This window comes from Sneathiella litorea, from assembly GCF_009882915.1.
GTDB lineage: Bacteria > Pseudomonadota > Alphaproteobacteria > Sneathiellales > Sneathiellaceae > Sneathiella > Sneathiella litorea.
Window position 1 is genome coordinate 1,165,729 of sequence record NZ_WTUW01000002.1, and the last position, 56,731, is coordinate 1,222,459.

Consider the following 56,731-nt stretch of genomic DNA (forward strand, 5'->3'; position numbering starts at 1 on the left):
ACGAAGAAGTGTCCGCCAGGTAATAGTGAAATCGCCAGACTCACTCGGCTTTATACTGACATCAATATCTCGACTGGTGATCGGAAAAGTGACACTGACATTGCTTTCGGAAATAGCATTCCCGCGCCAATCTCCTTTGAAGGCGGAAATCGATAAGTCATTTGCATTTGCAACCATTGGGCTCGCCATAATGACAACCATGACAACGGCCAGAAAATATTTTATTTTAATCAATTTTCGCCCCTCAGTCTCACTTTGAAAAATCCCTCTCGGGTAGAACCATACTAAGGTAAGCGATATATGGCTTCCAGTTATTTAACGGACCTGACAAAAGAAAAAGCCGCGAATTAACGCGGCCTTTTCCCTCCTGTCAGCAACGAACTAACTTTCGTCGACGACTATTTTACCATTTGTAATGTCTGAACTGTTGAGTGCGGCATTTTCTACGACAATCGAGAACCCGGTAATTTCCGCATCCGCTCCGTCAGTGACTGTAATCGTAGTGTTACCGCTATCCTCGGAGAAAAGAACATGATCGGCTCTGTCCCCTGGCGCGATACCCAATTCGTCAAACAATGCTGTCAAATCGATAACATCGGCATCTCCGTTAGCGCCAAAATCTTCGATTACATCATTGCCATCGGTACTCGCATTCTGGAAGATAAAGCGGTCATCACCATCACCACCAAAAAGTGTATCATCACCCCCACCACCAACGATATAGTCATTGCTCGCGCCACCATTAATATCATCTGCAACGGCTGTGCCTGTAAAGGAATTATCGGGTGCGATGGTGACCGTGAGAACAGCAGAACTTGTCGACCCATCATTGTCAATGATGGTATAACCAAACTCCTCAGTTTCGAAATTCGCGACATCAGATTGGACAAGATAAGCATATTCACCGGTTTCGAGATTCAATTCGAATACACCAAATTCAGTGTCAATACCGATAACATTACCTTCAATGGAAATGCCAGGACCTGTTGCTGACAAATCATAAGTCACTCCGTTATAGGTGAACGAGGTGATTGGAATATCCGCTAACGGATCCGAGCCAAGAATATCATTATCAAGAACATTCCCCGTCACCCATGCATCAGTCGGCTGAAGACTCGAAGATAGGTCCTCAGCGTTTTCCACATACAGATATGGATCGCCCGCAGCAGGGTCGAGATTATTGTCGTCAGGGGTATTATCGATCTGGCCCAGATAAGCGCTATTTTCCGCATCTCCACCTAAACCGACTGCATAAACCTTGGCGTTATTAAGGTCATTGGTCACCCAATCATTAAAGCTATCTATACCCGCTTGGGTATCGCCTATTGTCGGCTGACCGTCAGAAATAAAGTAAATTGCCTGATCATACCCAGGAACAAAATCTACCGTACGTGTGAGATTGAGTGCATCCTCATAGTTTGTGTTTCCTCCACTCCAGGCGTCCAGAGGGTTCAAAGCCTCCATGACAGACTCCAGCGTCGTAAAAGTCCCACCGCCAATGAACCGGGCTGTTTCATCGAAATCGATCAAAGTAATCGCAGTGCCATCCGGGTTTTGCTCAAACAATGTCGTTGCCAGATTTTTGAGCGCCTCTTCCATCAACGATAATTCATTCCAATTCATACTGCCGGAGGTGTCAATTACAAAGACAGCGTGAATGTCTGGCGCTTCCACTTTGATAAAGGGGCCATCGTCAACCGCTGTCGGGCCATCATCGGCCGGAGGAACGTCATTAACCGTAACATCGACTGTAAAAGTGCTGCTAGCTGTATTATTGGCTTCTGTAAGCTCACCGCCTCCCGCAACCGTTGCAGTCTCAGTCGCCGTCGCCGTTACCGTCAGGGCGAAGTCAGTATCGTCATCCGTCGGCGGGGTGATTGTCAACGATGCAAGGTCCCATCCTGTTACATCCAGTTCATTACCATCGCCAACAAAACTGTTTACACCATCAGAAAGCGTCGCCCCCACTGGAATGCCGCCAATTGAAACTGCAAGCGTTTCTGAACCATCTGTATCCTGTAGCGCCGCCGTAATTTCAGGTATCGCAATAGCCGTATTCTCGTCACCACTCGCATCCCCGCCACTTACTGTGGGGGCATCGGCAACTGCGTCAATGATCGCCGTACCGGTAACATTTGATGTTCCAGTATCCCCACCGCCATTAACGAAATTGGCAAGGACAGAGAGCGTAATATCGGAATCGCTATTTGCGGGCGGCAACACATACATTGCCGGCAATACACCCCCCGCAGCGAGAACTGAAAAGCTTCCACTGGTTACATCCACTTCATCGCCTGCTGTCGTCCCGCCAACAAAGAAGCGCGTGCCATCCGGAAAGCCGGAAATATCTATCGATGTTAGTTCCTCATCCGTTTCCGGGGTAAACTCGACCAGCATTTGCATCGGAGCTTCTGTAGTATCACCAACATTCTGGTTTGGTTGCCAATCTTCATACCCGCCTGTCGCCGGCCCCGCAGCGCCACCAGCTGTGGAAAAAGACAATGTAACGATCCCGCCCGGATCATCCGATGGTGTTGTTGTGGACGGTAAATCGTCATTCTCTCCAATAATTTCTTCCTCTTCTTCGCGAGAGAACGTGAGTTCTGTCGGAGCAAGCAGATCAGAAATTTCTAGGGGGTCGCCAATACTACCGTCCGTAAAGGGTCGGAAGTTCGCGCCGCCGCCATCACTATTATCATCACCCGCCTGAGGATTAATATCTGCGAGAGAAAAACCTTGTACTAACGGCGTAATTTCGGCGATTTCAACAATCTCGCCATTCATCAGCTCAATTTTAGGAGGGTTTTCAGTTGCACCAAACGTCAAGAAATCCTGAAGCAGAATAGGTTCTCCGCCGTCTGCCGGTATGACAAGCAAATTTCCGGCATCCTGTACAAATTGAACATTTTGCAGGGATTCAATAGATAACTTAATTGTCTTTCCCGGAGTTGCCTCAATAATAACTTCGGACCCTGTTGCGTTTTCGGTGCTGCTACCGTTATTGCCGTTAGACGTCGCCATTTTGCCCTACTCCACTCGCTTTACTTTACCGCAGCTAAGCTGAATCAGCTAACCTATTAAAAAAAATAGCCAAAATTGGCCAATCTGTCTTCATATTTCTCTATTCTGGGGCAACCCTACTATGACAGAGCAAACTGCCACATCCCCTAAACGGGGGATAAAGCAAAAAAATTAATAAAATTTTAATTATCGTAATTGGGCATATGGGACGTCTTTGAGCACAAAAGGTCAATGGTAAGGTTAATTGATAAGATAGCAGGTTATCTTAACCGAAGTGCAATTTTTGCAAGAAGAGCCGATATAACGACAAGGAGGGCAGAGACAATTGCAATAAATTCAATGGATAATGACGCATCCAACGCCAATCCCATGAATACCGGCCCAAGGGCGGAACCAAAAACCATCACAACTGTCGCGACAGAGCGAATGGCGCCGAGATGTCGCGTACCATAAAGCTCCGGCCAGAGAGAGGAAAGCACCGGATTTGTGCCGCCGGAACCAATGCCCAGGAAAAACATTACCAGAATTGCAAAGACCTGCGTGGACGTATAGGCAAACAGAAGCACACCAATGGTCATCGGCAAGAGAAGAAAGGGTACTATTCGTCGTGCCCGGAACATATCTACAAGAAAACCCGAAATCACGCCGCCAATCAGCGAGGCGAGCGCAAACACCGAAAAAGACAAACTCCAGAACTCGAAATTCCAACCTTTTAGCTCAATAAAATATACCTGATGGAAAAAGAGCCCGGTGATGATTGCCGCAGGTGCCATTGCTGTCGGGGCCAAAAGATAGAATTTCTTGTCACGGAGCATTTCCGCCCGGGTCCAGTGCTTAGCATCTTCATCGGCGGCCTGCAGAACCGCCGCACCGGCACCATCCTGATGGCTGGTGTGGCGTATAAGAAAGGAAGCCGCCGGAAGCAGAGTAACCGCCGCCAGCACCGCCAAGGCCGGCCATATTAACCGCCAGTCAACGAGCCCGAGCGCTAGAACGATAAGGGGAGGAAACAAGGCTTCTCCGAGGGGAAAGCCAAGCCCGGCAACGGCGACAGCCCGGCCTCGCTCCGCTTCATATCGCCGCGCCATCGAGGTAAGCGCGATATGGGTCATCATTCCCTGCCCCATAAAACGTACAGCAATAATTCCGAAGAAAAGCGTCACCGGCCCCTGGATAAACCCGAAAGCCATCGTCGCCGCGACCATGAGAAGGCCGACTTTCAGCACAAAGCTTTTTAGCGGCAATCTGTCTACAAGTGGGCCCGCTTTCCAAAGCATTGCCGCGCAAACAAGAGTGGCAATCGTATAAATAGTGCCGAATTCACCATTGCTGAGGTTGAAATCAGATCGGATATGCCCGCCGAAGACTGAAATCACATATGTCTGACCCGGCCCGGACCAAAAGGAGAGTAGCAAGCCAAACAGCAAAAACCGCCATTCCTGGCGAACGAATGGCACTGTGCCTTGAAGACGCAACATGAACATGACCAACATTAGAAATAAGAAGCAGCGACTATTGCGTCATGGCTGAAAAGGCAAGTCAATCAAACAAAATTAGCCGCCGAAGCTTTTTTCGATGCGGTCCAGTGTTTCCATGGCCGGAAGACATTGCGCAACAGAGCCGTTGGGTTCCCGCCCCTCTTCTATGGCTGAGAAAAATTCCCGGTCGATCAGTTCGATCCCGTTATTTGAGACAGCAACATCCGAGAGATCAATGGGGTTTTCGTAGCCATCCACCAAATCATCATAGCGGGCAATATAAGTTCCGTTATCGCAGATATAGCGAAAAAAGGTCCCGAGTGGCCCATCGTTGTTAAAGGAAAGAGACAAGGTACAAAGTGCCCCAGAGGGAACCTTCAAGCCAATACTCATATCAAGGGCAATTCCAAGCTCAGGATGACGCGGCCCTTCCAGCCCGTAAACCTGCGACGCCACGGCTCCGGCCTGGTACTGGAAAAGATCCACTGTATGACAGGCATGATGCCAGAGAAGATGATCTGTCCAGCTTCTGGGCTTACCAAGCGCATTGGTATTGGTTCGGCGGAAAAAGTAGGTTTGGACATCAAGCTGTTGCAGGGACAATTCACCGGCTTTGATTTTGTTATGTAGCCATTGATGGCTGGGGTTAAAGCGTCTTACATGACCAGCCATGGCAACCAGGCCCGTCTCCTGCTGAACCGCAACGAGCCGCCTTGAATCGGTAAGATTATCCGCCATCGGTATTTCTACAAGTACATGTTTCCCGGCATGCAGGCACTGAATGGCCTGATCCGCATGCATCTGTGTCGGGGTGGATAGAATTACGCAATCCACATCCTCTCGTGCCAGGCTTTCGGCAAGATCAAGCGTCCAATGTCCAATCCCACGTGCTTCTGCCGCCGCTTTAGTGCTCGCCACTTCCCTGCCAACAATTGACGTGACCTGCACGCCATCAATTTTGGTTATGGCATCGAGGTGCTTTTGTCCAAATGCGCCGGCAGCGCCCGCTACACAAACTCTCATTCTTCCCACTCCACTTCTCCACGTTTATTTTTTAACCGCCGAAGTAAGGCGTCAGCCCGGCATTTATAGTTTTCTTTACCAGCTGAGATGCCCAGACTACCCACACGCGATTGCCATTGGACCGTTGCTTGCGCCATTTCGTTAGGAAGACCCAGATCCTCGATAGTGAGGACCACCTCTTTCATTTCCTCAGACCGGCGCTTGCCGTGCATCATCATCCGCTCAAAACTATAGGCGGCGCGGTGCTTAAAATTAAACCCGGGATAGGTCGCATCAAGCGAATCAAGCACCTCTTCGTCAACGTCAGCTTCACGACCGGCCAGAACGCATTCTGCAAATAACGCCTCTAGTCCTTTCATCATGATACTTCGGATCATCTTAACCGATGATGCACTCCCGACATCCCCGTCTATTATCCTGACGTCCATCTGGAGTTTATTGAGCATCGCCTTGGCGCCCTGTGTGTGAGATCCGGAAATCAGAAACGGTGTTTTATGTAGCTTCGGATAGACCGGTGACATAACCGCAACATCAACATAGCGACCGCCTGCCTCCTCTATATATTTTGCCGAGCGCTTTTTTGTTCCGGGAGCGCATGAATTACAATCGAGAAAAAGGCATCCCTCTTCAATATACGGCGCCGCAGCGCTTGCCGCGGCATGAGCCTGGTCCGCGGTGACAAGAGAGAATACAATGGACGCCCCCTTCAGCGCCTCCTGAAGGCATTCTTTTCCCTCAACATTGAAACTTGCATAGTCTTTGCGCTTTGCCGAGATAACAGCAGCTTCCGCATCCTGCGTTTTGATATCAAAAGCGCGAAGAGACAACTCACCACTTTCTCGCCATCCCTTAACGAAAGCCATGGCTGCCTCCCCAAACCCAATGAGAGCTATCTGAAACTCTTCCTGCATGGTGGATATTCCATTCATTTTTACATTTGTCGCTTTTCCTACCTCTCCGCGCTGGATGCTGGAAATTAGAAAACCAGATCCCTCATTCAATTATTGAATACCACGAAATAGTAATTTACGTCAGATTTCGACCCGCCATTCTGAGTGCCTCAACCAACTCTGCTTGTGCTGTTGTCGGATGCCAGTCCCGCCTTGTCGTCAGCCCGATGGGTCGTCGTGTATCACCAAGATCCATGGGAAGTTGCACGAGTAATCCCTGCTCCTGTTCATGTCGAGTCTGGTGAGCAGACAGGATTGTAATCCGGTCACTATCCATCAGGAGCCCCCTAATCAAGATAAGGGAACTGGCCTCAATAAGACTTTCAGGAAGGGAGTGTCCCTGTTTTGCAAAAAACTCCTTAAACATTGCTCGCGTCGGTGAGCCTTCCCGCGGTGTAATCCAGGGGTAACCGGCAAGTTCCTCAATGGTGATATCCTGCTTAAGTGTCAGAGGATGGTTCGCGCGGACGATCAACGCAAGTTCATCCTCGAACACCTCTTCTTCAATAACATCGTCAATTGGCGGCGGACTGCGCAAGGCGCCAATCAGAATATCAATCTCGCTGTAACGCAACCCATGCAGCAAATCTTCATATCTGCCATCGACAACGCTTATCTCAACTCCGGGGCGTGCCTTTGAAATCCTGTTAATGGCCGTCGGCAGAATATAGGTTCGGGCAAGCGGCATTGTCCCGATTACAATTCGTCCGCTGTCAATTCCCTTATATTCTGCAATTTCCATATAGCCCTGCCTGAGTTCAGCAAATGCAAGCTTGGCGTAGCGTGCTGATATCTCAGCTGCTGGTGTTAGTTCGATTCCCTGGCTGGATTTGCGAAACAGCGCAATCCCCGAAAGTCGCTCCAGATCCCGCGCTGCCCGATAAAGTGAGGGTTGCGATATACCGACAAGCTTCGCGGCCAGACTGAAATTTCCCGTCTTTGAGATGGCAATCAGTGCGCGAACCTGAACCCCGGAAATAAGCTGATCCAGATTATCAAACCCCTTGCCGTTCTTTGCTTGCGCAATCCGTCTTGCCTCGCCAATGCCTGTTCGGATAAACGCCTGCGCGCGTACTGCCCTTATCAAGAAAAGCTTACCGGCGTCGGTGATAAACACCCCATCCGACCGGCGGGTAAAAAGATCAACTTCGAGCGCCTGCTCCATCTTCGCAATTGCCTGAGTGATGGCCGGCTGAGAGAGAAAGACCTCCTCCGACGCCCGGCTGATGCTCTGGTGCGCCGCCACCACGCAGAAGGCACGCAAGTGCCTTAGATTTGGGGCCATATTGTCCATATCGCTGCTGCATTTCCCTCATTACGCATCAGGCTATAGGAAAAAATTATATCACGAATGCGAATTTGAAATAGAAAATTCGAGCCAACAGGAAGAAGGTACAGAGTAAGCAAAAGAATGATCGTCAAAACGGTCCGCAAATGAGGTGCAAGAAATGCCAGAAAATAAAACGGCCCTTGTTATCAGCGCCCATGCGGCTGATTTCGTCTGGCGGTGCGCTGGCGCCATCGCACTGCACGAAGAGAAGGGCTATGACGTGACAATTGCCTGCCTTTCCTTTGGCGAACGCGGTGAAAGTGCAAAACTATGGAAGCAGGAAGGCGGAACGACGCTGGAGGAAGTAAAAAAGGCGCGTCGCAACGAGGCGGAGAACGCCGCCAAAGCGCTTGATGCTCATAACATTGTATTCTTTGATCTTGGGGACTATCCGCTCGAAGTAACGCGCGACGACAAATTCAAACTGGTGGATCTCATCCGCAAAGTTCAGCCGAATTTCATGCTGAGCCATTCGCAATATGATCCCTATAACACTGATCACAGCTTTGCGACCACGCTGGCGATGGAGTGCCGGATGATTGCACAGGCCTGGGGCCATAATCCGGGAGAGAAGGTTCTAGGCGCGCCGCAGCTCTATCTATTTGAGCCGCATCAAACCGAGCAGATGGGGTGGAAGCCGGATGTCTTTCTCGACATCACCTCGGTCTGGGATAAAAAACGCGCGGCTATCGAATGCATGCAGGGTCAGGAACATCTCTGGCACTATTACACCAATGTAGCCGAGAACCGTGGAAACCATTTCCGCCGGAATTCCGGTGGTCAGGCCGGCGGGCGGGCTGCAAAGTATGCGGAAGGCTTCCAATCGATCTATCCGCGCACGGTAGATGAACTCTGATGGGCATTGTTGTTCAAGATATAGAGCGGGCAGACACTACGGTTATCGAACGCCTTGCAAAATGTGGCGTCGCCACCGTGCATGAGGCGCAAGGTCGCAAAGGCCTCCTTGCCTCCTACATGCGGCCGATATATTCCGGCGCATCTATTGCCGCCTCCGCTGTGACGATCTCCGCCCCGCCTGCTGACAACTGGATGGTTCATGTCGCGATCGAGCAGGTGAAAAAGGGTGATATTCTGGTTCTGGCCCCGACTTCGCCGTCGGATGCAGGCTATTTTGGTGATCTTCTTGCCACCTCCATGCAGGCACGCGGCGGGGTCGGATTGATCATCGACGCGGGCGTACGCGATGTGCGCGATCTGACAGCGATGGATTTCCCGGTCTGGTCCAAGGCAATCTGCGCCGAGGGAACAGTGAAGGAAACTTTGGGCTCGGTTAATATACCCGTTGTCTGCGCCGGAGAACTCGTCAATCCCGGTGATGTAATTGTCGCCGATGATGATGGGGTCTGCGTTGTTCGGCGGGAAGAAGCTATGGATGTGGCGGAGAAAGCGGAAGCGCGGATCGCCAATGAGGAGGAAAAGCGCAAACGTCTTGCCGCCGGTGAGCTCGGCCTCGATATGTACAAAATGCGCGAAAGGCTTGCCGAAAAGGGTCTCAAATATGTCTAGCGCCCGATGTATGTGGATGCGCGGCGGGACGTCGAAGGGGGGCTATTTTCTGGAAAGCGACTTACCGTCTAACAAATCCGAGCGCGATGCTTTTCTGCTCAGCGTTATGGGTTCCCCTGATCCACGGCAGATTGATGGCATGGGCGGCGCGGACCCCTTGACCTCCAAAGTCGCGGTCGTTCGCCCGTCAAAGCGGGAGGGGGTCGATGTCGATTATCTATTCCTTCAAGTCATTGTCGATCAGCCGATCGTAACAGACGCCCAGAATTGCGGCAATATCCTCGCGGGCGTTGGCCCATTTGCGATTGAACGGGGTCTTGTTCCAGCCAAAAATGATGAGACAGACGTTACGATCTATATGGAGAATACGGGTCAGACAGCTATTGCCCGTGTGCCGACACCAAACGGCCGAGTATCTTATGCCGGAAGCGCAACAATCGATGGCGTGCCGGGCAGTGCCGCACCTATTCCAATTATCTTCACCGAGACGGCGGGCTCAACCTGCGGTGCGCTTCTACCAACCGGGAAAGCTTGCGATATAATTGAAGATGTCGAAGTGACGATGATTGATAACGGCATGCCCTCGGTAATCTTGCGCGCCTCGGACATGGGAATTACCGGACGCGAGACACGCGAAGAATTGGAATCGAACGAGCCACTAAAAAAGCGGTTGGAAGCTATTCGCCTGAAGGCGGGCCGCTTAATGAACTTGGGAGATGTAGCCGAGAAAACCGTGCCAAAGATGTGTATGGTCAGCGTCCCCGTTGTGGGCGGGGCAATCTCCACCCGAACCTTCATACCACATCGCTGCCATGCCTCTATCGGGGTTTTGGGGGCGGTGACGGTCGCAACAGCGGCGGCGCTGGATGGGTCCCCTGCGAAAGCCCTTTCCAATATCCCGGAGGGCCAGCGAAAGAAACTCAAAATCGAACATCCTATCGGCGAGACAACCGTCGTTCTTGAAATGGATGAGGCGGGAGCGGTGATGAGCGCGGCCATTTTGCGGACCGCCCGCAAGCTCTTTGATGGCGTTATTTTCGCCCAGTAAGGAATAGCAAATGGACCCGGATTACTTACCTTTTCATCCTAACCCGTCGAAGCCTGTGTTCAAGGCACCAGCGGGAGCGGTCGATGCCCATTGCCATGTTTTTGGCCCGGCAGACATATTTCCTTACGCGCCGGAGCGGAAATACACCCCTTGTGATGCGCCAAAAGCAAAGCTGTTTGCACTCCGGGATTATCTCGGGTTTTCACGGAATGTGATTGTCCAGGCCTCCTGCCACGGCCGGAATAACGATGCACTTGTAGATGCGCTCAAATCCTCAGAAGGGCTTGCACGTGGCGTTGCCGTGGTCAGCCCCGATGTCACAGATGAAGAACTCAGGGAAATGGACACGGCTGGCGTCCGGGCTGTTCGCTTTAATTTCGTAAAACGGTTGGTGGATGCCACTCCGAAGGACGTATTCCTAAAGATCGCCAAGCGCATCGCAAAGCTCGGCTGGCATATTGTTGTCTATTTCGAAGCTCCGGACCTTGAAGAACTTATCCCCTTCTTGAAACAACTTCCGACCACGGTCGTTGTCGATCACATGGGGCGGCCGGATGTCACCAAGGGAGTCGATCATCCGGAATTTCAGCGTTTCGTAAATCTGCTCGAAGAAAATAAGAATTTCTGGACCAAGGTAAGCTGCCCGGAACGATTGACAGTCGCCAGCCCACCCTATGAAGATGTCATTCCGTTCGGCAAACATCTAGTGCAAAGATTCCCGGATCGTGTTCTCTGGGGGACGGACTGGCCGCATCCGAATATGAAATCCCATGTACCGGATGAAGGGGTTTTGGTCGACGTGATTCCCCGAATTGCTGTGACAGAAGAAGCGCAGAAAGAGCTACTCGTGAAGAATCCGATGCGGCTTTATTGGCCGGAAGAGGAGAGAGGTTCCTGAAGGGAGGAAACCCAATGCAAAGTTTGAAAGGAAAGAAGCCCATTCCGGGAACGATCGTCTTCGACGGCACTCAGGCCGTCAAAGGGTACCCGCTTAACAAGATGTGCTTTTCTTTTAACAAGGCCGAAAACCGCGACGCCTTCAAGGCGGATGAGGATGCCTATTGCGCGAAATACGGCCTGACTGATGAGCAGCGCGACGCCGTTAAAAAACGCGACGTGCTCGCCCTTTTGAACCTTGGTGGCAATATATATTATCTCGCAAAATTGACCGGAATGTTTGGCCTGAATATGCAGGACATCGGCGCGCAGCAAGCGGGCATCAGCCTTAAGGAATTCAAGGCAAAGCTTTTTGCCGCAGGAGAGACAAAGAATGGCTAAGTTGATAGGGGGTGTCGGCAGTTCCCACGTTCCGGCAATTGGCAACGCATTAGAACAGGGCCTGCAATCCGATCCTTATTGGAAACCATTTTTTGAGGGATACAAGCCTGTCTGGAAATGGATGGAAGATAAAAAGCCGGATGTCGCCATCCTCGTTTACAATGACCATGGCCTAAATTTCTTCTTAGATGCCATGCCGACGTTCGCGATCGGTGCGGCCACGGAGTACCAGAATGCGGATGAAGGCTGGGGTCTGAAACCCCTCGATCCGTTTAAGGGGAACCCGGAATTTTCATGGTATCTGATTGACAGTCTCGTGGAGGATGAGTTCGACATCACCATGTGTCAGGAGATGCTCGTCGATCATGGCTTTACCGTACCCATGTCGCTGATGTGGCCAAAGCAGGAACTTCGCAATCAGGTCAAAGTCATCCCTGTCTGTGTGAATGTGGTGCAGTACCCTTTCCCCTCGGCTCGGCGCTGCCTCAAACTCGGGGAGGCAATCGGCAAGGCCGTTGCCTCCTATGAAGAGGATCTGAATGTCGTCATTCTCGGCACAGGCGGCCTATCCCACCAACTTGATGGGGAGCGCGCAGGCCATACCAACCGGGCATTCGATACGGAATTCCTTGATAAACTGAAAGACGAGCCGGAATGGCTGCTCAAATACTCAAACTATGAACTTGCGGAGATTGTCGGGCCGCAAGGTGTCGAGATGATTATGTGGCTGATCATGCGCGGCGCGCTCGGCGATAATATTCGAGAACTTTCCCGTAACTATCATATCCCGATTTCCAACACAGCCGCAGGCGTTATCCTGTTCGAAAATGAAGCCGTCTAAGGCAGGTATTAAAACAGGCTGGCGTATCCTGTCCCCTCATGCCAATATTCTGCATCAGAGAATTAGCGACTATGTAACGGATTAATAACAAGATGACAGGATATATCCTCGCCATTGATCAGGGCACGACGTCAAGCCGGGCCATCCTTTTCGACAAAGACTATCGACCCGTTGCCGTCGGGCAGCAGGAGTTCACGCAGCATTTCCCGGCATCCGGCTGGGTAGAACATGATCCGGAGGAAATCTGGACCACGACCGTCGCGACAGCAAAAGAGGCCTTGTCGAAAGCAGGCGCGACGATCGGCGAAATCGCCGGCATCGGCATCACGAATCAACGGGAAACGACCGTCATCTGGGACCGGGAGACCGGCAGGGCAATTCACAATGCGATTGTCTGGCAGGACCGCCGGACGGCGGGTTTCTGCGGCAATCTGAAACAACAAGGCCTTGAGCAGAAATTCTCTGAGAAAACCGGCCTTTTGCTTGACCCCTATTTCTCCGGCACAAAGATCGCCTGGCTGCTGGATAATGTCGCGGGCGCAAGAGAGGCCGCGGAAAAAGGCAAACTTGCCTTTGGCACGATAGATAGTTTCCTTCTTTGGCGGCTGACTGGCGGAAAGGTTCACGCGACCGACGCAACCAATGCCAGCCGGACCTTAATCTATGATATCCATCAATGCGACTGGTCAGACGAACTTCTGGATATCCTTAATATTCCAAAATCCTTGCTGCCTGAGGTACGTGATTGCGCCGCTGATTATGGAATGCTGGATCCGGATATTCTCGGCGGCACCACCAAAATCGCCGCCATCGCAGGGGATCAGCAGGCGGCGACTGTCGGTCAGGCCTGTTTCAAGCCGGGCATGATGAAATCCACCTATGGCACGGGTTGCTTTGCCCTTTTAAATACAGGCGAAGTACCGGTCAAATCGAAGAACAAGCTCCTGACAACTATCGCCTATCAACTGAGTGGCAAGCCAACTTACGCATTGGAAGGCTCCATCTTCGTGGCGGGGGCGGCCGTTCAATGGCTCCGGGACGGTCTTGGCATTATCGAGCATGCCGCCCAATCCGGCGAACTGGCGGAGCGCGCAGACCCGGGACAGGGTGTGATCATGGTTCCAGCATTTGTCGGGATCGGCGCGCCCTACTGGGATGCGGATTGCCGCGGTGCCATCTTCGGGTTAACCCGCGCCGCAGGACCAAAGGAATTTGCCCGCGCCGCACTGGAGAGTGTCTGTTTTCAGACACGCGACCTTCTAACCGCCATGCATAATGATTTCACGGACAATCACGAAACGGTTCTCCGGGTCGATGGTGGCATGGTTGCCTCCGAATGGACTATGCAGCGTCTCGCCGATATTCTGGGCGCTCCGGTCGACCGACCTGTATCTGCCGAAACGACAGCCCTTGGCGCCGCCTATCTTGCCGGCCTGCAAACGGATTTCTATCCTTCCATCGATGAATTTTCAGAAAGCTGGCTGCGTGACAAACGGTTCACCCCCACCATCGCCGAAGCGGAGCGAGATACTGCCTATGCCAAATGGCAGGATGCCGTAAGGCGCACCCTGACAAGCTATCCATAAAAGAAAGCCAAACATCATGTCGACAATTGAATATTATTACGCAGGCTATTCCGCTTATGCCTATTTGGGTCATGCCGAGCTCATGCGGATTGCAAAAGCCGCCGGGCGGGAAATCGATCATCGGCCGTTTGATTTGCGGAAACTAGTTGAGGCCACAGGTGCACCCGCCTTTGGAAATCGATCGCAGGCTCATACGGATTATTTCTTTGGCCGGGAGATCATTCGCTGGGCAGAATACAGAAATATCCCGGTATTGAGCCATACGCCTACCTATCACCATCATGATATAACCCTATCAAATTGCATGCTCATCGCCGGGCTGGTTCAGGGTCTGAATATCGACCGGCTTTCACATGAAATGCTACGCGCGCATTGGGTTGAGGATTTTGATCTGGATAAAGCCGACGACCTCACGACAATCGGAGAGCGAGCGGGAATTGACCCTGCGCCCTTATTGGAAACTGCAGCATCGGAAGAGGTGCGAAAAATTTATGCCCGTAATACTGAGGAAGCAATTACGCGACATCTCTTTGGTTCCCCCACCTATTTTATCGATGATGATATGTTCTATGGGCAGGACCACCTTGAAATGATGGCCCACACCCTGGGTGTCTAGCTATCACTATCCAGCACACCGGCATTTGGCGTAAAGAGCTGCTCCCCGGCGATTTCGTAATCGCCGATCAATTTCTGTGCTTTGGGGCTGACCAGCCATTTTTCAAGTTTTGCTGTCAGGTCCTTTTTGACATGTGGATGTTTCTCCGGGTTGACCGGCAGATAGGCATATTGATTGAAAAGAACCGGATCGCCTGAGAACAAAAGCGCAAGGTCTCCCTTGTTCTTGAAGTTGAGCCAGCTCGCCCGGTCTGCAAAGACATAGCCATTCATTCCGCTTGCCGTGTTGAGTGTCGTCCCCATGCCGGACCCGCTCGCGCGGTACCAGTTTCCCTCGAAGTTTTCCGGATCCAGTCCTGAATTTTTCCAGAGCGCCAGTTCCTTGCGATGCGTACCGCTGTCATCCCCCCGGCTGACAAAAACAGATTTTGTCTTCGCAATCGCCGTCAGCGCATCTGCTGCTGTTTTGGCATTGGCAATGCCTGCTTCATCGGATTTCGGTCCAATCAGGACAAAATCATTATACATGATTTCCCGCCGGTGAGTGCCATATCCCGTTTCGACAAACTCTTCCTCCGCCTTGCGTGAATGAACGAGTATCGCATCCACATCCCCTGCACGGCCAAGCTTGAGCGCCTGCCCTGTTCCGACAACAAGAAGATATACGTCAATGCCGGTATCTTTCTTGATTTCCGGGATCAGGATGTCAGAAAGGCCGGAATTGTGGAAGGATGTCGTCACCGCCATTTTCATATCCTCGGCGACCGCATTAATAGCTGTCATCGCCAACAAAGCACAGGCAGCGATTATTGATCGAATTTTCATAGTAACAGGTCCCCTCTTATAAATTTATTTGCTTCCTCTGTTTTCGGTTCATCAAAGAAGTCTTCCGTGGATGCGCGCTCATGTATTCTTCCCCTATGCATGAACAGGATATCATCGGCGAGACGCCTCGCCTGACCAAAATCATGGGTTGCCATAATGATGCGCGTTCCCTTGTCCCTTGCGGATAGGATCAGTCTTTCAATTTCCAAAGTCGAGGCTCCGTCCAGATTTGCCGTGGGCTCATCGAGGAACAGGACCTCCGGCTTAGTTATCAGCGCCCGTGCCATGGCGAGCTTCTGCTTTTCTCCACCGGAAAGCACATGTGCATCGTACCGCCCTACGTCGCCAAGACCAATTTCATCTATCCATTTTTCCGCCTCGGCCCGGGCCATTTTCCTGGCAACCCCGCGAACAATTAGGGGATAGGCAATGTTCTCGACACCTGAGCGGCGCAAAACGACAGGTGATTGAAAGACAAAAGATTGGCGGCTGAAAACCTCATTCTTCCTTGCGGACCATTTGACGGCACCGCTATTCGCCCGCTCTAATCCGTGAAGCAACCGAAGTAACGTCGTCTTTCCCGCACCATTGGGTCCAATAAGAATACTGCAGCCCGTCCCTCCAATTGAGAGATCAAGCGGACCAATGATAATTTTCTCGCCCTTTCGCACAACTGCACCGTTAAGCTCCACCGGCAGGATTGTCTCTACCATGTTCCCTCCCGCTCCGTTCGAGACAGGATATGGATCGTGAGATTAATCAGGATCGCCATGGAAATGAGGACGATGCCCAGCCCAAGGGCCAGCGGAAAATCACCCTTGCCAACTTCCAGTGCAATTGCCGTTGTCAACACACGTGTCAAATGGTCGATATTCCCGCCGACGATCATGATTGCCCCGATTTCTCCGATCCCTCTTCCGAACCCGGTCAATGTCGCAGTCAAAAGACCACGCCGTCCATCCCAGAGCAGAGCCTTCATGCGCTGCCACTTGGTGGTTTTGATGGAGATCAGCAGATCATGATATTGAAACCAGAGATCGCGCATTGACTGATGCGAAATTGAGGCAATGATCGGAGTCACAATGATAACTTGGGCAATTATCATTGCCGTTGGAGTAAAAAGAAGATCAAGCACCCCAAACGGGCCAGAACGTGACAGCAGGATATAAACGAAAAGACCAACAACGACAGGCGGAAGGCCCATCAAAGCGTTTAACAGGGCAATCGCGAGACGACGATATCGAAATCGCGTCACAGAGAGCCACGCGCCGAATGGCAACCCAATTGCCGCGGATATCAGGACTGCCGATATGGTCACCTGCAAAGATCTTAAGGAAATTTCCACCAGATCATGGTCCAGATGAAGTATCAGCCCAATCGCAGACTGTAATCCTGCCAGAAGATCATTCATAAAGCTTATGCTCTGACTGGTCCAAAAGTTTGAAGCTCATGCCGTTCATTTTCCCAATATTCTGCCTTTCCTCGCACTCGCAAAAGATGCCCGAAAGTTGAAAGCTTACCCCCGAGTTCATCACCAAGTGGAGATTATGTATATAGATCGCATTTATTCTAGTATCTTTTTCTTTCCAATTCGCATGGGGTTTTCAGTATACTCGAACGAAAGTAGGAGAGTAACCAATGCATTTGAACGCCCGTCAGGCGGAAATTGTCGAACTTGCGAAATCTCGGGGACGCGTACAGGTCGATGAACTGGCGGCGCATTTCGATATTACGCCGCAAACAATACGAATGGACTTGAACGCCCTTTGTTCAAGTAAAATCCTCGCCCGGTTCCACGGCGGCGCGCTCTATCCCGAAACCCGTAAGAACGTCGAGTATGAGACAAGACGTCAAATCGCCGCGGAAGAAAAAGCTGCCATTGGCGCTGAAACCGCAAAACTTATCCCTGACCAATCTGCCCTTTTCATGAATATCGGCACCACGACAGAAGCCGTTGGGCATAGCTTAGTCAATCATAAGGGATTGATGGTCGTGACCAATAATATCAATGTTGCCAATAATTTACGCCTTTATCCATCATTCGAAGTTGCGATAGCCGGCGGTGTTGTTCGCCATTCCGATGGGGGCATTGTCGGTGAAGCCGCCATAGATTTCATCAATCAGTTCCGTGTTGACTACGCGGTAATTGGTGCTTCCGCAATCGATCCGGACGGTTCACTTCTGGATTTTGATTTCCGGGAAGTCAAGGTTGCGCAGGCGATCATCACCAACGCCCGCCATGTCATACTGGTTGCCGACTCCACGAAATTCAAACGCCGCGCGCCCGTTGTCATCGCACAGCTGGCGCAGGTCGATACCTTTGTAACAGATAAAATCACAGAACCGTCGATACGCCGTATATGCGCCGAAGGAGACGTCCGGGTAATAGAGACGGCCGCCTGACCCGCTAAAAACGAAAGTATATTTATAAATTTAATTTCCTTTTATTTTCATATTTACGCTATAAATCTTCGTTAATTGCTGTAACTTGGCGAAACAGCCTTCAAGAAAGCGTAGATTCATGACCGCAGATTTTGACATTTTTGTAATCGGAGGAGGCATAAACGGATGCGGCGTTGCCCGCGATGCCGCAGGCCGAGGCTACTCCGTTGCCCTTTGCGAAATGAACGATCTTGCAAGCGGCACGTCCTCGGGGTCGACAAAACTCATTCATGGCGGACTACGCTATCTTGAGCATTATGAATTCCGGCTGGTCCGAAAGGCTCTTCAGGAGAGAGAGGTGCTTTGGGCCAATGCGCCGCATATCATCTGGCCATTACGGTTTGTGCTTCCCCATCACAAGGGGCTGAGACCTAAATGGTTACTCAGGCTTGGGCTCTTTCTTTATGATCATCTTGGCGGCCGCAAAAAGCTACCTGCGACGAAATCTCTCAACCTCCAAAAAAACCCACCAGGAAATCCCTTAAAAAAAGAATTTTCAACTGGCTTTGAATATTCGGACTGCTGGGTTAACGATTCACGCCTGGTTGTCCTGAATGCAATGGACGCTGCGGCTCGCGGTGCGCTCATTGAAACCCGCACAAAATGTATCGCCGCCGCATATAAGGATGGGCTCTGGCATGTAACGACACAGGATACGGCGAACAGCCAAACGACAACCAGAACAGCGCGAATGATCATTAATGCAGCGGGCCCCTGGGTCGATAACATCATTCAGGCTGCGTCCCACTCCCCCACCTCGCCTAACGTCCGCCTCGTTCAGGGAAGTCATATCATTATTCCGAAACTCTATGAGCATGACAGATGCTACATATTCCAGAACGCAGACGACCGTATCATCTTTGCCATTCCCTATGAGAACGACTACACCCTGATTGGAACAACAGATCAGGATTATGACGGTGACCCAGAGAATGTAGCGATCAGTGATACGGAGATTTCCTACCTCTGTAACGCAGCGAGTGAGTATTTCGAGAAACCGGTTCGGGAACAAGACGTTGTCTGGACCTATTCCGCCGTGCGACCCTTATTCGATGACGGCGCAACGAAGGCACAGGAGGCGACACGCGATTATGTACTACGATGGCAAACTAATGAGGATAACGCCCCTCTTCTGAATATCTTCGGCGGCAAGATAACCACCTATCGCCGCCTCGCGGAAGCGGTTATGGAAATGGCCGAACAAAAACTCGGGAAAATGAACCAGGAATGGACAATTAATGCACCGCTTCCGGGCGGTGATTTCCCAATGGAAGAGTTTACGGAGCTCCTGGCAAAAGTTTGCGAGAGGTATCCATTTATAGAGACGCATCAATCAGAGCGTCTGCTCCGCGCTTATGGAACACGCCTGTTCGATCTATTGGGAGATGCTTCTCAAAAAACCGACCTTGGCGAGGATTTCGGCTGTGGCCTGTTCGAGAGAGAAGTCAGATATCTGATGGATAGAGAATGGGCAAGGACTGCCGACGATATTCTTTGGCGCAGAAGTAAATTAGGCATAGGAATGCGTAAAGAACAGATTGCAACTCTCAGTGACTGGATGACGTCGAATAGTACAAGTTAATCAGCGCGGGTTAATTTGACCCCTATTAAAACGATAACGGCACCAAGCACCTGAACAAAGGTGATAACTTCGTCAAGCAAAATGACTGAGCTAAGGATTGCAATAACAGGAATAAGGAAACTATAGACCATCCCTTTTGTTACCCCAAGACGAGCAATCCCTGCGCAATACCAGACAAAGGCAAGTGCCGCACCAAAGATTGCGGTAATGGCCCAGCTCATCCAGCCTAGCACCGATATATTTTCCCAGTTTTGCTCAAAAAGACTTGGTATCCCGAACAGCATCAATACAACGGAGCCAAATAGGTTTGCCCAGGCTGTGACCAAAAGAGGGCCGCGTCGGGCGACCAGGGGGCCCGCTACAAAAGTATAGATAGCCCACATCATTGCTGCCGCAACGATCAGCATATCCCCTATGATCGAGCCTGCACTGAACGTGATCTCTGTCAGGCTATTATTAATAACGACAGCCACCCCAAAAAAGGAAAGCAAGATACCAAAACAGGCCATTTTGCCGGGGCGATTTCCCATTAAAGCAGAAATCAAGGCGCCAAATATTGGAGAGGTCGTTATTAAAACGGACGCTTTTGAGGCGGAAGTGAGACTGAGACCGAACGCCCACCCGCCCTGAAACAGGGCAACGCTTAACAAACCAATAAGCAAAAGCATAGCAGCTTCTTTAAGCGAAATTGCAATAGCTATATTTCGGAGTAGCAGAAATCCAAAAAGAAGCATGCTCGCCGTCAAATAACGCGTTGCAGAAAATACGACTGGATCCATAAAATCGAGTACATACTTTGCAATCGGAAAATTAATGCCCCATGCAAGAACGGCTCCGACAAGGAAAATATCCCCGCTCCTTATTCTTCCATTCTCTGGAGGCGTAGAACCATGCGCCATGGCGGTTTCCCCGTCCTATCTCTTTTTTTTGTATTATTGTTATATTGACGGGCCACCGTGTTAATAGATAGTCTGAATTATCAATTGCGCACCGCAGTGGCTTCACTCGGACAGCCCGCGCTAAATTTGCACACTCGCCTTAAAGTGAATTAGGTTTCCATAAGGATTAAGACGCAATTGTGACCACCTAAGTTAGTAAGTAAACAGAAAATTTATCATTTTTGGTTTACTATAGTATTGAAAACTCAGCTGATTTCGAAATTTCATAAAGAAGGCCATGTGGTTGTGAAAATATCAGATAACAAGGTAAAGATGCCCTTTGTGGAGAGCAAGCGGCCGGATATGAATTACATCGCAGAGCTACTTGAGCAATGCATTGAGACCAATATGTGGGCAAACCGCGGCCCGCTTTATTATTTGCTTACTGAAAAATATGAAAAGCACTTTAACTTGTCTGTAGGACTCGCCATTACACCTTGCGCAAACGGCGGCATTGGGTTGGAGGCGATTGCAAAATTCCTTGAAATCAAGTTTGGCAGACCTATTCGATGGGCGGCCAGTTCCTTCAGTTTTAATAACCTTGGGCGCGGCTACTTTAGCGATATGCAATTCGTCGATTGTACCCGGGAAGGCATATTAAATCTGGAAGCGCTGGAACAGCTCGGCTTAAACAATTTTGATGGCTTCATCGTTACCAACCCTTTTGGAGCCTGGAAAGATTTTGGCCCATTCATAGAATTTGCGAAGAAGCATGAGAAATTCATGGTGATTGACAATGCAGCCGGCCTCAACGATAGAGTTTCCGACTGGCCATATCAAAGTTTCAGCCTGCACCACACAAAACCATACGGCGCCGGAGAGGGCGGGTTAATTCTGTCACCGAAAGACGAGACAGATGCAATTTACAATCTCCTGAATTACGGTCCGATAAAAGCCTCTGAAAGAAAGCAATGGATAAACAACGGCAAGGTATCCGACATTGCCTGCGCCTTTCAAATCGATCGTTTAAACCGGGTAAACGAGTGGAAACCTCTCTATCTCGAGCAGATTGAAAGAGTCACAAAAATAGCGGCAAAAGCGGGATTGCAACCGCTATACTCATTTGACGATATAACACCAGCGACCAGCCTTCCTTTTTGTGCGGCCTACCCTGTTAGGCAGGAAGATGTCGACGCGGCACAGCATCTTATGCTTGCAAAGTATTATTTACCGCTCGCGAACACGCCAAATTGTGTAGATATTTATCACCGCCTTGTTAACATCCCCTGCCATCCGGATGTGTCCTATTTGACAGAAGAAATATTGCTTGAAGATTTTTCCCGGCTAACACAAAAACATAATGCATGAAGAGAACAGTGAGGTATGCAGGCTCACAGACGGCAATGCCGGCCCATGCAAACTAACGTCCGAAAAACGAGAAAATCTCTATAATAACATTCACTTGTTCTTCCTCAGACCAGTCGGCATAGTGGACTGGAACGATCGATTCCGTCTTCTCAGTCATCGCACCTTCAAGTGCCATCTCATCAAGATTATGAGTTTCTGAACGAATGTCCACAAATACAAAAAAGCCCAACATCCGGACTTAATGCCACAGCGCATAAAGCCATATAAATGTTGCAGTTGCATCTCACGGAACCTATCCTTCCATTAACAATACCTTCTGAAAGAAGAAATAAATATAATGGGAGAAAATCAGCATGTATCCAGGGAAATTTGCTACTGAAAACCCCGATCGACCCGCATATATCATGGCCTCATCCGGAGAAACTGTTACCTACAGGGAGTATGAGGCAAGAACTAACAAGTTGGCCCATTTTCTACAACAAAATGGCCTCACCCAAGGCGATCACTATGCGATTTTCATGGAAAATAACGCCTGGTATTTTGAAAGCTGCGGATCAGGTGAACGTTCCGGTCTTTATTACACTTGCATCAATTCCTATCTGACGGCTGAAGAACTTGCCTATATTATCAACAACAGCGAAGCTAAAATTCTCATCACGTCAGAAGCAAAAAGGGCGATTGCGCGTGAAGCCTTAAAATCTTGCCCAAATGTGATTATGGGAATTGTTGTCAACGGCGAAACTGACGGTCAGTTTGTAAATCTTCAGGAGGCAACTGCCGAGTACCCATCGGCACCTCTGGAGAACGAACGGCTTGGCCTTTCGATGCTGTATTCATCCGGAACCACAGGGCAACCGAAAGGCATTCTCCGCCCGATGCCTGACAATCACCCTCTTGAGCAAATTCCCCTTTATAATTTCCTCCAGGGTCTTTGGCAGTATCGCGAAAACATGGTGTATTTATCGCCAGCGCCTCTCTATCATTCTGCGCCGCAGGCCGCGTGCAATTTCGCCATCCGGTTTGGCGGCACCGTCATTATCATGGAAAAATTCGACCCGGAACAGTATCTTGAATTAATCAGCAAATATAAAGTCACCCACAGCCAACTGGTCCCCACAATGTTCTCTCGCATGCTTAAGCTTCCGGCGGAGGTTCGAGAGCGTGCTGACCTTTCTTCTTTGGAAATAGCAATCCACGCTGCGGCCCCCTGCCCGACTCAGGTGAAGCAGCAAATGATTGAGTGGTGGGGCCCAATAATTCACGAGTACTATGGAGCAACAGAGGGGCTTGGATTTACGGCCTGTAACAGTGAAGAATGGCTTTCGCATCCGGGTTCGGTTGGAAAAGTGCTCCTCGGGGAGCTTCATATTCTGGATGACGAGATGAATCCCTGCCCTGTAGAGACTCCCGGAACGGTCTGGTTCAAGACTGCGACACAGTTTGAATATTTCAATGATCCGGCACGAACCAAAGATGCCTTATCTCCAGATGGCACGATGAGCACTGTTGGCGACATGGGTTACATTGATAAAGATGGCTTTCTCTATCTTACGGATCGGGCGAGCTTTATGATCGTCTCAGGTGGCGTAAATATTTATCCGCAGGAATGCGAAAATTTACTGATCACCCATCCGAAGGTCGCGGATGCCGCGGTTTTCGGCGTTCCTAATGAAGATTTTGGTGAAGAAGTTAAGGCTGTAATCCAGCCTATGCCTGACGTAGTACCGGACGATGGCCTTTCACGTGAACTGGATCTCTTCTGTCGTGAACATCTCTCACCCCAAAAATGCCCGCGGACCTTTGATTTTGAAGATCAGCTTCCGCGGCTTCCCACTGGAAAGCTCTACAAGCGATTGCTGAGAGATCGCTATTGGGGGGACAAGAAGAGCCGAATTGTTTAGATCGATAGTTTCTAATATATAAGCTACCGAGAAATTTGGACGTTCAGAGCTTGCCGATAAGGTAATCTCCACTATTATGGCCTGTTATGAGCAATGATCCACATGTAAGAGCAGCCAAGTTTGCTATCGGACAAATCGTGAAACACCGCGTTTATCCATTTCGCGGCGTCATTTATGATGTCGACCCGACATTTAACAATAGTGAAGAATGGTGGCAGTCGATTCCCGAAGAGGTTCGGCCAAAGAAAGACCAGCCTTTCTATCATTTGTTTGCTGAAAATGCCGAGACAACTTATGAGGCCTATGTATCGGAGCAAAATCTCCTGATTGATGACAGCGGGAAACCTGTATCACATCCTGCAGTGAAAGATTTCTTCTCTGAGCTTCGTGACGGACGCTATCTTTTCAGCAACCGTTTGCAATCCTAGTACTCGGAATAGATCCTTACATCCAAACATAGAAAATCTGGTTGTCGCACGCGAAAAGAGCTAGCATAATTTCTCCAACTAAAAATAATCAATGGGGAGGAAAAATATGCATTGCCAACAAATCATAGAGTTTGGCGCGCCGCTGCAAGCACGGGACTATCCAACGCCCGAGCCCAAAGGAACCGAAGTTCTGCTGAAGGTCTCGGCCTGTGGTGTTTGCCATAGTGATCTTCACATATGGGAGGGTTTCTTCGATCTGGGCGAGGGTCAGAAGATGGACCTTTTACAACGCATGAAACTCCCTTTCACGCTCGGTCATGAGGTCGTCGGAGTGGTCGCCGCGCTTGGCCCTGAAGCTGAAGGCGTCAACATTGGTGATAAACGGATTGTCTTCCCCTGGATAGGATGTGGTAAATGCAATGTCTGCCTGGCTGGGGATGAACTTCTTTGTATGGCGCCGCAAACTGTCGGCACACGTTATAACGGTGGCTATGCAGACGAAGTTATCGCTCCCCATCCGAAATACCTGATCCCCTATGACGGTATCCCGACCGAGCTGGCCTGTACTTATGCCTGTTCGGGCCTGACAGCCTATAGCGCACTCAAAAAGCTTTCTCATCTGCGCGAAGATGATCATCTCGTCATTATTGGGGCCGGGGGTGTTGGCTTGTCGGCGGTTCATTTTGCGTCAAGCGTGGTCAAGGCGAAAATTATTGTTGCTGACATTGACGACACAAAGCGCTCTATCGCCCGTCAGTCAGGAGCCCATGAAACCATCGATAACAGCGACCCTGAAGCAGCCCTCACGAAGCTCCAGGAAATTACAAATGGGGGCGCAGCCGGTGCCATTGATTTTGTCGGCGCCCCGGCGACCGCCCAGTTTGGTTTCAATAGTTTAAGAAAAGGCGGCCATATGGTGACCGTAGGTCTGTTCGGAGATTCCATGCCTCTCTCCATTGCCATGCTGCCACTAATGATGCGTACGATTCAGGGCTCCTACGTCGGCTCACTGGAAGAAATGCACGAGATGATGACGCTGGTCAAAGCCGGAAAAATCGCACCTATCCCCTATGAAGTCCGCCCGCTCGACGAGGCCAACAGCGCGCTGACAGATCTACATGCGGGAAAGATTAAGGGCCGGGTCGTACTCAGCCCCAATAAGTAAGTACCGAAATCATGCCACAAAAAAAGGGCAGAGGATATTCCATCCCCTGCCCTTCTTCATAAAATCAACTATCTGATTAGTTTACAGAGACAACCTTGCCCAGCGGATTAAACTTCTCGCCGTTGAATTCAACTGGCATCATTGCTTCAATCGGGAAGAAGTCATTCGGACCCGTTTGAATTTTAATACCCGGCAACATCATGTCTAGTTCCAGATCCAGGTTAGCAGCTTCCTTCATAACATTCTCACGTGTCAGATTGTCACCAGCCTGCTTCAACACCTGTTCCATCGTCTGTCCAACCAGATACCCATATGCAGTAAAGGCACTGGTTTTGTCTCCATCCGGATAGTAAGTGTCCATAAATGCTGACCATTTTTTATATGGCTCTGTATCGAAGTTAGCCGGATCAGTGATGTCCATATAATACATCAGAGAAATGATACCTTTCGAATTTTCCAGACCGGCAGGCTTGTAAACGGCGCCTACGGAGTTAGAAACCGAATTATTCAGGAAAACAGCATCCCAGTTCAATTCGCGGAACTTCTTAACCGCTTGGGCTGCGAACTTTGGTGTGGAGACATTGAAAAAGACATTTGCACCACTGTCTTTCAGCTTGATCATCTGAGAGTTGATCGTCGGGTCTGTTACCTCAAAGCTTTCCTCGGCGACAATTATGGAATCGGCCTTGTCACCCAAATACTCTTTCAGCCCGTGAACATAGTCTTTACCATAGTCGTCGTTCTGAAACAGAATGGCGACTTTTGGGTCCTGCACATTCTCCATGATATAGGCCCCGAACAGTTTACCTTCCGTCTGGTAGCTCGGCTGCCAGCCCATTGTCCAAGGGAAGTTCTCAGGATCGCCCCATTTTGTTGCGCCCGTTGCAACGAACAGCTGCGGAACCTTTTTCTTGTTCATGTAGTTATGAATAGCTGAGTTCGTTGGCGTTCCCAGGCTTTCCAAGATGAGCAATACTTCATCCTGCTCAACAAGTTTGCGAACCTGTTCTTTCGTTTTAGGCGGGCTATAGCCATCGTCCAGCGAAATAAACTCTATCTTGCGACCGTTTACACCACCATTTTCCTTATTGATCTTGTCGAAATAGGCGGCAGTAGCTTTACCAATCTGACCATAGGCAGCGGCAGGGCCACTGTAAGGCATCGTGTTTCCGAGCTTAATAGAATCATCGGTCACACCAGGCCCATACATTTTGTCGGCAAGCGCCGAACTCGCAGCCATTCCCATTGCGGCAACGGCAGCGAAGGTAATCGCTAATTTTCTCCCGGTATTCATTAGTACCTCCTGTTATTTTTCACCATATCTTATTGATAAAGATATTCTTCTCGCTCACGACTAAGAGTTCACATTATCTTTTTTATTCGAGCCCTTAGAAGATTTACCAACCCCGCAAAACCTGAGGGCATAACATAAATAACTAATATTAGAATAACGCCGAAAATGGCATAAGAAAGTCCCGTAGAAATTTCTTCTGCAAAATTTGGTATTAACAAAATAAACATGCCACCAAAAACCGCTCCCCAAATCGATGTGGTTCCACCGACAACCATTCCAATGAATAGTAGAATAGATAATTGGAAAGTAAAGCTATCTGGTGCGACAAACTCAATGATAATTGCTGCCATAGCGCCGGCGATACCGGTGTAAAATGCGCTTACGCCGAATGTAAGCGATTTATAGAGAGAGGCATTCACGCCCATGGACCTTGCGGCAATAGGATTATCGCGGATCGCCATCATGGCGCGCCCTGTTCGGCTGTTAATCAGATTCCAGGCAACCCAGAACATTAAAAGCATCACGACAAATACGATCAGATACCACCACTGGTCCATGGTCAGACCAAAATTATCGACCAGAAAAGCCGGCACATCGGGACGGAAAACATCCAACCCCTGAACCCCGCCCGTCAAACCTTCAAGATGGGACGACTTCAGGATCTGGGGAACCGCCACCCCCAGCGCAAAAGTCGCCAGCGCCAGGTAAAGCCCTTCCAATCGCAATGCCGGCAACCCAAAAAGAAATCCGGCGAAGAAGCAAACTACGCCGCCTATTGGTATGGTCACATATACCGGCCAGTCCAGATGATACACAAGAATGGCCGCCGTATAGGCGCCAATAGCATAGAAAGCGCTATGCCCTAGGGAAAATTGGCCGTTAAATCCCGTTAAGAGATTTAGACCCAGAATAGCGATAGCATAGATCATGATCAATGTGCCCTGAAAGGTTGCGTAACCTCCCAGGACAAAGGGAATTATTGCGCCGATCACAATTACCGGGATCACCAATTTGACGGGAATTTTTTCGCCAACTGTCAGCCTGGAATCCAAACGCGTTTCAACATCGGTTGCCATATTATTATACCCTGGTCACAATTGTCTTTCCGAACAGCCCGTTCGGCTTGAATAATAAAACAGTCACGATAAGTACAAGCGCGACCGTCAGTTTCAGCTCACTTCCAATTGCCGGGATATAAGTACCGACCAAATTCTCAATAATACCAACCAGAAACCCTCCCGCCACGGCACCGCCAGGACTTGTAATCCCTCCGACAATTGCCGCTGCAAAACCATAAAGAAGAATACCCAGCATCATATTTGGATCGAGGAAGACAATCGGAGCAATCATCATGCCGGCAACAGCACCGATAGCCGCAGCTAAACCCCAGCCAAGCGCGAGCATCCAACCGACCCGAATGCCAACCAGCTCCGCAGAATCCGGATTGGCTGCCGCCGCCTGCATTGCCATGCCAACTCGCGTAAAGCGAAAGAAACAGAATATACCCAACAGTAAAATCAGGGTTACAAAGAACATCCCGACCTCATGCAAGCCAATCAGTCCACCGAATGACCCGCTGGGAAAAGGAGAGGGAAATGTTTTGATATTATGGTCCCAGATAGCACCTGCGGAACTGTTAAATATTGCAATAAGGCCAATAAATACAACCACATGACTGAGAACAGGTGCATTATGCAGAGGCTTGAATATTATTCGCTCAATCGCCAGGCCGCCCACAAAGGACACGACGATCGTCGCAAAAAAAGCAAGCCAATAAGGCACACCACCGGCGATCATCGCCCAACAGATATAGGTACTGAACATGGCCATTTCGCCCTGCGCGAAATTAAAATGATCAATAGCCTGATAAATCATGACAACCGCGAGTGCCAGGCAAGCATAAATAGCGCCATTCGCAATCCCGGTCAGAATTTGCTGTAAAAAGAGATCCATGGGAGCTTCCTAATACCCTAAGTAGGACCGGCGAACGGTCTCATTTTCAAGAATTGATTCCGACGTCCCGGAGATAACGATATTCCCCGTTTCCAATAAATAGGCGTGATCCGCGAGATCAAGCGCGAGTGACGCATTCTGCTCAACTAGCAACATGCTCACCCCTTCTTGGACGTTAATTTTCTTCAGAATCTCAAAGAGCTCCTGCACAATCAACGGCGCCAACCCGAAAGAAGGCTCGTCCAACAACAAAAGTTTTGGTTGGAGCATCAACGCCCGACCAACAGCCAGCATTTGCGCTTCACCGCCACTTAATGTGCCAGCCTGTTGGTTTCGCCGCTGTTTGAGGATAGGGAAATAGTTGTAAACCCGCTCCATATCCTCCGCAATGCCTGCCTTATCACTCCGGCTATACGAGCCCAGCCGCAAATTATCCTCTGCCGACATTCTCACGAATGTGCCGCGCCCTTCAGGCACATGGGCGATACCTTTACGCGTAATGTCTGACGTTTGTAGATTAGTTAGTTCGGCACCATCTAGCGCAATACTCCCTTTGCGCGTCACCATCCCACTGATCGCACGCAAAGTTGTCGTTTTACCAGCGCCATTTGCGCCAAGTATTGTCGTAACGCCGCCCTTATCCAGGCTAAAATCCAGTCCATGCAGAACTTTCGTCGGGCCATATGACGCCTCAAGCCCTTTTACCTCAAGCAGATGACTCATTTCTTGCCCGTCCCCAGATACGCTTCAATAACATCAGGATGTTGCTGGATTTCCGCTGGCGCCCCCTCCGCGAGCTTGCGACCGAAGTTAAGTGCAACAACTTTCTCAGAAACTTCCATAACCACGCCCATATGGTGCTCCACCAAAAGAACCGTCGTACCAAATTCGTCCCGAATACGGCGGATTGTATCTACAAGGAGTGATAATTCATTGTGATTAAGGCCGCCCGCAGGCTCGTCCATAAGAAGGAGCTTCGGGTGACTTAATAAGGCACGAGCAATTTCCAGGCGTTTCTGGATACCAAAAGACAATCCTCCGATACGCTGAAGGGCCGTGTCCTCTAGTTTCATGAAACGCAGCATTTCAAGGGCCCGGTGACGCAATTCCCTTTCTTCTCGTTTTGTCCAGGGTAAGCGCAGGGCATTACTGAAATAATCCGATTTCCCGGTCGAATGACCGCCTATCATAATGTTATCAAGAACACTCAGGTTGGAAAACAGGGCAAGGTTTTGAAATGTCCGCCCAATGCCAATTTCGCTCATCCGGTGTACAGGGCTTTTAAGGATGGATTGACCGCGAAATAGAATATCGCCCCAATTCACGTCGTAAAGTCGGCTGATACAGTTAAAAAGTGTTGTCTTTCCGGCACCATTGGGCCCGATCAAGCCGACAATCTGTCCCGCAGGAATATTAAACGAAACACCGTCCAAAGCGACGATCCCGCCGAAATGAACACTGACATCCTGAACACTTAGCAAAGTATCCGTCGCTAAAACGTCCGCAGACGCTGCATTATCTGTATTTTTGTTCACTCATAGCTAATGGTTGCACAAGCTCCCGGATGCATTTTCAATTTCATTATGAACACGCTTCCAGACGCCTAAGCGTCCACCTCCCAGTTAAAACGTTATTCTTCTTTTTTGTGAATTAACTGTGACTCATAGAAAGCATTTTGGCCAGTAAAAAAAATTTGTTTAGTCGCGCAGAACCAGAAAGGACGAGAGTAAACATTTTTCCTTCTAATTCAGGTTGTGCATCCCAACAAACAAAAGGCAGTATTTTCAAGACATTTATCCTGCCAATACTGCCCTTGTTGAGTTTATAGGTTTAGCTTGCCCGGATTTGCGCGAGGAAACCTTCTACTTGTTGATCCAACTCTGAGACTTCCTTCGCAATCCCATTGGATATTTCCTGTACTTCCAATGCTGCCTTACCCGTTAATTCTGCGGCATTTCTGACAGAAAGGATATTTTGGGATACTTCTTGCGAACCCTCGGCAGCCTGCTGGACGCTGCGGCTGATTTCACCGGTCGCCGCGCCCTGTTCCTCTACAGCAGCGGAGATCGATGTTGCGATCTCGTTTATCTTGCCGATTGTCGTCGTGATGCCACCGATGGCCCCGACCGCGTTACCAGTTTCTTCCTGGACAGCTTTGATCTGCTCGGAAATTTCCTCCGTTGCTTTTGCGGTCTGGGCAGCCAGGTTCTTCACTTCGCTGGCAACAACTGCAAATCCCTTACCGGCATCACCAGCACGAGCAGCCTCAATCGTCGCATTCAGGGCGAGAAGGTTTGTCTGCCCCGCAATATCGTTGATCAGGCCGACGACGTCACCAATTTTTGATGCCGCCTCATTCAGAGAGGTAACCATAATATTTGTTCTCTCTGCCTCAGAGACAGCCTCTCCTGCAATATTTGCAGCCTTGTTAACCTGGCGGCTGATTTCATTGATGGAGGACGTGAGTTCCTCCGTTGCTGCAGCAACAGAATTAACGCTGGAAGCGGCAAGATCTGATGCCGAAGCGACAGTTGCAGAACGTTGTGTCGTATCTTCTGCAGAGCTCGTCATCGACTGCGACATTTCTGTCATTTCCACAGCCGCGGCGGCAAAGTTTTCAACAAGGTGCTTTACGCTCCCCTCAAAAGTATCGGCCAACTGATTACGCTCTCTGGTTTTCGTTTCTGTGGCCTCACGTTCAGCATTGCGCTGTTCTTCCTCACGTTTCGCTTTTTCTTCATCACGCTTCTGACGTTGCATTTCAGCTTCCGCACGGGCAGCTTCCGCCTCTCTTGCTGTATCACGGAAGCCCACAAGTGCATGTCCCATTCGCGCTATTTCGTCGCGTCCTTCGCGATAAATACTTGAAGACAAATCCCCTTCCGAAAGCCGCTGAGCAGAATCGACAAGGAGCATTAAACGGCGAATGATATTGCGACGTACATAGAGCCAGCCGATACCGATCGTAATGATAAGGGCGACCACGGCGCAAAGTAGCAATGTCATTCGTGTCGTATTCGCGAGGGTGCTATTTTCCGTTGCGGCGGTGCCCAGTGAGGCTTCAATTTCAGAGGTAAAGGTATTTACATTCTTAACGAGGATACCAGCCAGAAACCGACTTTCACTTACAATATTTTGCGCTGCATCCGCGGCTTCCAATTCCTTGATACGTGTCTTGAAAATATTGATTGAATTTTCGGTACTGTCCTCAACGCCCATGGCTAGGAAATCATTGAACAGCTTTGAAAGTTCCTGCGCCTTGGCCTTGGATGTACGGTTTTCAATTTCACTCAGTGGTGTGCCTATTGAGGCAATTGAGGATAGGAAGACGGCTTCAAGATCCTTTACTGCCCATATGTCATCCGCCTGCAACCCTTCAGTCAACAGACTCAACATTTGATATCCGTTGCTCTTGAATGTAAAAATGTTGTCCTGAAACCCAAGTATATCAAGTATTTCCTTAGAATACTCAGATGTATCATAATCCGGCTTCACCCCCGTCAACGCCTGATCAACAGAATGAGAAAGCATTTTACTCCAATTGTCAGAATTCTCGATGACCTGGACCCTGAGCGGCAAAAGGAAAGCACTTAATCCGGTGTCTAATGTATCCCGAGCACCGGAAAGCCGCGGAGCAGTCGTGCTTAATTGATTCGAGTATTCTATACGCTTTTGAACCTGCTCATTCAGGCGCACCAAGCTATCCTGCATCTTGTTCAATCCGTCATCAACTTTTTGTAGAGACAGATTTCCGTCCATATACTTACGTAAAGAGTTCAGCCTCGCTGAAGCCTTCTCACCGGCATTTGTTATGGCTTTAAAGCTTTGGTTTCGCTCCGCTTCTGTTTTCGCCGTACTGAGTTGGGGCGCCGCTGCGGCAAGTGCTGTTGTTTCATTGGCAAGTTTCAAGGCAAGAGAAATAGCCGGAACCTTCTGGCTATTCAGTTCTTGCTGGGCCGAAGTGATTGTCCCCAGACTAATCCAGCTGATTACCGATATAGCAATCGTTAGAATTGCAACGATAGAAAAGGCGGCAACAAGCCGGGGGCCAATTCCGAATTTGGAATATTTAACCTCTTCTGCCGTATCTTCCTGGTTGCCTTTACTCGTAAAAAACTGGTTTATTTTTTTTACCATTTTATGAACTAGCCAGTTCGGCCCCTCTTCATTTGCAATTACTTAAGCATAATTACCGCAGAATTATTAACATCGGGTTAGGGGTCAAAATGCAGAAGTGAATTGCTCTCGCACTACAATATTCGCTACAATTAACCGAGAGATAAAAAATGATAGGATGCGCCTTACAGGGGAAATAACTCCTACACATCCGAATTTTCGGGTGGGTAATTAAAGATGGGAGACTAAAATGAGCTTAGCGACATTAAAAAATTCTACAAAACGTGATCATTTCAGTGATGCAGAATGGAGTATCAGGGTCGATCTTGCAGCTGCCTACCGAATAGTTGCCCTTTTCGGTTGGGATGATTTGATTTTCACCCATATCTCCGCCCGCCTTCCAGGACCTGAAAACCATTTCCTCATTAACCCCTATGGTATGATGTTTGATGAAATCACGGCTTCGTCATTAGTCAAGATTGATATGAATGGAGAGGTCGTCGGTGAAAATGAGTTTAAAGTGAACCCGGCCGGGTTTACCATTCATTCTGCCGTACATGAAGTCCGCCACGATGCGGGCTGCGTTATGCATCTTCATACCCCGGCCGGCACTGCCGTCGCAACGCAAGAAGAAGGGCTCTTACCCCTCAATCAGACGGCGTTGCTCGTTCGCGAACAGCTTGCCTATCATGAATATGAGGGTGTTGCCCTTAATCATGACGAACGGCCACGCCTGCAAAAGGATCTGGGCGAGAAGAACATGATGTTGCTTTGGAACCATGGCACACTTGCACTTGGCCCAACGGTCCGAGAAGCCTTTATGAACATGTATTTTCTGGAGCGGGCCTGCGAAATGCAGGTAGCCAGTCTGGCTGGCGGTCGCAAGCTACATCATCCATCCGATAGCGTTAAGGAAGTGACAGCAAAACAGGGTGAGAAGGGTCTCGCGGCTGTTTCCGGAATAGCCTGGACGGCCCTTTTGCGCAAACTTGATCGGCAACTGCCGGGTTACGCGGACTGAAGTAACACTCCCATGATATTATCGTGATATCAAATCTTTGCGAGATGCACTGGTAATTAAAGATCATTTAGACCAGCTTCCGTTTACTATTTAATTGTTGAGAACGGAGTAGCATTAATGCAGAAACCATACTCGCCCTTTTTAAAAGTTTTGGTGGCGATCACAACTATCATGGGAGGCGCCTTCGGGTTGACCACTCAAGCCGTTGCGGCTGAGGATACCGCAATATTCGCGGGCGGATGCTTCTGGTGCGTGGAATCAGACTTTGATCATGTTCCTGGCGTGCTGAAGACGACCTCGGGCTATATCGGCGGAGAAACGCCTAACCCGACTTATGAAATCGTGTCGGCAGGTAGCAGCGGACATCTGGAGGCGGTAGAAATTGTCTTCGATCCTGACAAGGTTTCTTATGCCAAGCTTCTGGACATATTCTGGCGGAGTGTCGATCCTACGGATGATGGTGGACAATTCTGTGATCGAGGTGAAAGCTATAAAACCGCTATTTTCGTAACAAGCGATACCCAAAAATCAACAGCCGAAAATTCCAAGGCCGCACTTAGTGCTTCGGGGTTATTGAGCGATCCTGTTGTTACGCCCATTCGAACTGCCACGAAATTTTATCCTGCAGAGGATTATCATCAGAACTACGCCGAGATAAACCCAATTAGGTATAGTTTTTACCGCCTCACCTGTGGCCGGGATGCGGGAGTCGAGGCGCTATGGGGAGATCAGGCTCATTCTGGAATAATGGATCATTAATGGCGTAGGAGCGAAACGAGGCTTTCCGCTCCGTCCTCATTAAAAATAAGCCAATCCGAAATAATGTAGTCAAATGCTGTTGCGCGTCCTAAAATGAATGTCCGCGCGACAGCTTTGCTTGAACCCCTAAGTACATCGCCGCAATAAAAATAAAAAAGGCCAGCGCATGTCAGTATCCAGCTCCCTCAGAAACAGTACGACCCTGCAAGGGATTGCCTGGATGATCCTGACCAGCTTTCTTTTTGTCGGCATGACGGGGATAGTGCGGCATCTAGGGTCCGATATGCCGGCGATCGAGGCCGCGTTTATCCGGTATTTATTGGGGTCATTGATTATTCTCCCCATGGTTATTCGGCATTGGCCCGGCATCCCGAATAAGCGGAATACCCGGCTTTATATTTCACGGGGTCTGGTCCATGGAGTTGGTGTTATGCTCTGGTTCTATGCCATGGCTCGCATTCCAATTGCGGAAGTAACGGCAATTGGTTACGTCGCCCCGATATTCGTGACCATAGGCGCCGCCATATTTCTTGGGGAGAAATTACAGTTTCGACGCATTGGCGGGGTGGTTGCAGGATTTGTCGGTGCTCTCATTATATTGCGTCCCGGTTTTCAGGAGATTCAACTTGGCCAAATCGCACAGCTTTGTGCGGCGCCCCTATTCGCCGTGTCCTTTCTTATTGCAAAGAAACTGACCGGAACACAGAGCTCATCCATGATTGTTGGCATGCTCTCCATTGGATGCACCATAACCCTGCTACCGGGTGCAATTATACAATGGCGCACCCCAACAGAGCATGAACTTGCCTGGTTGTTCCTCGCTGCTGTCATTGCCACGGCTGGTCACTATACCCTGACCCGGGCATTCCAGGCGGCACCTATAACAGTGACGCAACCTCTTGGCTTCCTTCAACTGGTCTGGGCCACAATTCTGGGTATCTTGGTTTTCGGTGAACCGCTTGACCCATTTGTCACGATCGGCGGCGCGGTCATTGTCGGCGCAGCAACCTATATTTCCCACCGGGAGCTTCAGGTCAGTCGCCAGGCGCGCACGCCGTCAGCCATCGAGACAAAGGTATAGGGAAGGCAAAGGGGTGATCCCCCTACTCCATCAAATAGATTGATTGCTTTGGTTTGGCCATAACCCGGCGCACCATGGGCTCAAAAAAATCGAGCGAGGCAGATTCAAAATTCTTGTCGAAAGCGGTTTGATCATAAGCCGCACAAAAATGAGCGCAGTCCTCGAAATGTTCGTGACCGCGAAACTTTTCCCGCATATCCCGGTCTAGCCCAATATAATGGAAGAAATAGTACCCCTGGAAAATTCCGTGCTTTTCGAGGATCCAATGGATCTTTTCGGAAACAAAGGGTTTCAGCATCGCCGCACCGATATCCGCATGATTGAAGGTCCCCAAAGTATCCCCGATATCATGGAGCAGTGCCGCAACAACATATTCCTCATCCTGACCGTCCTGATGAGCGAGGGTTGCACATTGCAAAGAATGTTCAAGCCGGTCTACCGCAAAACCACCGAAATCTCCTTCCAGTAACTTCAAATGGCTCAACACCCTATCGGGAAGTTCTTTGGAGAAAGTCCTGAAATTATCAGAAATTATCTTATAATCCGCCGCCGTGCCTTCCGCCATCTGGCTGAATTTGGCCCGCTCACTCGACATATCATTCATTTCGGTGTTCCCATTTTTCATTAATTTTGTATATATTCCTTTAGCATAACACGGCGGAAAAAAACAAAAAAGGAATGTAAATATGTCTGTGCAGGTTGAATTTCATTATGATTTTGGCAGCCCTAACTGCTACTTCGTGCATAAGGTCATTCCTGAAATCGAGAAAAGAACTGGCGTCAAATTTAGCTACTTTCCGATTTTGCTGGGCGGAGTGTTCAAATTGACCAATAACAAATCTCCGATGCAACAGTTTGAAGGGATACCCCTCAAGATGGATTACATGCGCCTTGAGTCGAAACGCTTCGTTGAAGAGCATAAACTGACAAAGTTTGCCATGAACCCTAATTTTCCGGTTAATACCGTTCAAATTATGCGCGGTGCAATCGTCGCGGAGGATGCAGGCTGCTCAGAAGAATATATAGACGCGATATTTACCGCCATGTGGGAAACCGGAAAGAAAATGGATGATCCTGAAGTCATAGTCGAAACACTGAATAGTGCCGGCCTCGACGGGGCCAAAATTGTCGAGCGCACTCAGGAACCGGCTATAAAAGAAACCCTAATCCGAAATACAAATGCATCCGTCGAACGCGGCTGCTTTGGGGCACCAATGATCTTTGTTGGCGATGAAATGTATTTCGGCAAGGATCGGCTTGGCGCAGTCGAAAAAGAAATCACGCGGCAGCGCTGACGCGCCCATGCCAAACGGTTTGCCCTCCGCCCCTAACTATAGGGGGCGCTCGGGCACGGTTTCCTTTCCTTCTCCACCAAACTTGGTGGCAAAATAACCCATGATCAAACCAATAATGGCGCCTTCCAGTACAAACCAGAACGGCGATAAAAAGGGAAAGTCCGGCCCAAGCATGGAAATCATCATGCGCTCGAACGCATCATAAGCAAAGAAGGTAAGGACAAAATTCATCCAGCCGCCAATCCATGGCGCACGAAACCACCAGGGTAGCGGCATTTTTATTATCGGGTGCCAGTTCATCACTCCGAATACGCCAATAAATGCCCCGACGGTAATATACCAGAACAGGACACCGAGACGCAGCAGCATATCACTTTCTGGCCAAAGGTATGGCATCAGATAAAATCCGATCAAGCCAAAAACCAACCCGATGAATTTACCGATCGCAATGCGTGTTATCAAAGATGGGCTGCCAAACATAAATCTCTCCCACTCTTGGAATATGATTTACTTTAACTCTAGCGCACCAGAATCGCATTGATATGAATCAAAAAACACATTCAATTACACTTAACCGGTTAATTAATATCTCGCCCTTCCAAGGATGATGCTGTCTTCTCTTCATTTTCAAGATAGGCACTAATCGCTTCTTCTCCAGTCATACCGGGATCCGGCGCTTTGCCGTCGGCAATCCGGATAATATTGAGACAGAACCAGCCCAGAGCTCCTTTGGAAGGCTTTATACTCTGCTCATAGGCAGTAGTACTGGCCACCGGCGAGGCAAGGAGCTGATTAGGCGCATCCGTATCTACGCACATGGGACGTCCAATACCTATGATATCAACATCTCCCTCGGCAAGAGCCGCATCCATTGCAGCGCGACTGCGAAACCCGCCGGTTACCATCAGGGGGATACTGGTTGCGGCACGAATGCTTTTTGCATAGCCCATGAAATAGGCTTCGCGGGCAATCGTCGTATTCCTTATTTCATCAGCGCCACGCGCCCCAATCATCATGGCGGGGTTTTCATAGTTGCCACCTGAGATTTCGAGAAGATCTACCGTATCTTCCTCCAGCCATTTTACGACCTGCAGGCAGTCTTCATGGCTAAACCCACCGTTCTGAAAATCGGAGGAATTCAGCTTCACAGAAATCGGGTAGCTGGAACCAACGGCAGCGCGAATGCCCTGCACCACGGACCTTAGTAGGCGGGCCCGGTTTTCAAGGCTGCCACCCCATTTATCAGTTCGTTGGTTGGCAAGCGGCGACAGGAACTCCGATATCAGATATCCGTGTGCGCCATGTATCTGCACACCGGAAAACCCCGTTTCCTTAGCGACCGTCGCCACATGGATAAAGCGCTGGATAGCATCCTCGACTTCATCAGAGGTAAGTGCCCTTGGCGCGCCAAACGCACTATCGGGTAAAGTCATCGCAATTTCAGACGGGGCAACAGGGCGTGGGTTCACACGACGGGGGGTCTGCCGCCCCGCGTGGCCAATCTGCATAAAAAGCAAGGTGTCATTCACTGTACCTGCCGCTGCGAAGGCCCGAAGCTCCTCCAGGCCGCCATTCTGATCAACAACGACATTCCCCGGCCGCTCCAGATACCGTCGATCGACCTGCACATTGCCTGTTACAAGAATACCTGCGCCACCCTCCGCCCATTTGCGATAGAGCGTGACATGACGCTCGGTCGCTCGGTTCATCGGGTCGGCAAGCCCCTCAGTCATCGGAGCTTTTGCAATCCGGTTTTTAACAGAAACACCGCACGGGAGGGTAATAGGAAAAGAAATATCCGCAGTCATCAAAATTTATCCATTTCGTCATTCTCAAGGTGACAATTTTTTACGTGGGAAACCTACTGGGCTTTGTCACGCCAATCAAGCCGTCTTAGAAATTACCTGTTCGAAAATCCTCAACGGCCTGTTGAATTTCATCAAAACTGTTCATTACAAATGGCCCATAGCGGGCCACAGGCTCGCCGATAGGTCGACCAGCGACAAGGATAGCCCGTCCACCAGCCTCACTTGTAAGTTCAACCCCTTTACCATCAGTGAGAATAGCAAGATGATGCTTGTCGATGGCACTGCCACCAACATTGACTGTCCCTTCGAAGACATAAGCAAAGGCCGTATGTCCCTCTGGCAACGCGTGGCTATAGCTTCCGCCAGGCACAAGTGTCACATCGATATAAATCGGATCCGTCGCAATGCCAGTCACCGGCCCAACAACTTCGCCTTCGGGCCCATCGACAGTACCCGCCAAAACGCGGATGTGCGCCCTACCGATATCGACCACGGACACATCTTCAGGATCAATATTCTGATAGCGAGGCGGACACATCTTGTCCTTGGCAGGGAGATTAACCCAAAGCTGAAAACCGCTCATCCGGCCTTCGCGCTGTTCGGGCATTTCCGAATGTACGATGCCACGCCCCGCCGTCATCCACTGGACACTGCCAGGTCCAAGCACCCCTTCCGCTCCAGTTGAATCCTTATGTCGCATGAGGCCTTCGATCATATAGGTCACCGTTTCAAATCCGCGATGGGGATGTGACGGAAAGCCGGCGATATAATCATCTGGATTTTCCGTTCCAAAGTTATCGAGCAGCAAAAATGGGTCCAATTCCGAGATCATCTCCGATCCGATAGACCTACGCAACTTTACACCTGCACCGTCGGAGGCCTCAATCGAGAGAATATCTCGGGAAACTTTGCGTAAATCGGACATAACACACCTTACTTTCCGTCTGATATAAATTAGAATGTTCAGGTAGATTTAGGTATCAAATCCTAAATTGTAAGCCCCTGCTATCCCCGCCCAATGAATGGCATTTTCGTCGCCATAATTGTCATGAACTGAACGTTAGCCTCAAGGGTTAGACTATCCATATAAAGAATCGCAGAGGCAACATTCTCAACATTCATGAGCGGTTCCGACGCCATTGTAAGATCAGCCTGCGGAACCCCCTTTTTCATTCTCGAGGTCATAGGGGTTTCTGCATTGCCTATATCTATTTGCCCGCAGGCAATATCATACGCGCGACCATCCAGGGATAAACATTTCGTCAATCCCGTAATGGCATGCTTGGTGGTGGTGTAAGCAATGCTGTAGGGCCTTGGAACATGGGCAGAGATAGATCCGTTATTGATAATGCGCCCGCCCATCGGGCGTTGTTCGCGCATCATTCCAAAAGCGGCTCGCGCGCAATAGAAGGATCCATTCAGGTTCGTATTCACAACATTCTGCCAAAGGTCGACCGCCAACTCATCTGGCGGCACCGGTGGCGCGCCAATTCCGGCATTATTGAATAACAGATCAAGCCGCCCAAAATTTTCTTTGATTGCGTCAAACAAGGCATTTACTGAAGCTGGATCGCTCACATCGGTCGGTACTACCAACCCATATGAAGAGTCTGAACCGGCAAGCTCAACTGTCTCCTGAAGCGTATCTCGATTCCTGCCTGCGAGAACAACCCTGTATCCGTTTTGCAAAAGCGCCAGCGAGACCGCACGACCAATTCCGGCCCCTGCCCCCGTAACTAGCGCGATCTTGTTTTGCATAGTCATTCCTAAATCCATAACTCATTATTTCAACTATTCACTAGTGCCGCATTTGCAGCGCGTTTTTTGGCTTGTCCGGCAACCAAGCGCCGTTTTCGCGGAGCCGCGAGCCAGACGGACAGGATCGAGATGACAGACATGGCAATAATAACGTAAAAAGCGAGGTGATAATTTCCCGCCTCGTCATAAAACAAGCCGGTCAGCCAAGGCCCAACCGCGCCCCCAATCAATGCAAGTGTACTGATAGTACCAAAGATAATGCCATATCCGCGCCCCTGAAAGAGATCAGCAGGCATAGATCCGAAAACGGTTGCAATGCCATACCCAAGACCACCCTGAAGAATAACCATGGCATACATCATAACGGCGCTTGGGATATTCTCCATGATTAATAGCAATATACAGCTCAGCAGAAATCCCGCGGTTGAGATGGTCCAAACCCATTCCCGACCGATACGATCTGACAAACTACCGAGGTAAATCTGCCCGAGCACTCCCGCAAACCCAACGAGCCCTAACGCGGAGGCGGCCTCCAAATCGGAAAAACCGATTTCGATAAGATATTTCGTTTGATGGACCTGCACCGCATACCAGACATAAAGCGCCGTCGAACAAGCCAGTGCCAGCCACCAGAATGTGGCCGTCTTCAACGCCTTCATCAAAGTCCAGTCGGTATTAACCCAGTCTTGATCCACGACAGGGTCCGCCGCGGACTGCTGTGCATGAGTCTGTTCCTGATCCGGCGCTGCGTCCCCATCGGGATAAAGACCAATATCGGAGGGCTGCTTACGCTGTAAAAAGAAATTTACCGGTAGAATGATAATCATTAGTAGCCCTGCCATTAGCCAACAGGCTTCGCGCCATCCCTCCGCAGAAATTGTCTCCTGAATGAGGGGCATCAAAACCATAGAGCCTATACCGACACCAGAAAAAGCAATCCCTACGGCAAGCCCGCGACGGCGCTGAAACCAATTCGGCAGAAACATCGACTGGCCGACATAGGTCAGCACAATACCGGTCCCGACCATTAACACTCCAAGAGTGAGATAAAAATGCCAAGGCTGCGTTGCAATTGTTGACAGAACCAGACCGAGACTAACCGTGAATGCGGAAATTGACAGAAGAAACCTTGGCGCAACGAATTCCAGGAGTTTCCCGACAATCGGCGCCAGTATCGCCGCCAGAGCAAAGCCTATTGAAAAAGTTGCCGCGGTCGTTGCCCGGTCCCAGCCATACTCATTTAAAATGGCAGGGAAAAGTAACGAAAATGACGTCCGGACATTTACGCCGATACCCATTGTGATGAAAACAATAGCGACGACCGCCCAGCCATAGAAAAAAGGAGTCCGTGCCAACAGCGCATCCATGCCATGCAACTGGGCCTTGTTTTTTAATTGCGTCATGCTGTTTCCTTATTATTGGCCTTGCAAAGCGGAATTTCCCGTCAGCATTGGTTAAAGTCTAACTCAGTATTCCGGCCAAGCGAAATGGAAAAACACCCGCATCAGTAATGTCTTCAATTGACTTGTAGAAAAGGACGCATATATTGGCGTCAGGTTCGCAGGGGCGCCTTCCCGCTCAAGATGACATCACCCTGAGAAAGAGTTGAGACACAGGCATATTTTAAACTTTCAAGTTTGGCTTCGCGGGATGCCGGATAAAACTTAGGAGTTACAATATGACCACTTCCCAAAATACTACTCTTCCCTGCCGATCGCTTATGGAACTCAAAATCCGCAGTCGTATTCTGCTGAAAGCTGCCATGCAGGAAAAGCCCGACGCGCTGAACGCACTCAAACAATCCGGCCAGTTGGAACCGCCTTTCCGGCATAAAGACGGACTTAAAGCCGTATCGCGTCTCGCAGGTTTTAAAAGCTGGCAGCACGCCAGTCATGTCCTGGGAGGGTCTGCGCAAATTGGTGAGGATATGGGCGAACTTTGGTATGATAGTCAATGCGGAAGTTTTCTTAATATCTGGTGCCGTAACTATGAGGAAGCGCGGGACCAATTTGAACGGGAGAATAACTACTTTCTGTTTCCATACAAAACGCAATTTGTCGTCACGAATGACGAGTATGTTCGCGCGATCGGATTCCAAACGAACCATCCCGCCCTTCAAAGGAACGGTCGCGACTTCATTGAATTTTACGGATCATCAGGTTGGGATGACCTTACATTTCACAGACTGCAAAATGTCATGGGCAGCGCCAGTAGCGCTTAAAGTCCAGCAAAAGATGTTTGACTAAAAACAATCTGTTCCGCCTTAAATGAAATATAGTATAGTGGAGGCTCATTGAGCGGAAGATGGCTCTCCACTAGAAGGCCTTGCAGCTTCCTGCTTTGCTATCCCGAATGTTGTCGTAAAACAGGAAAATGAGCTCGCCAATGTCCGCGCCGTCAAAAAAACTTGGGTTTGTCGAGCAGGTTATTTTGCTCGCGCTGATGATTTCTATGGTCGCTTTGTCTATTGATGTCATGCTCCCGGCTCTTTTTAATATCAGTCAAGACCTTCATGCAGAAAACCCGAACGATCGCCAGTATATAATCGCAGCTGTCTTTCTAGGCCTTGCGATCGGCCAATTATTTTACGGCCCCCTTTCCGACAGCACTGGGCGCAAGCCCGCAATTTACATAGGCTTCGGGTTGTTTCTTATCGGGTGCCTCCTATCCATTTTCGCCGAGAACTTTACGGTTATGTTGATCGGTCGCCTGTTACAGGGATTGGGGGTCGCCTCACCGCGGATCGTATCCCTCGCCCTTATCCGTGATCAGTATGAGGGGCGGGAAATGGCACGTTTCGTCTCTTTGGTCATGACGGTTTTCATCTTAGTACCAGTCCTCGCGCCTGCCCTTGGTCAACTTATCCTGATCTTCGCCGAATGGCGGATGATCTTTGTGGTATTGTTCATTCTTGGATTGGCGACTTTAATCTGGTTCAGCCTTCGACAGGAAGAAACCCTTGCCGTTGAAAAACGCGCGCGCCTTTCAATAAAGCGTATTTGGCAGGCTGCCAATGAGGTTGTACGCACACGCGCGGCCTTTGGCTTTACCATGGTTGGCGGCTTTATTTTTAGTGCTTTCCTTGGATATCTTACCATGTCGCAGCAGATATTTCAGGACCAGTACGGTGTTGGTGAAATGTTCGCTGTATATTTCGGCTTGCTCGCATTGGCCCTTGGTGCGGCATCATTCGTTAACGCCAGATTGGTGATGCGTTTTGGCATGCGCAAGCTTTCCTATTACGCTCTCGTCATGCTAACCTTAATATCAGTATCGTTTATGGTGTATACCTACGCTTGGAACGGCCATCCACCGCTTTGGACATTGGTTGCCTTTTTTATGGTTATCTTTTTTTGTATCGGTATTCTGTTTGGAAATTTCAACGCAATGGCAATGGAGCCGCTCGGCCATATTGCAGGCGTCGCGGCGGCCGTCATTGGGTCAATAACTACTTTTGTTTCAATGGGACTGGGCACAGTCATCGCGCAACTCTATGACGGGACAGTTTTCCCATTGGTCTCCAGTTTTGCCGTGCTTGGAGCATTATCCCTTGCCGCAATGATCTGGACTGTCCGGACATCTCCCAATACTTCTGGACATGAATGATGCTCTGGAGCTCGATAAAATCCGTCGCGTCACTCCTCTCCAGCTATGGCCTCCTGATGGTCGCAAATGCCATGTTTGGCACGTTGCTTGGCCTGCGCAGTAAAATCGAGGGTTTCTCGACGGAAGTCACCGGCATAATTATGGCCGGATTTTTTATCGGCATGCTTCTTGGCGCGTTTTATGCTGTTCGCATTGTGGCCAGCGCCGGACATATCCGCAGTTTTGCCGCCTTCGCTTCGGTCATGTCCGTTGCAGTTCTTGCTCATGTGCTTATTATTGATCCTGTTGCCTGGTTTATATTACGGGCGATAACCGGATTTTGCATGGCCGGCATGGTCATGATCGTTGAAAGCTGGCTCAACGAACGCTCGACGAATGCCACCCGCGGACGCGTTCTTTCACTTTATATGATTACAAACTATCTTGGCGCGGGTTCTGGCCAGTTCCTGATCACTGTTGCCAACCCTGACAGTTTTCAGCTTTTCTCTGTCGCGTCCATTATATTTTCCATTGCGCTGGTGCCTATTCTTCTGACGCGCGCGACGGTCCCGAAACCCAGCGCGCCCGAGCGGATGAAATTCCGTGAGCTTGTTAAAATTTCCCCTGTCGGCGTCGCCGGCACCCTTGTTTCTGGCCTCACGAATTCTGCAATCAACAGTATGGGACCAATTTTCGCGGCCACCATCGGCCTCAGCCTCGGACAGATATCAACCTTTATGGCGACCATTCTTCTGGGGGGCATGCTACTGCAATTTCCCGTGGGACGCCTATCCGATCTTTTTGATCGACGGACGATACTTATCATATCTGCCCTGGCAACTGCTCTGGTCAGTGGGGGCATAATATGGGCTGCGGAAGAGCATTACATTCTGTCGTTGTTTGCCTTCTGTATTATCTATGGCGGATTTTGCTACACAATTTATCCCATGTCTTCCGCGCAGGTGAATGATCTCGCCGATCAGGATCGGCTTGTCCAGGTCTCTGCCGGCCTCCTTCTGGCCTATGGAACTGGGGCCAGCATTGGACCCATTGTCGCGTCACAGATCATGGGCCAGGTGGGGCCAAATGGTCTGTTTTACTATGTCATCAGTTGCACCCTATTCCTTGCAGTTCTGACAATAATACGTGTAATTCAGCGGCCATCGGGCAAGAAAAAAGCGGAGTTCTTACCTCTGGGCAGCCTCGGCTCGTCAAGCAAACAACTCTACAGTACCGTTGCGCAGGAAACCTATGAGCAGGAGAAAGACGTTAATGACAAATAAGCGCGTTTGTAATTTACATTTTCCTTGACCGAAAAGCGAATACACTTTTCTATCTTATTGATTATCTACTGCAGGAATTTACCATTATGAGCGTCAAAAACGGCCGCCAATTCTTGAGCATTCCTGGCCCGACAACTGTGCCGGATGAAGTTCTGTCCGCCATGCACCGCCCGGCGATTGATATCCGCAAGGGTGAGCTTGTCAATGTGACCGCGCGGCTTAAAGATGACCTTCGCATGATTACCAAGTCGAAGGGGATGCCCTTTATCTATATCGCCAACGGACATGGTGCCTGGGAAGCGGCGCTCAGCAATGTCCTGTGCCGTAACGACAAAATATTGGTACTGGAAAGCGGCTCTTTTGCTGGTGGCTGGGGACAAACTGGCGGCACTATTGGTCTTGACGTTGAAGTATTGCCCGGCAGCTGGCGAAAGTCCGTTGATCCGGAAGCCGTCGAGGAGAGGCTTAAATCGGATAAGAGTGGCGATATCAAGGCTGTCCTTGTGGTTCAGGTCGACACGGCATCAAGCGTTGTTAATGACATCCCGGCAATCCGCCGGGCGATTGATAATGCCGGACATGGCGCATTACTCATGGTGGATACAATCGCCTCTCTTGGAACAATGGATTACCGGATGGATGAATGGGGGGTCGACGTCACTGTCGCTGCATGTCAAAAAGGCCTAATGATGTCCCCGGGCATTAGCTTTACAGTTGCCAATGAAAAAGCGATGGCGTTTCATCAAAAAGCCAACCTACGCACCGCCTATTGGGACTGGACCAGTCGGCAAGGTTCCGAGCATTACCAGACTTACGCTGGCACGCCGCCGGTCCATATGCTTTTCGGCCTTCAAAAAGCCTTTGAACTAATTCGTGACGAAGGCCTTGATAACATTTTCAACCGTCATCGTCTGCTCGCTGGCGCAACCCGGGCTGCCGTTGCAAAATGGTCCGAAAAAGACGAATTTGCGTTTAATATTATAGATCCGGATGACCGCGCCGACTCTGTCACGACCGTCCTTGTCCGTGATGAACAAAAACTTGGTGCCATCCATGAGTATTGCGCCGAAAAGTGCGGGGTTGTTATTGGCGTCGGCATCGCTTCACTTTCAGGAAAGGCGCTTCGCATCGCGCATATGGGACATATTAATGCTCCGACGCTGCTTGGTACGCTGGGCGTCATCGAAATGAGCCTGAATGCCCTAAGTATTCCTCATGGCAAAGGCGGTGTACAGGCGGCGATTGATTACCTTGCGGCTAGTGTGCCGCGATAGTAACGACCTGTGACTCAGGACGCAGGCCCGAAACTATTTTTTGCCCACGTTTAGCGCCTTGAATGGGAGGCATCCATGACGAAACATGATAACCCAGGGGTTAAAATACCTCCGCCGCTTTTTTATATGGCGTTTCTTGTGGCTGGTATTCTTCTTGATTCCGCCTGGATGAATGGCCATCTCGCATCGGTTTATCTGACCATTATCGGCGGTGTAATCGCAATTATTTCCCTTATTTATCTCATTGGAACAGCGCGAAAACATAAAAATGTCGAATCTAACGTCGAACCCTGGAAACCGACAACAAAAATTATTTCCGATGGTGTCTACAAATATTCGCGCAACCCCATCTATGTCGCCATGGGGCTCTTTTATGCCGGGATTGCCATCGCTGCGGGTAGCTGGCCAGCTCTCATCCTCTTGCCCGTTTGCCTCGTCATAATTCGGTATTATGTCATAGGACGAGAAGAAGCCTACCTTGAAGATAAGTTCGGCAAGGAATATCTAGACTATAAAGCAAAGGTTCGGCGTTGGCTGTAAATGTCAGTAAGGCCTGAATTTTTCGAGAGTAAATATTTGAATAAACCAAGGGGCGCGACAGATGACGGATGATGTTAAGAAGCATGTTAAATCAAAAGCAACATGGACGAGATTAATATACCTTATACTTTACGCGATCATTTTTCGGGTCGCCAGTATTGTACTCTTTGCTATCACCATCATACAATTTCTAAAGGCCCTGCTGACCGGCTCTCCTTTTGATCGGATACAATCCTTCGGGGGAGCGCTTGCGGAATATAATAAACAACTTGTCGCCTATTTATCCTATCAGAGCGATGAAAAACCTTTCCCTGTTGGACCCTGGCCGCCGGAAACGCCTCCTGCGACCGGAAATGATACAAGCGATGACGTGATCATCGTGGCCGAGGAAACCTCTGATAAGCCGAAGCCGTCAGAAGACGCAAATAATGACAAAGGCCCAAATAATGCGTAGTCTTTGTGGAGCCTTTTCATAGGACATAAAGATGGTCAATAAACTTCAACAGCTTCTCGACAGCAAACCCTTCTTGCTAGCTGATGGCGCCGTCGGAACTAATCTCTTTGCCGTCGGCTTGCAGTCGGGTGACGCGCCAGAACTGTGGAACATCGATGCCTCGGAGAAAATCCATAATTTGCACAGGGGTTTCGTTGAGGCTGGCTCGGATATCATCCTGACCAACAGTTTCGGCGGAACAAGCTACCGGCTCAAGCTTCATAACTCGCAAGACCGCGTTCGGGAGCTTAACCTTGCGGCTGCGAAAATTGCCCGGACAGAGGCAGATCGTGTTGACCGGACTATAATCGTTGCGGGCTCCATGGGACCAACAGGAGAGCTGATGGAGCCAATGGGCATGTTGACACATGAAAGCGCTGTTGATGCCTTCAAGGCGCAGGCCGATGCGCTGGTTGAAGGCGGTGTCGATGTGCTCTGGATCGAAACCATGTCCTCCAAAGAGGAAGTTGCCGCCGCTGCTGAAGCCGCCGAGGCAACCGGCCATCCGTTTGTCTGCACCATGTCATTCGATACTAATCGGCGCACAATGATGGGCATCAAGCCCGCAGAATTTACAGAGTTTTGCCATGCGTTACCCACACGCCCGATCGGCTGGGGAGCCAATTGCGGGGTTGGCGCGGGTGAGTTGCTGGAAACGGTCTTGGGACTTAGATCCACATCGGCTGAAGGAGATATCATTGTTGCCAAAGCCAACTGCGGTATTCCCGAATTCAAGGATGGCAAACTAATCTATAGCGGAACGTTAGATGTGATGGCTGACTATGCCCGGCTCGCCGCTGATGCAGGAGCCCGTATCATTGGTGGCTGCTGCGGGACCAGTCACGCGCACCTGAAAGCGATGGCTGACGCTCTCAACGGGTACACGCCCAAACGGGACATCGATATCTCGGATATCGAGGCGCGCTTTGGTCCCGTCTGGCAGGTCAAATTACCAGTAGAAGCATCTCACGGGGCTGCCCCTGCAACTGGCAGAAGCAATCGCCGCAGTCGCCGCCGCCTGAGTTAGGTTCTCTATGCGCTCGCGCTGGGGCGGGCGGATACTTTCGTATGCCAGTTTTTTAGATTATCAAGGCCATCCGGCACTTCAATCTTCGCCATGGCGGTCGCGAAATCTACAACCACCAGTGCGCCAATGTCCGCAACCGAGTAGCTGTCGCCCGCCACGAACTCCTGACCTTCAAGCTGCTTGTCTAAATCCTCGAAGAAATAAACGACCCGTTGACGTCCACGTTCCGCAAGTTCAGCAATCTGCTCAACATTGCGCGGCCCGGTTATGGCCCGATGAGCGAGCCGTGGCGCGGAGTTACGGAGCGCTTCCGCAACTGCCATAAAGCCGTTCACATTAATATAATGGCACCAATCATTGATACGCGCACGCTCTTCCGGTGAATTACCAAATAGCGGTGGTTCGGGGAATTTCTCTTCAAGATAGCGATTGATCGCGTCGATCGAAGAGATCCGGCTTCCGTCATCCAGCTCCAGCACCGGTACGGTGCAGTGCGGATTAATAGCCTTGAATTCGTCGTTAAACTGCTCTCCTTCACGGATATTAACAATCACTTTTTCAATATCTATTCCCTTTTCCGCCATAAAGATCCTGACACGACGCGGGCTAGGCGGCCCTGGGCAATCATATAATTTCATTCTTATTTCCTCATCCAGTGTTGCGCCCCAGACTAGTTAATTACCCTGTAAATTAAGAAACCCTTCAAAGATCTCATCGTCGCCAATCATACCGATAAGTTTTCCATCTACAACAAACAATACCGGCGAACCCGAACGACGGCGAATTTCAATCACGTCCCTGAGCATGATATCGGCAGGTGCGGTGACAAATTGATTATACTCGATTCCAGCAATACTTTCCGGACCCGTATAAGAGATTATTTCCGACGGTTGTCCGTTAGACGTACCCGATAAAATTGTGGATACCTCGTCTATTTTCAGACGGCAGTATCCTGCACGGTCTAACAAAAGCTCTCCGTCATTTCTTGGTATATTTTCTGTCAACGTCATCAATGTCCTGCCTTTAAGAACATTGAGCGGGTTCATATGCCCCACAAAATCCGCGACATACTTATTCGCCGGATTACGGACAATTTCCTCCGCCTCATCATATTGTACAATCCGTGCCTGATCCATGATCGCTATTTTGTTGCCAATCTTGAGAGCTTCATCAAGATCATGGCTAACAAATATGATGGTCTTGTGCATTCTTTCCTGAAGCTCCAGAAGCTCATCCTGTAACCGGTTGCGGATCAACGGATCAAGCGCGGAAAAGGGCTCATCCATCAGCAGAATGTCGGCATCGGTTGCGAAGGCCCGGGCAAGACCGACGCGCTGTTGCATACCGCCAGACAACTCATGTACGAACTTGTCCTTCCATTGATCAAGCTGCACCAATTCCAGCTTTTCCTCGACGATACGGTTTCGTTCTCGCTTGCCCACCCCACGCAGCTCCAAACCAAAGCCGACATTTTCCGACACGGTTCGCCAGGGCAGCAACGCAAATTGCTGAAAGACCATTGAAATACGGTGCATTCTGAGATGCCTTAGTGTTACAGCATCGCATTCGGGCAGATTTATCTGATTTCCCTCATGCTCAACCAAGACCTTTCCACGTGTGACCTTGTTCAGCCCGTTGACGGCACGGAGCAATGTCGACTTGCCCGACCCAGACAAGCCCATCAGGACACAAATCTCACCTGCCTCAACGGAAAGCGACGCCCCGGCCACGCCGAGTACATTTCCCGTTTCAGCGAGGATTTTCTCGCGGTCTGCCCCCTGATCGAGCAAGGCCAACGCAGGAGCGGGAGTTCCCCCGAAAATAATATCGACATCCCTGAATTCTACGACAGCCATCCTACTTCTTCTCCGTGTTAGACGGCTGCTTACAGACGCGATCAAGCAATATGGCGATAATCACGATGGCAAGACCCGCCTCAAATCCCTTCGCGATATTCACCGTATTAAGGGCCCGCAAGACAGGAACACCAAGGCCAGGCGCCCCAACCATTGCCGCAATCACCACCATGGAAAGACAGAGCATAATGCACTGTGTCACGCCGGCCATTATGGTCGGCGCCGCATGAGGTAGTTCAATTTTCCAAAGAATCTGCCGCTTTGTCGCGCCGAACGCCTCTCCGGCCTCAATAAGGGATTTAGGAACATTGGAAACACCCAAATAGGTAAGTCGGATTGGCGCAGGGATAGCGAAGATAACCGTGGAGATCAGCCCCGGCACCACGCCAAGGCCGAACATGATCATTGTCGGAATCAGATAAACAAAAGTCGGGATCGTCTGCATGAGATCAAGCACCGGACGTAAAAATGTATAGAAACCCTGACGATGCGCCGCCACTATCCCAAGCGGGACACCGACAATGACGCAGCTCAATGTTGCAAACATTATCAGACCCAGGGTTCGAACCGTCTCTTCCCAATACCCAAGGTTAATGACAAGCAACAAGGAAAGCAGGATCAGAAGAGAAAGTTTCCAGCTTCGATGCAGTGCATAGGCCAGCGCGGCGAATATCGCCACCAGAAGAAGAGGGGGACACCAAAGCATCAGATCAACCAGCGCATTGATCAAAAACGCCAACCCATCCGAAAAACTGTCGAAAATCCACGCCCCATGATCAAGCAGAAGATCAACCCCATCGCTGATCCATTTACCAAGTGGAATTTTATGATCGGTAAGCCACTCCATCTCACGCCCCCCCTATTCTACGTGGTCTGAATATGCCGAATAACGAAAATGGCGGCAGGATGATTACCTTGCCGCCATCTTTCAATTACATCCCGAGATCTTTATTAAGGGCTTCCGTCGCATCGCCGCCATCGAATGTTGTGACGCCCGCCACCCATGCCGCGGGCACATCCGGATGGGCTTTCAGCCAGGCCTTGGCCGCCTTATTCGGATCCTCACCATCGTCAAGAATCGCCCCCATAATTTCGTTTTCCATCGCCAACGTAAATTTCAGGTTAGATATGAGTTTGCCCACATTCGGGCAATCTGCCAGATATCCCTTGCGCACATTCGTATAGACTTCCGCGCCGCCAAAATTCGGCCCGAAGTAATCGTCACCACCGGCAAGATAGTTCAGCTCAAAATTCGCGTTCATAGGATGAGGCTCCCATCCAAGGAAAACGACCCATTCGTCCTTCCGGTCAGCCCGTGCGACCTGAGACAACATCCCCTGCTCACTCGATTCAACAACCTCAAAGCCTTTCAACCCAAAGGCATCCTTATCGATCATGTCCTGAATCAGGCGATTTCCATCATTACCGGGTTCAATTCCGTATACCTTACCACCCAACTTTTCCTTGAATTTTGCGATATCAGAAAAGCTCTTGATACCACCATCTGCCGCGGCTTTATTGACGGCAAGCGTATATTTCGCTCCGGAAAGATTCATTCCCGTGGTTTCAACTGATCCGTCTTCGCGATACGGCGCAATATCCGCCTCCATTGTCGGCATCCAGTTCCCAAGAAAGACGTCAATATCCCCGTTTTTCAGGCTAGCGTAGGTAACCGGAACAGACAAAACAGTCGCCGTTGGTTCATAACCCAACGCCTCCAGAACAACGGAAGCTGCCGCTGTAGTGGCTGTAATGTCCGTCCAGCCGACATCAGAAAACCTTACTTTCTTGCATGTTTCAGAATCTGCCGCGAAGGCCGTTGGGCCGGCTGCGAGCACTACCGCTGCGGTAATCAAAAACGTCCTTGAAAATTGTTTAAGCATTTCGTCGCTCCCTGTTTTTAGACACAATAATTTCTGCACGCGATAGGTAATGGCTCCCCTCCCTTAGCGCCAGATACTATAAAGAAGTCGACGTTCGGGTTCTTCTCAGGTTTTCAACCAGTACTCGCCGTCATCTTTCCTCTTAAGATGCCCAGCTGTCGGCGTCGCGAAATGTGTTCCGATAATCAGTGTATCCGAATTACTGTATTTCTCCAAAAATACCTTCCGAGTCGTCCGGGCGGCATCTGCATCAGCATCAGCGGAGCTTGACCATTCAGGCCGGGCAATCTGGCAGGGATGATGCATGCTATCGCCGGTGATAATCGCCTCCTCCCCTGCGGAACGGATTTGTACACAGACATGCCCTGGTGTATGGCCAGGGGATGGGAACAGGCTTACCTCATCACAGATCTGATGATCCATGGCGACCAGATCAGCAAGCCCCGCATCAACAATTGGCGCTACGGAATCGCCGATGACGTCCCCAAACTCTTCTTGCGCCGTCGACCGCCAATAGTCCCATTCCTTTTGCCCAATCAGGTAGCGTGCATTCGGAAATGTAGGAACCCATTTGCCGTCCACCAGCATCGTATTCCATCCCACGTGATCGACATGAAGATGTGTACAAAGCACAGTATCAAAACTCTCGCGTGGATATCCGGCCGCCTCAAGGTCTTCCAGAAAAGTTGTTTGCATCATATTCCAGGCAGGAATTTCTCGTTTTTTATCATTACCAAGGCAGGTATCGACAATAATCCGCCGCGAACCCGTATCGATGATAAGCGCGTGAATGCTCATGATCAGCTTACCTTCCGCTGTCGCAAAATGCGGGACAAGCCAGTCAATGGGCTGCACGGCCTCCGGGGTCGCCTGCGGCAGGATAAAACGGGTGCCGCCCGTTGCCTCCACCTCAACAACACGGGTAATCTTCACATTGCCGACTTGCCAATTGCTCATCCGGGGTCCTCCTTCATTTTTATTATTTTTAATTACCGTCGGTGGAGTATAGCCGTTCCAAGCCGCCTTACAATGCCGTTCAGTTGGATTTACCAAAAGTCAGCCAGGCGGCATAGATCCGCGTAACTGTCGTTATCCAGCACATGGCACCAAACATGAGCGCGATGATCAAAAAATAGTCCGGGAATATGCACATCAACAACATTGCGGCAATTGTCTCCCCGCCTTCAGCAAGACCGCCGAGATAATAGAGCGATTTGCGCCCCTGAATATCCGTCGATATGCCGTATTTTTCTGCCATTATTGCGTAGGTCAGAAAGCTCGACCCTGTGCCCATGAAACTGAAAATGAGAAAGGCCGCATAGAGTGCATTTTCGGGGCGAGCCAGCGCAAACCCAAAAACAACCGCCGCATAAAAAATGAAGTCACAGACAATATCAAGATAGCCCCCGAAATTTGTCAGTAGCGAATGGCGCGCAACAGCGCCATCCAGGCCATCAAATAGCCGGTTCAGCACAATAAGAATAAGGGCTACGCCATAGTGCTCTGTCGCGATAAAGGGAACCGACAACATGCCGAGGAGAAAGCCAACGACCGTGACAGTATTCGCGGAAACTCCAATGGCGGCAATTTTCGTTCCCATCGCATTTAAGGGCGGATCAATGATATTTCGCAGCGCTGCATCAAACATTTTTTCTTCGAAATACCCTATTGATTCACCCAAATAACCGTGAGATCGTGAATTCAAAAGTTACATAGTAGGATTCTAATAACAAGGCAAAGCGATATCGCTCCTGCTCCCGATAATGTGAATTAGCGTGAAACGGTTAAGCAATGGCTCAAATACACGAATTTATTGCTCTTATTGACTGGAAAGGCGCGGTCAACGGCCCAACGACGGACTATAAAAGCTATTCCCGCGACTATGAGATTTCAATCGATGGACGGCCGGTCATCAAGGGGTCGGCGGCCCCGGCATTTCTTGGTACGGATGACCGCTATAACCCGGAAGATCTGCTGGTCGCGTCGCTTTCCGCCTGTCATCTGCTGAGCTATCTGGCACTCTGTGCACGAAAGAATATCTCTGTCACCGCGTATCACGACGAAGCCTGGGGAAAAATGGAAATGCTGGACGGTAAACTTAGGTTCTCTGAGGTTATCTTGCGGCCCGTGGTGGCCATAACGAAGACAAGCAATCTAGACAAGGCAAGACGCCTTCATCACGACGCTCATGAAACTTGCTTTATCGCCAATTCAGTGAATTTTCCTGTCCTCAATGAAGCAATTGTGGAGTACGCTGACTAACTAAATTTTAATTCAAAAAATGCAAGAATCTTTGAAGCAATAACATTAGGCGAGACCGGGAATGCAGCTGAAATTTGAAGCCGCTATTTTTAATGAGGAAGTTCTTGACGCACTCCAGGAGGGCGAGCACCATAAAAGCCTCTCAGATAGCTGGGCAGAGACGCATTATTTTGACGTCTATGCGGAAAGTCTCGAACAGGCATGGGAAAAAATGCGCCGCAAATATAGTGCGGAGCGCGGCTTCGTCATCAAATCCATAGAAGAAGTTGACTAGGCGTCGCGGCGCTTAATATCCCACATAATAGGGATTTGCGCCGCCTGCATGGTCAGTGACATCCAAAACCCGTTCGATTACCGGTACGGCGGATTTGATTTCCACTTCCACACCCTGCTTTAGCGTCGCATCGGCCATTCCACACCCCTGGCAACCACCCGCCATTTCAACAAAGGCGGTGTTGTCCTTAATGTCGATTAGGGTGATGTATCCGCCGTGCGCCGCAATCGCAGGATTGATCCGTGTCTCTAGAAGGACGCGGATTTGATCCGCCTCTTCAGTTTGAAGACCCGGTCGATCCGTCGCAACGGCGGTCTCTTCTTCGACCATGCGTTCAAACCGCACCCGGTGAATGTCGGGGACATGGTGCTTCAGCGTATTTTCGATTTTGATTTGCGTGCCGAATGCGGGTGTTGACAGACCGGAACTGTCCATCTCCAACACAACAACGCCTTCCGTGGGATCAAAGGATTTAAACGCGACGTCACCTCCGTCCTCACGAAGCTGCGGCTGGACACGTGTATCTATCAGCTCAACTATGGAATCAACGATCTTCTGATCATCTTCAGAATAGCTGGCGCTGGCTACCTGCTGATCCCCGTTCAAAACGGGCATACCACTCATATAATGGTCCATGATGGCCGCAAGGACCATTGGCTTGAGCTGTATCCACAGAGTCTTGTGCTCGTCGTCTGTCCGTTTGACGATCGTCACATAATCTTCCCCAAGCTCCACAGTACGGACGCCGGGGATATCAAATAGACGTGCCGCAAGGGGAGAGCGCGCGCGCCCTTCCTTCTCATCTTCAAACAGGATAGAACCCGATACCAGAACCTGACGGCCGGGCAGAAATTTCATCCTGTCTTCATTTTCATGCGGCAAGGTCTGAATAAACATTAAGAACTCCTGTTCCCTTTGTCGGGGAAATTAATATACGGCCGTCAGCTAGCAGAATAAATTTGCGTGGGCAAGCTACAAGGGTAACATAATGCGCCCGCCCACACATGCAATAGCCGTAGAAATCGCAATTTACTATACTGTTGCGACCGGATTGGCAGGAGACCCAACCGCGCCCGGCAAGCGGATTGGTGGGGCGGTCAACATGAAACGTGAACGTTTATTTGCCTTTAGCCAGTTATTCAAGGGCGTCAGATACCAAAGTTCCCCCAGATGTATGCCGAGCTTGAACAGGCAATGCTCATGGATCGGGAGGAAGGCGCAGCTTCCCTGTCCGGGCACAGACGGGTGCGCCTCAACCGCATAGTTATCCGCGATCAGAAGGGAAAGGCCTGAATCGGTGATCCAGTTGAGAAGCTTGCCATCGCGTCCATTGAGCGCGGCACAGGATCCATGCAACTTATCCTTATCCGGATTTCCGTTCATCTCCATAATCATCTGGGCAAATCCGGTATGCAGGCAAACCATATCCCCTTCCTCGACCGTCACATTGTCTTTTTCCATGACACGCATCAGTTCGTCATAACCGACAAGCGTCTGGGCGCGGCCGAATTCGCCTTCCAGATCAATCATCACACCGCGTCCCTGAACTCCGGCCGCCGCCATATTCTCGATTCCGAGTGCCAATGCGCGGGGACCTCCCTCATCTTCCGGTCCCTGAATATGCTCCCCACCACGATAGCCGTTATAATAGACAATCTCCGCCTGGCCATCACCATCGGCGTCAAACTCCTGCCCTACATGGGCCAGACTATCCCACTGCGACGAATACTGCGTATGCAGGACAACCAAGTCATCACAGATCACATCAATCATGTTTGGGTCATCTTGTGACAGGTTATAGTTCATGTTCGGCCTGTCACCGGATCTGACTGTCGGCGAAATTTTCGGGGGGTGACGACGGGGATTGAGAAGATTTCCACCCG

58 protein-coding genes (2 of these 58 running past the window's edge) are annotated in these 56,731 nt (G+C 50.0%); 27 read left to right on the plus strand and 31 right to left on the minus strand.

Annotated features, from left to right (window positions below):
* The 6 genes from GQE98_RS12000 to GQE98_RS12025 all read right to left on the minus strand — a co-directional run.
* Nucleotides 1-234: the 5' portion of a hypothetical protein gene (locus GQE98_RS12000; RefSeq protein WP_161315866.1), read on the minus strand. It extends 315 nt beyond the left edge of the window; 234 of the gene's 549 nt are visible here — the first part of the coding sequence; it begins with the start codon at nt 232-234; its stop codon lies beyond the left edge, outside the window.
* Between the two features lie 147 nt (nt 235-381).
* Nucleotides 382-3,021: a VWA domain-containing protein gene (locus GQE98_RS12005; protein WP_161315867.1), complete on the minus strand. Its 2,640-nt coding sequence runs from the start codon at nt 3,019-3,021 to the stop codon at nt 382-384.
* Nucleotides 3,022-3,281: 260 nt separating this feature from the next.
* Complete coding sequence (locus tag GQE98_RS12010) at nt 3,282-4,499, minus strand: MFS transporter (protein WP_161315868.1); 1,218 nt, start codon at nt 4,497-4,499, stop codon at nt 3,282-3,284.
* Between the two features lie 75 nt (nt 4,500-4,574).
* Nucleotides 4,575-5,522 carry a Gfo/Idh/MocA family oxidoreductase gene (locus tag GQE98_RS12015; RefSeq protein ID WP_161315869.1) on the minus strand — a complete coding sequence of 316 codons (948 nt, stop codon included), beginning with the start codon at nt 5,520-5,522 and terminating at the stop codon, nt 4,575-4,577.
* Nucleotides 5,519-6,433: a DUF1932 domain-containing protein gene (locus GQE98_RS12020; RefSeq protein ID WP_161315870.1), complete on the minus strand. Its 915-nt coding sequence runs from the start codon at nt 6,431-6,433 to the stop codon at nt 5,519-5,521. The genes GQE98_RS12015 and GQE98_RS12020 overlap by 4 nt, the downstream gene beginning before the upstream one ends.
* A gap of 115 nt (nt 6,434-6,548) precedes the next feature.
* A complete protein-coding gene (locus tag GQE98_RS12025; RefSeq protein ID WP_202526253.1) occupies nt 6,549-7,766 on the minus strand; it encodes a LysR family transcriptional regulator in 1,218 nt (405 codons plus the stop codon).
* Between the two features lie 154 nt (nt 7,767-7,920).
* Here GQE98_RS12025 and GQE98_RS12030 point away from each other — a divergent pair, with 154 nt between their 5' ends.
* The 8 genes from GQE98_RS12030 (at nt 7,921) to GQE98_RS12065 (ending at nt 14,698) form a co-directional block, all read left to right on the plus strand.
* Nucleotides 7,921-8,658, plus strand: a complete 738-nt coding sequence (locus GQE98_RS12030; protein WP_161315871.1) for a PIG-L deacetylase family protein — start codon at nt 7,921-7,923, stop codon at nt 8,656-8,658.
* Entirely contained in the window at nt 8,658-9,329 is a 672-nt protein-coding gene (locus GQE98_RS12035) for a 4-carboxy-4-hydroxy-2-oxoadipate aldolase/oxaloacetate decarboxylase (protein WP_161315872.1), read from the plus strand. Before GQE98_RS12030 ends, GQE98_RS12035 begins: the two co-directional genes overlap by 1 nt.
* A complete protein-coding gene (locus tag GQE98_RS12040) occupies nt 9,322-10,377 on the plus strand; it encodes a 4-oxalomesaconate tautomerase (protein WP_202526254.1) in 1,056 nt (351 codons plus the stop codon). The genes GQE98_RS12035 and GQE98_RS12040 overlap by 8 nt, the downstream gene beginning before the upstream one ends.
* A gap of 10 nt (nt 10,378-10,387) precedes the next feature.
* Nucleotides 10,388-11,275, plus strand: coding sequence for an amidohydrolase family protein (locus GQE98_RS12045; protein WP_161315873.1), 888 nt, complete (start codon nt 10,388-10,390; stop codon nt 11,273-11,275).
* Nucleotides 11,276-11,289: 14 nt separating this feature from the next.
* The gene (locus GQE98_RS12050; protein ID WP_161315874.1) at nt 11,290-11,655 is read left to right on the plus strand and encodes a protocatechuate 4,5-dioxygenase subunit alpha; all 366 of its coding nucleotides are present in this window, start codon (nt 11,290-11,292) and stop codon (nt 11,653-11,655) included.
* Complete coding sequence (locus GQE98_RS12055; protein WP_161315875.1) at nt 11,648-12,496, plus strand: class III extradiol dioxygenase family protein; 849 nt, start codon at nt 11,648-11,650, stop codon at nt 12,494-12,496. The genes GQE98_RS12050 and GQE98_RS12055 overlap by 8 nt, the downstream gene beginning before the upstream one ends.
* A 92-nt stretch (nt 12,497-12,588) precedes the next feature.
* A complete protein-coding gene (gene glpK, locus GQE98_RS12060; protein WP_161315876.1) occupies nt 12,589-14,082 on the plus strand; it encodes a glycerol kinase GlpK in 1,494 nt (497 codons plus the stop codon).
* A 16-nt stretch (nt 14,083-14,098) separates the two neighbouring features.
* Nucleotides 14,099-14,698 (plus strand): 2-hydroxychromene-2-carboxylate isomerase, encoded by a 600-nt coding sequence (locus tag GQE98_RS12065; RefSeq protein WP_202526255.1) that lies wholly within the window; start codon nt 14,099-14,101, stop codon nt 14,696-14,698.
* Here the strand turns inward: GQE98_RS12065 and GQE98_RS12070 are convergent.
* The 3 genes from GQE98_RS12070 to GQE98_RS12080 are packed head-to-tail and all read right to left on the minus strand — an operon-like array spanning nt 14,695 to nt 16,933.
* Entirely contained in the window at nt 14,695-15,522 is an 828-nt protein-coding gene (locus GQE98_RS12070) for an ABC transporter substrate-binding protein (protein WP_161315877.1), read from the minus strand. The genes GQE98_RS12065 and GQE98_RS12070 overlap by 4 nt on opposite strands.
* Nucleotides 15,519-16,235 (minus strand): ATP-binding cassette domain-containing protein, encoded by a 717-nt coding sequence (locus tag GQE98_RS12075; RefSeq protein WP_161315878.1) that lies wholly within the window; start codon nt 16,233-16,235, stop codon nt 15,519-15,521. The genes GQE98_RS12070 and GQE98_RS12075 overlap by 4 nt, the downstream gene beginning before the upstream one ends.
* Nucleotides 16,229-16,933: an ABC transporter permease gene (locus GQE98_RS12080; protein WP_161315879.1), complete on the minus strand. Its 705-nt coding sequence runs from the start codon at nt 16,931-16,933 to the stop codon at nt 16,229-16,231. The genes GQE98_RS12075 and GQE98_RS12080 overlap by 7 nt, the downstream gene beginning before the upstream one ends.
* A gap of 227 nt (nt 16,934-17,160) precedes the next feature.
* Between GQE98_RS12080 and GQE98_RS12085 the strand changes: the two genes are divergently transcribed.
* Complete coding sequence (locus GQE98_RS12085; protein WP_161315880.1) at nt 17,161-17,925, plus strand: DeoR/GlpR family DNA-binding transcription regulator; 765 nt, start codon at nt 17,161-17,163, stop codon at nt 17,923-17,925.
* A gap of 118 nt (nt 17,926-18,043) precedes the next feature.
* Nucleotides 18,044-19,546: a glycerol-3-phosphate dehydrogenase gene (gene glpD, locus GQE98_RS12090; RefSeq protein WP_161315881.1), complete on the plus strand. Its 1,503-nt coding sequence runs from the start codon at nt 18,044-18,046 to the stop codon at nt 19,544-19,546.
* On the opposite strand, the gene GQE98_RS12095 is transcribed toward glpD, so the two are convergent.
* Entirely contained in the window at nt 19,543-20,445 is a 903-nt protein-coding gene (locus GQE98_RS12095; protein WP_161315882.1) for a DMT family transporter, read from the minus strand. The genes glpD and GQE98_RS12095 overlap by 4 nt on opposite strands.
* 285 nt (nt 20,446-20,730) lie before the next feature.
* Between GQE98_RS12095 and GQE98_RS12100 the strand changes: the two genes are divergently transcribed.
* Nucleotides 20,731-21,792 (plus strand): DegT/DnrJ/EryC1/StrS family aminotransferase, encoded by a 1,062-nt coding sequence (locus tag GQE98_RS12100; protein ID WP_161315883.1) that lies wholly within the window; start codon nt 20,731-20,733, stop codon nt 21,790-21,792.
* Between the two features lie 52 nt (nt 21,793-21,844).
* Here the strand turns inward: GQE98_RS12100 and GQE98_RS18565 are convergent, their stop codons facing one another.
* Nucleotides 21,845-22,024, minus strand: coding sequence for a DegT/DnrJ/EryC1/StrS family aminotransferase (locus GQE98_RS18565; RefSeq protein ID WP_161315884.1), 180 nt, complete (start codon nt 22,022-22,024; stop codon nt 21,845-21,847).
* Between the two features lie 121 nt (nt 22,025-22,145).
* Between GQE98_RS18565 and GQE98_RS12110 the strand changes: the two genes are divergently transcribed.
* The 3 genes from GQE98_RS12110 (at nt 22,146) to GQE98_RS12120 (ending at nt 25,286) form a co-directional block, all read left to right on the plus strand.
* Nucleotides 22,146-23,693, plus strand: a complete 1,548-nt coding sequence (locus GQE98_RS12110; protein ID WP_161315885.1) for an AMP-binding protein — start codon at nt 22,146-22,148, stop codon at nt 23,691-23,693.
* 86 nt (nt 23,694-23,779) lie between these two features.
* Nucleotides 23,780-24,121: a heat shock protein HspQ gene (gene hspQ / locus GQE98_RS12115; protein ID WP_161315886.1), complete on the plus strand. Its 342-nt coding sequence runs from the start codon at nt 23,780-23,782 to the stop codon at nt 24,119-24,121.
* A 106-nt stretch (nt 24,122-24,227) separates the two neighbouring features.
* Nucleotides 24,228-25,286: an alcohol dehydrogenase gene (locus GQE98_RS12120; RefSeq protein ID WP_161315887.1), complete on the plus strand. Its 1,059-nt coding sequence runs from the start codon at nt 24,228-24,230 to the stop codon at nt 25,284-25,286.
* Nucleotides 25,287-25,362: 76 nt separating this feature from the next.
* Here GQE98_RS12120 and GQE98_RS12125 read toward each other — a convergent pair whose 3' ends face one another.
* From GQE98_RS12125 to GQE98_RS12150, 6 genes are all read right to left on the minus strand, one after another.
* Nucleotides 25,363-26,580 (minus strand): ABC transporter substrate-binding protein, encoded by a 1,218-nt coding sequence (locus GQE98_RS12125; protein WP_161315888.1) that lies wholly within the window; start codon nt 26,578-26,580, stop codon nt 25,363-25,365.
* A gap of 68 nt (nt 26,581-26,648) precedes the next feature.
* Nucleotides 26,649-27,656: a branched-chain amino acid ABC transporter permease gene (locus GQE98_RS12130; protein ID WP_161315889.1), complete on the minus strand. Its 1,008-nt coding sequence runs from the start codon at nt 27,654-27,656 to the stop codon at nt 26,649-26,651.
* Nucleotides 27,657-27,660: 4 nt separating this feature from the next.
* A complete protein-coding gene (locus tag GQE98_RS12135) occupies nt 27,661-28,533 on the minus strand; it encodes a branched-chain amino acid ABC transporter permease (protein ID WP_161315890.1) in 873 nt (290 codons plus the stop codon).
* Between the two features lie 9 nt (nt 28,534-28,542).
* The gene (locus GQE98_RS12140; RefSeq protein WP_161315891.1) at nt 28,543-29,256 is read right to left on the minus strand and encodes an ABC transporter ATP-binding protein; all 714 of its coding nucleotides are present in this window, start codon (nt 29,254-29,256) and stop codon (nt 28,543-28,545) included.
* Nucleotides 29,253-30,068 (minus strand): ATP-binding cassette domain-containing protein, encoded by an 816-nt coding sequence (locus GQE98_RS12145; RefSeq protein ID WP_202526256.1) that lies wholly within the window; start codon nt 30,066-30,068, stop codon nt 29,253-29,255. The genes GQE98_RS12140 and GQE98_RS12145 overlap by 4 nt, the downstream gene beginning before the upstream one ends.
* Before the next feature lie 295 nt (nt 30,069-30,363).
* Nucleotides 30,364-32,670: a methyl-accepting chemotaxis protein gene (locus GQE98_RS12150; protein ID WP_161315892.1), complete on the minus strand. Its 2,307-nt coding sequence runs from the start codon at nt 32,668-32,670 to the stop codon at nt 30,364-30,366.
* Nucleotides 32,671-32,899: 229 nt separating this feature from the next.
* Between GQE98_RS12150 and GQE98_RS12155 the strand changes: the two genes are divergently transcribed.
* The 3 genes from GQE98_RS12155 (at nt 32,900) to GQE98_RS12165 (ending at nt 35,510) form a co-directional block, all read left to right on the plus strand.
* Nucleotides 32,900-33,670 (plus strand): class II aldolase/adducin family protein, encoded by a 771-nt coding sequence (locus GQE98_RS12155; protein ID WP_161315893.1) that lies wholly within the window; start codon nt 32,900-32,902, stop codon nt 33,668-33,670.
* A gap of 117 nt (nt 33,671-33,787) precedes the next feature.
* A complete protein-coding gene (gene msrA / locus GQE98_RS12160) occupies nt 33,788-34,429 on the plus strand; it encodes a peptide-methionine (S)-S-oxide reductase MsrA (RefSeq protein ID WP_214646496.1) in 642 nt (213 codons plus the stop codon).
* Between the two features lie 166 nt (nt 34,430-34,595).
* On the plus strand, nt 34,596-35,510 hold the full coding sequence (locus GQE98_RS12165) for a DMT family transporter (RefSeq protein WP_161315894.1): 915 nt from the start codon (nt 34,596-34,598) through the stop codon (nt 35,508-35,510).
* Nucleotides 35,511-35,532: 22 nt separating this feature from the next.
* Here GQE98_RS12165 and GQE98_RS12170 read toward each other — a convergent pair whose 3' ends face one another.
* Complete coding sequence (locus GQE98_RS12170) at nt 35,533-36,114, minus strand: HD domain-containing protein (RefSeq protein ID WP_214646497.1); 582 nt, start codon at nt 36,112-36,114, stop codon at nt 35,533-35,535.
* An 82-nt stretch (nt 36,115-36,196) separates the two neighbouring features.
* Here GQE98_RS12170 and GQE98_RS12175 point away from each other — a divergent pair, with 82 nt between their 5' ends.
* Nucleotides 36,197-36,805, plus strand: coding sequence for a 2-hydroxychromene-2-carboxylate isomerase (locus tag GQE98_RS12175; protein WP_161315896.1), 609 nt, complete (start codon nt 36,197-36,199; stop codon nt 36,803-36,805).
* Nucleotides 36,806-36,841: 36 nt separating this feature from the next.
* Here GQE98_RS12175 and GQE98_RS12180 read toward each other — a convergent pair whose 3' ends face one another.
* The 5 genes from GQE98_RS12180 to GQE98_RS12200 form a co-directional block, all read right to left on the minus strand.
* Nucleotides 36,842-37,285 carry a hypothetical protein gene (locus GQE98_RS12180; RefSeq protein WP_161315897.1) on the minus strand — a complete coding sequence of 148 codons (444 nt, stop codon included), beginning with the start codon at nt 37,283-37,285 and terminating at the stop codon, nt 36,842-36,844.
* A gap of 98 nt (nt 37,286-37,383) precedes the next feature.
* Nucleotides 37,384-38,613, minus strand: a complete 1,230-nt coding sequence (locus GQE98_RS12185; protein ID WP_161315898.1) for an NADH:flavin oxidoreductase/NADH oxidase family protein — start codon at nt 38,611-38,613, stop codon at nt 37,384-37,386.
* A gap of 85 nt (nt 38,614-38,698) precedes the next feature.
* A complete protein-coding gene (locus GQE98_RS12190; RefSeq protein ID WP_161315899.1) occupies nt 38,699-39,538 on the minus strand; it encodes a pirin family protein in 840 nt (279 codons plus the stop codon).
* Nucleotides 39,539-39,618: 80 nt separating this feature from the next.
* Nucleotides 39,619-40,377, minus strand: coding sequence for an SDR family oxidoreductase (locus tag GQE98_RS12195; protein ID WP_161315900.1), 759 nt, complete (start codon nt 40,375-40,377; stop codon nt 39,619-39,621).
* A gap of 23 nt (nt 40,378-40,400) precedes the next feature.
* Complete coding sequence (locus GQE98_RS12200; RefSeq protein WP_202526257.1) at nt 40,401-41,774, minus strand: MFS transporter; 1,374 nt, start codon at nt 41,772-41,774, stop codon at nt 40,401-40,403.
* Between the two features lie 275 nt (nt 41,775-42,049).
* Here GQE98_RS12200 and GQE98_RS12205 point away from each other — a divergent pair, with 275 nt between their 5' ends.
* From GQE98_RS12205 to bmt, 7 genes are all read left to right on the plus strand, one after another.
* Nucleotides 42,050-42,592, plus strand: coding sequence for a hypothetical protein (locus GQE98_RS12205; RefSeq protein WP_161315901.1), 543 nt, complete (start codon nt 42,050-42,052; stop codon nt 42,590-42,592).
* A gap of 164 nt (nt 42,593-42,756) precedes the next feature.
* On the plus strand, nt 42,757-43,977 hold the full coding sequence (locus tag GQE98_RS12210; RefSeq protein ID WP_161315902.1) for a multidrug effflux MFS transporter: 1,221 nt from the start codon (nt 42,757-42,759) through the stop codon (nt 43,975-43,977).
* Nucleotides 43,974-45,239, plus strand: a complete 1,266-nt coding sequence (locus GQE98_RS12215) for an MFS transporter (protein ID WP_161315903.1) — start codon at nt 43,974-43,976, stop codon at nt 45,237-45,239. The genes GQE98_RS12210 and GQE98_RS12215 overlap by 4 nt, the downstream gene beginning before the upstream one ends.
* 86 nt (nt 45,240-45,325) lie before the next feature.
* Complete coding sequence (locus GQE98_RS12220; protein ID WP_161315904.1) at nt 45,326-46,513, plus strand: pyridoxal-phosphate-dependent aminotransferase family protein; 1,188 nt, start codon at nt 45,326-45,328, stop codon at nt 46,511-46,513.
* A 75-nt stretch (nt 46,514-46,588) separates the two neighbouring features.
* Nucleotides 46,589-47,053, plus strand: coding sequence for a methyltransferase family protein (locus GQE98_RS12225; protein ID WP_161315905.1), 465 nt, complete (start codon nt 46,589-46,591; stop codon nt 47,051-47,053).
* 61 nt (nt 47,054-47,114) lie between these two features.
* Nucleotides 47,115-47,507 carry a DUF4389 domain-containing protein gene (locus tag GQE98_RS12230; RefSeq protein WP_161315906.1) on the plus strand — a complete coding sequence of 131 codons (393 nt, stop codon included), beginning with the start codon at nt 47,115-47,117 and terminating at the stop codon, nt 47,505-47,507.
* A 31-nt stretch (nt 47,508-47,538) separates the two neighbouring features.
* Nucleotides 47,539-48,573, plus strand: coding sequence for a betaine--homocysteine S-methyltransferase (gene bmt, locus GQE98_RS12235; protein WP_161315907.1), 1,035 nt, complete (start codon nt 47,539-47,541; stop codon nt 48,571-48,573).
* A gap of 5 nt (nt 48,574-48,578) precedes the next feature.
* Here the strand turns inward: bmt and GQE98_RS12240 are convergent, their stop codons facing one another.
* From GQE98_RS12240 to GQE98_RS12265, 6 genes are all read right to left on the minus strand, one after another.
* A complete protein-coding gene (locus tag GQE98_RS12240; RefSeq protein WP_161315908.1) occupies nt 48,579-49,211 on the minus strand; it encodes a glutathione S-transferase family protein in 633 nt (210 codons plus the stop codon).
* Nucleotides 49,212-49,247: 36 nt separating this feature from the next.
* On the minus strand, nt 49,248-50,429 hold the full coding sequence (gene choV / locus GQE98_RS12245; RefSeq protein ID WP_161315909.1) for a choline ABC transporter ATP-binding protein: 1,182 nt from the start codon (nt 50,427-50,429) through the stop codon (nt 49,248-49,250).
* 1 nt (nt 50,430) lies between these two features.
* Nucleotides 50,431-51,276: a choline ABC transporter permease subunit gene (gene choW / locus GQE98_RS12250; RefSeq protein ID WP_161315910.1), complete on the minus strand. Its 846-nt coding sequence runs from the start codon at nt 51,274-51,276 to the stop codon at nt 50,431-50,433.
* Between the two features lie 85 nt (nt 51,277-51,361).
* Nucleotides 51,362-52,312, minus strand: coding sequence for a choline ABC transporter substrate-binding protein (locus GQE98_RS12255; protein ID WP_161315911.1), 951 nt, complete (start codon nt 52,310-52,312; stop codon nt 51,362-51,364).
* Between the two features lie 105 nt (nt 52,313-52,417).
* A complete protein-coding gene (locus tag GQE98_RS12260; protein WP_161315912.1) occupies nt 52,418-53,269 on the minus strand; it encodes an MBL fold metallo-hydrolase in 852 nt (283 codons plus the stop codon).
* Nucleotides 53,270-53,348: 79 nt separating this feature from the next.
* Nucleotides 53,349-53,960, minus strand: coding sequence for a CDP-alcohol phosphatidyltransferase family protein (locus GQE98_RS12265; protein WP_161315913.1), 612 nt, complete (start codon nt 53,958-53,960; stop codon nt 53,349-53,351).
* 143 nt (nt 53,961-54,103) lie between these two features.
* On the opposite strand from GQE98_RS12265, the gene GQE98_RS12270 reads away from it, so the two are divergent.
* Together GQE98_RS12270 and GQE98_RS12275 are read left to right on the plus strand one after the other, a co-directional pair.
* On the plus strand, nt 54,104-54,574 hold the full coding sequence (locus tag GQE98_RS12270) for an OsmC family protein (RefSeq protein WP_161315914.1): 471 nt from the start codon (nt 54,104-54,106) through the stop codon (nt 54,572-54,574).
* A 61-nt stretch (nt 54,575-54,635) separates the two neighbouring features.
* Complete coding sequence (locus GQE98_RS12275; protein WP_161315915.1) at nt 54,636-54,848, plus strand: hypothetical protein; 213 nt, start codon at nt 54,636-54,638, stop codon at nt 54,846-54,848.
* Nucleotides 54,849-54,860: 12 nt separating this feature from the next.
* Here GQE98_RS12275 and GQE98_RS12280 read toward each other — a convergent pair whose 3' ends face one another.
* On the minus strand, nt 54,861-55,745 hold the full coding sequence (locus GQE98_RS12280; protein ID WP_161315916.1) for a NifU family protein: 885 nt from the start codon (nt 55,743-55,745) through the stop codon (nt 54,861-54,863).
* Between the two features lie 135 nt (nt 55,746-55,880).
* Nucleotides 55,881-56,731 carry the 3' portion of a cyclase family protein gene (locus GQE98_RS12285; protein WP_161315917.1) on the minus strand. The gene runs 163 nt beyond the window's last position, so only the last 851 of its 1,014 coding nucleotides appear in the window; its start codon lies off the right edge, out of view; it ends in the stop codon at nt 55,881-55,883.

Bases quoted from the DNA above. Each gene is read 5' to 3' on its own strand.
- GQE98_RS12165 (WP_161315894.1), top strand. From the start codon at position 34,596: ATGTCAGTATCCAGCTCCCTCAGAAACAGTACGACCCTGCAAGGGATT.
- GQE98_RS12045 (WP_161315873.1), top strand. From the start codon at position 10,388: ATGGACCCGGATTACTTACCTTTTCATCCTAACCCGTCGAAGCCTGTG.
- choW (WP_161315910.1), bottom strand. From the start codon at position 51,276: ATGGAGTGGCTTACCGATCATAAAATTCCACTTGGTAAATGGATCAGC.
- GQE98_RS12265 (WP_161315913.1), bottom strand. From the start codon at position 53,960: ATGTTTGATGCAGCGCTGCGAAATATCATTGATCCGCCCTTAAATGCG.
- GQE98_RS12010 (WP_161315868.1), bottom strand. From the start codon at position 4,499: ATGTTGCGTCTTCAAGGCACAGTGCCATTCGTTCGCCAGGAATGGCGG.
- GQE98_RS12030 (WP_161315871.1), top strand. From the start codon at position 7,921: ATGCCAGAAAATAAAACGGCCCTTGTTATCAGCGCCCATGCGGCTGAT.
- GQE98_RS12020 (WP_161315870.1), bottom strand. From the start codon at position 6,433: ATGCAGGAAGAGTTTCAGATAGCTCTCATTGGGTTTGGGGAGGCAGCC.
- GQE98_RS12140 (WP_161315891.1), bottom strand. From the start codon at position 29,256: ATGAGTCATCTGCTTGAGGTAAAAGGGCTTGAGGCGTCATATGGCCCG.
- GQE98_RS12180 (WP_161315897.1), bottom strand. From the start codon at position 37,285: ATGTTTGGCAGCCCATCTTTGATAACACGCATTGCGATCGGTAAATTC.
- GQE98_RS12120 (WP_161315887.1), top strand. From the start codon at position 24,228: ATGCATTGCCAACAAATCATAGAGTTTGGCGCGCCGCTGCAAGCACGG.
- GQE98_RS12215 (WP_161315903.1), top strand. From the start codon at position 43,974: ATGATGCTCTGGAGCTCGATAAAATCCGTCGCGTCACTCCTCTCCAGC.
- glpK (WP_161315876.1), top strand. From the start codon at position 12,589: ATGACAGGATATATCCTCGCCATTGATCAGGGCACGACGTCAAGCCGG.
- GQE98_RS12095 (WP_161315882.1), bottom strand. From the start codon at position 20,445: ATGGCGCATGGTTCTACGCCTCCAGAGAATGGAAGAATAAGGAGCGGG.
- glpD (WP_161315881.1), top strand. From the start codon at position 18,044: ATGACCGCAGATTTTGACATTTTTGTAATCGGAGGAGGCATAAACGGA.
- GQE98_RS12205 (WP_161315901.1), top strand. From the start codon at position 42,050: ATGACCACTTCCCAAAATACTACTCTTCCCTGCCGATCGCTTATGGAA.
- GQE98_RS12275 (WP_161315915.1), top strand. From the start codon at position 54,636: ATGCAGCTGAAATTTGAAGCCGCTATTTTTAATGAGGAAGTTCTTGAC.
- GQE98_RS12075 (WP_161315878.1), bottom strand. From the start codon at position 16,235: ATGGTAGAGACAATCCTGCCGGTGGAGCTTAACGGTGCAGTTGTGCGA.
- GQE98_RS12055 (WP_161315875.1), top strand. From the start codon at position 11,648: ATGGCTAAGTTGATAGGGGGTGTCGGCAGTTCCCACGTTCCGGCAATT.
- GQE98_RS12135 (WP_161315890.1), bottom strand. From the start codon at position 28,533: ATGGATCTCTTTTTACAGCAAATTCTGACCGGGATTGCGAATGGCGCT.
- GQE98_RS12150 (WP_161315892.1), bottom strand. From the start codon at position 32,670: ATGGTAAAAAAAATAAACCAGTTTTTTACGAGTAAAGGCAACCAGGAA.
- GQE98_RS18565 (WP_161315884.1), bottom strand. From the start codon at position 22,024: ATGTTGGGCTTTTTTGTATTTGTGGACATTCGTTCAGAAACTCATAAT.
- GQE98_RS12195 (WP_161315900.1), bottom strand. From the start codon at position 40,377: ATGACTATGCAAAACAAGATCGCGCTAGTTACGGGGGCAGGGGCCGGA.
- GQE98_RS12130 (WP_161315889.1), bottom strand. From the start codon at position 27,656: ATGGCAACCGATGTTGAAACGCGTTTGGATTCCAGGCTGACAGTTGGC.
- GQE98_RS12005 (WP_161315867.1), bottom strand. From the start codon at position 3,021: ATGGCGACGTCTAACGGCAATAACGGTAGCAGCACCGAAAACGCAACA.
- GQE98_RS12270 (WP_161315914.1), top strand. From the start codon at position 54,104: ATGGCTCAAATACACGAATTTATTGCTCTTATTGACTGGAAAGGCGCG.
- GQE98_RS12155 (WP_161315893.1), top strand. From the start codon at position 32,900: ATGAGCTTAGCGACATTAAAAAATTCTACAAAACGTGATCATTTCAGT.
- GQE98_RS12260 (WP_161315912.1), bottom strand. From the start codon at position 53,269: ATGAGCAATTGGCAAGTCGGCAATGTGAAGATTACCCGTGTTGTTGAG.
- GQE98_RS12220 (WP_161315904.1), top strand. From the start codon at position 45,326: ATGAGCGTCAAAAACGGCCGCCAATTCTTGAGCATTCCTGGCCCGACA.
- GQE98_RS12225 (WP_161315905.1), top strand. From the start codon at position 46,589: ATGACGAAACATGATAACCCAGGGGTTAAAATACCTCCGCCGCTTTTT.
- choV (WP_161315909.1), bottom strand. From the start codon at position 50,429: ATGGCTGTCGTAGAATTCAGGGATGTCGATATTATTTTCGGGGGAACT.
- GQE98_RS12170 (WP_214646497.1), bottom strand. From the start codon at position 36,114: ATGAATGATATGTCGAGTGAGCGGGCCAAATTCAGCCAGATGGCGGAA.
- GQE98_RS12050 (WP_161315874.1), top strand. From the start codon at position 11,290: ATGCAAAGTTTGAAAGGAAAGAAGCCCATTCCGGGAACGATCGTCTTC.
- GQE98_RS12125 (WP_161315888.1), bottom strand. From the start codon at position 26,580: ATGAATACCGGGAGAAAATTAGCGATTACCTTCGCTGCCGTTGCCGCA.
- GQE98_RS12085 (WP_161315880.1), top strand. From the start codon at position 17,161: ATGCATTTGAACGCCCGTCAGGCGGAAATTGTCGAACTTGCGAAATCT.
- GQE98_RS12210 (WP_161315902.1), top strand. From the start codon at position 42,757: ATGTCCGCGCCGTCAAAAAAACTTGGGTTTGTCGAGCAGGTTATTTTG.
- hspQ (WP_161315886.1), top strand. From the start codon at position 23,780: ATGAGCAATGATCCACATGTAAGAGCAGCCAAGTTTGCTATCGGACAA.
- GQE98_RS12015 (WP_161315869.1), bottom strand. From the start codon at position 5,522: ATGAGAGTTTGTGTAGCGGGCGCTGCCGGCGCATTTGGACAAAAGCAC.
- GQE98_RS12065 (WP_202526255.1), top strand. From the start codon at position 14,099: ATGTCGACAATTGAATATTATTACGCAGGCTATTCCGCTTATGCCTAT.
- GQE98_RS12280 (WP_161315916.1), bottom strand. From the start codon at position 55,745: ATGTTTATTCAGACCTTGCCGCATGAAAATGAAGACAGGATGAAATTT.
- GQE98_RS12190 (WP_161315899.1), bottom strand. From the start codon at position 39,538: ATGTCCGATTTACGCAAAGTTTCCCGAGATATTCTCTCGATTGAGGCC.
- GQE98_RS12185 (WP_161315898.1), bottom strand. From the start codon at position 38,613: ATGACTGCGGATATTTCTTTTCCTATTACCCTCCCGTGCGGTGTTTCT.
- GQE98_RS12070 (WP_161315877.1), bottom strand. From the start codon at position 15,522: ATGAAAATTCGATCAATAATCGCTGCCTGTGCTTTGTTGGCGATGACA.
- GQE98_RS12025 (WP_202526253.1), bottom strand. From the start codon at position 7,766: ATGGACAATATGGCCCCAAATCTAAGGCACTTGCGTGCCTTCTGCGTG.
- GQE98_RS12200 (WP_202526257.1), bottom strand. From the start codon at position 41,774: ATGACGCAATTAAAAAACAAGGCCCAGTTGCATGGCATGGATGCGCTG.
- GQE98_RS12040 (WP_202526254.1), top strand. From the start codon at position 9,322: ATGTCTAGCGCCCGATGTATGTGGATGCGCGGCGGGACGTCGAAGGGG.
- msrA (WP_214646496.1), top strand. From the start codon at position 33,788: ATGCAGAAACCATACTCGCCCTTTTTAAAAGTTTTGGTGGCGATCACA.
- GQE98_RS12110 (WP_161315885.1), top strand. From the start codon at position 22,146: ATGTATCCAGGGAAATTTGCTACTGAAAACCCCGATCGACCCGCATAT.
- GQE98_RS12035 (WP_161315872.1), top strand. From the start codon at position 8,658: ATGGGCATTGTTGTTCAAGATATAGAGCGGGCAGACACTACGGTTATC.
- bmt (WP_161315907.1), top strand. From the start codon at position 47,539: ATGGTCAATAAACTTCAACAGCTTCTCGACAGCAAACCCTTCTTGCTA.
- GQE98_RS12240 (WP_161315908.1), bottom strand. From the start codon at position 49,211: ATGAAATTATATGATTGCCCAGGGCCGCCTAGCCCGCGTCGTGTCAGG.
- GQE98_RS12175 (WP_161315896.1), top strand. From the start codon at position 36,197: ATGTCTGTGCAGGTTGAATTTCATTATGATTTTGGCAGCCCTAACTGC.
- GQE98_RS12080 (WP_161315879.1), bottom strand. From the start codon at position 16,933: ATGAATGATCTTCTGGCAGGATTACAGTCTGCGATTGGGCTGATACTT.
- GQE98_RS12255 (WP_161315911.1), bottom strand. From the start codon at position 52,312: ATGCTTAAACAATTTTCAAGGACGTTTTTGATTACCGCAGCGGTAGTG.
- GQE98_RS12230 (WP_161315906.1), top strand. From the start codon at position 47,115: ATGACGGATGATGTTAAGAAGCATGTTAAATCAAAAGCAACATGGACG.